Origin of the sequence: Nitrosococcus watsonii C-113 (assembly GCF_000143085.1) — a bacterium.
Lineage (GTDB): Bacteria > Pseudomonadota > Gammaproteobacteria > Nitrosococcales > Nitrosococcaceae > Nitrosococcus > Nitrosococcus watsonii.
Map to the genome: position 1 here is coordinate 115,344 of NC_014315.1, position 57,671 is coordinate 173,014.

Sequence of the window (57,671 nt, forward strand, 5' to 3'; positions counted from 1 at the left end):
GGTGCGTCAGCATGGCATGATTCTGGCTATTGAAATGGTTAAGAATAAGGCATCCCGCGAGCCTTATCCCTGGCAAGAGCGGCGCGGACTGAAAGTTTATCAGCATGGTTTGCAAAAAGAAATGTTACTCCGGCCATTGGGTAATGTGGTCTACTTTATGCCGCCTTATGTGATTACCCCTGAGCAAATCACTGATTTAGCTCAGGTTGCATGGGAAGGTATTAACCTTGCTACGCAAGATTAGACGAAAGCGCTTGAGATGCGTGTTCCCCGACTCTATTTTCCCTTGTCCTTATCGATAGGCTCTAGCGTATCCTTGGATGAACGGACTTTACAGTACGTGATCCGAGTGCTGCGCCTTAGGCTCGGTGCCCAATTGCGGTTATTTGATGGCCGGGGTGCCGAATATCAGGCAGTGCTGGAAATGGTAGAAAAACGGGCAGCCAGGGTTCGGATTTTAGAACGTATCGAGCATTATGTTGAGTCGCCTTTGCATATTGTTTTAGGGCAGGGGATTTCTCGGGGTGAGCGCATGGATTATGCGCTGCAAAAAGCCGTGGAATTGGGGGTGAGTCATATCGTTCCATTACTCACTGAGCGTAGTAGCGTCAATTTTTCTACAGGGCGTGCCGAGAAACGGTTACGCCATTGGCAAGGGGTTATTATCAGTGCTTGTGAACAATGTGGCCGCAATTATATCCCTCCAGTGGAGATACCTCGGTCGCTGGCGGATTTTCTTGGGGACGATCATGGGGGGCTGGCCGTGTTATTGGACCCCCGGAGCGAGCGGCCATTGAAGGCATTACCTTTGCCTTTGGATAATCGGCTAATATTGCTGATCGGTCCGGAAGGGGGATTGAATGAAATAGAAATTAAGCAGGCACAACAGGCTGATTTTATTGGTGTTCGCCTTGGCCCCCGTATTTTACGGACTGAGACGGCTGCAGTAGCGGCGCTGACGGCGCTGCAGCTACTCTGGGGAGATTTATAGCCGGGGGATATATTCTCTTGCAATTATCCTGTAACGCACCTTTGAAGTGTTTCCTCCAGGTACTCGAGGTTGGGAATGAGCGCTGGAAGCTGATTGATTTCTGCGCGGCAGTGTAGGAAGGGACTGCTGGGGGCATGGGGAAAAGCCGAGAGGTTATTGCCATGGGCTAGGATTAGCTGCGGAATGTTTTGAATGATAAGGGCATAAAATTTCCGGCTAGAGTGCCTTCTTACTGTATTGAGTATGACAATATGGGCATGGTTTGAAAGCGGTGGAATCGGCTTTCTTTGAAGCGCTTCAAAGCTAACTAGCAAAAGAATCTGCTCTCGCCAGTGTACCGTACCGCATAGCCAGTAAGGAGCGTTGGGTAGGGGTTTAGGCTCAATATAGGGGATGATCTCGGCAATTGCGGTTCTGGGTAAAAGTAAAATTTGCTCTTGCAAAGGCAGCAGGATGCTGGGTATCTGGTTACTGGATTGGGCATGGCTGCTGGTTTTATCATCATCGTCATGGAGATGTGACTCTGCCCTGATATTTGAAATAGATAGCTGGTTGTTAGTCATGGTTAGTGGAAAAGTCATAAATTAAGTTTAGCTTATTGCTTCCTTACGGCTTATGCGGTCCTTGACATGGGTATCTTCGAGCAGCTTAACAAGACTTTTGGCCAGCCCTTCGGGAGGAGCGCTGAAACTGACGGCCCCGGTGGCGCGAGCATAATCAGGCATGCTACTAATCTCACAGCTAGCGGCATCTTGAGCCCAGACCGTACCCCCATTGGCAAGAACATGATGACAGCCTTGGGCGCCATCCTCGCCCATACCGCTAAAGATAATGGCACCAGCCATGGCGCCAAAATGTTTTGATACAGTGTGCATGATCGAGTCAATGGATGGATTATAGCGATAATTATGAATAGCAGGGAGCAGGGTCAAGCAGCGGTTATCATCAAAGCTGAGATCATATTTTTCTGGAGTGATCAAAACCTGCTGATTTTGAAGCCGGTGCCCCGGTTTCGGCACTTCTACGGAAAAGCAAGTATATTGAGCTAACTGTTTGGTAAGCAGTTCTAGAAAGTTGGCGCCAATGTGCTGCGCTACAATGAATGTGGTGGGTAATGTTTCTGGAATAGCGCTTAGAAAGCGTTGTAGCGCTTGAGGTCCACCCGTGGATGCGCCTAATACCCAAACCCGTTGTTCAGTTTTCTCCTTCGCTGAAAAGCCCTGTGGATTAAGTTGTCTCGGTGTTTCTTTTCCTAGTATTCTTGTCGTAGGGGCAAGGTTCGCAAGTTTAGCCAGTTTATTGCTTATCCGTTTTCCCCATTGAGCAAACTCAGTGGTTTTTTTACTTGTTTGGGGAGTTCCTTCATTAAACAGCATTGGAAGGGAAGTCTGTTCTAAAAGTTTCTCAAATGCTTGGGCTTGCTTTTCATAAGCTTTGTCTAACCCTATAAAAAGCACATTAGCGTAACGGCTTTCAGCTACAGTCAAAAATTGGATATCGGGAGGACCATCGGCAACCACGGAAAGGCCGTGTTGTTCTAAAATATGGCGGATCTGGAGTCGCATATCTTTACAGTTACAGGCGATGGCAACCTGGACGGGCCTTTGTTTAGAAGGTGACATTGGCCTCAGTCGTATTTAGAAAAAGTTGAATATGTTGTAATAATTCGTCTTCTTGATAGGGTTTAATTAAATAGGTATTAACTCCTATTTGGTTAGCCCGATCCCGATGTTTTTTTCCGCTCCGGGAGGTAATCATGATGATCGGAATATCCTGCAATCGTTCATCTTTTCGGATGAACGTAGCAAGCTCGAAGCCGTCCATCCGCGGCATTTCAATATCTAGCAGGAAAATATCGGGGATGCTTTCCTGAAGAAGCTCTACCGCATTTACCCCATCCCGGGCCGTCAGTACTTCCATTCCATGGCGTTGCAAAATTTTCTCGGTAGTTTTGCGAATAGTAATGGAATCATCGATGACCATGACTATTGGTTTTTGCGCTATCTTGGTAGCTGTTTGCTGCCTTATCGATATAGAGGTTTCTGTTTTTTGTGCAATCTTGCGGATCAGGGCTGGCAGATCCAAGATAAGCACTACTCTGCCATCCCCTAGAATGGTTGCGCCGGCTATCTCTTTAATGGCGCCGAGCTGAGGTCCCACTGATTTAATGACAATTTCACGACTGCCTATCAGAGTGTCTACTAGTATGGCGGCCTGAAATTCACCCGAGCGCACTAATAACACAGGGTAATGGGTATTAGAAGAGGAAGAGGATGTTTCTGGGTAATCTTGTCCCAGGGCGGCGCCAAGATGAATAAAGCGATAATTAACGTCTTCATGGGAAAATAGGCGTTGTTCGCTAGCAAGTAGAGAATCAATGGTTTCCTTATCAAGGCGGATTACACTTTGTACGCTAATGATAGGTAAAGCGAAAAGTTCATTGTTCGTTTCGACTAGCAGAGCCTGGACAATGGTAAGGGTTAGTGGAAGACGGATGGTAAAGGTTGTTCCCTTGCCTTTTTGGGAGGTGATAGCTAAGGTTCCGTTGAGGGCTCGTATTTCGCTATTGACAACATCCATGCCTATTCCACGCCCCGCAACTTGGGAAATGTTATCAGCAGTGCTAAAACCCGATTCCAGGATGAGTTGGATTAGATCATCGTCGGGCGGCATCGCCTCTTTTTGCACCAGCCCTCGAGTAAGTGCTTTAGCACGTATTTTCTCTAAATCAATGCCTTGCCCGTCATCGCTTACGTGGATAACAATTTCCGAACCTTCGCGAATCAGTGAGAGGGAAATGCTACCCATTTCTTTCTTGCCAGCCGCGATACGGAGGGGGGGGGACTCAATACCATGAGCAATACTATTTCGCAGCATATGCTCAAGGGGAGCAATAATACGATTTAATACTGTACGGTCCAGTTCATGACCGCTATCTGTTATTTTTATCTGGACTTTTTTATCGAGTTCCTGCGCTGTTTGGCGAACGATTCTATGAAGGCGCGGCGTTACTCCCGTAAACGGTAGCATCCGTGTGTTCATTAAACCCTGTTGTAGATCAGCTCCCGTGCGTGATTGCTGGAGTAGGAGGATATCCGCTTCCCGTGCTGTCTCATCTAGTGTTTCTTTAATATTAGTGAGATCGCTGATACTTTCTACGAGTCCCCGCGATAATTGGTGTAATTGAGAATAGCGATCCATTTCCAAGGGATCAAAGCCTTCCAGATGCTGGTTGTTTTTTTCTTCATGGCGGTAAATAATTTGGGCTTCTGTTTCGATCTCTAATCTACGGATTTGACTCCGCAGGCGGGCAACGGTTCGTTCCATTTCGCCAAGATTTAAACGTATTGTTCCAATCTGTTGCTCGATGCGAGTGCTAAAGATATTGACTTCGGCGGCATTGTTAACTAGGTGATCCAGTAAATCAGCCCGTACCCGTACTTGTTCTACCGGCGAGGTTCCGGTTTCCGTGAGAGGATGCGTAGTTTTATGCAGTTCCTGTTCCGGGGGAATAGCTAGTGCCGCTGGCAATTCTTGATTATGGATTAGCCGCGCTTGTTCCGAATTCTGAGAGGATGGGAGATCTTCAGAACTATAACGACTTATCTCAATCAATAAGTCCGATATGGAGGGAAGTGGGGCAGCGTTTTGAGCGAATTCGCATAATGTGCATAATCTATCAAGGCAATGTTGCAAAAGCCCAAATAGTTCTGGTTCCGCATTTCGTTTCCCTTCTGTTACCGCGCTTGCCACTGTTTCCATATGATGGGTCAGATCAGCCAACAAGGTAACCCCTGCTAGTCGCGCGCCACCTTTTAAGGTGTGCAGATGCCGTTGAAATTCCTCGGCTGGAACCTGCTCTGAGGAGGGGTTTTCCTGCCAGGCTGAAAGGCTTATCTGACTAGCTTGCAGCAGCTCATCGGCTTCTTCTAGGAAAGCAGCAACTAGCTCGTTATTGGGATCGATGGGGAGATCTTTTATTAAACCAGGATCAGGGGCATCATCCGGTGAAAGTACATCCGGCGTTGGCGGTGTTTTTTCCGTACACGGTAAGGAGTCAGCCATTCCATGAATACGGGAGGATACATCATTGGCAGCGAGTAAAGCAGCCCCGTGGCGAAGGGAGTCGCACATTTCCGCAAGCCGGTCATGGCCTTCTTGTAGCAGACAGAGGAATTCATTGTTATCTGTGGCGCCTTTATCAATAGCGACGGTAATAAGAGATTCCAGATCGTGGCTAAGGTCGCCCAGAGCGGTAAGGTTAGCCAGGCGCGCACCCCCTTTTAGGGTATGAAGTTCTCGTTGTAGTTGTTGTACTGGCGTGCTCTCTTGAGGAGATGCGCGCAGGTCGGTTAGGGTAGTCTCTATAGCTTGCAGAATGTCATCCGCCTCATCGAGGAAAACGGCTAGTAGCTCTGGATCGGAAAGGTATCCAGAAGCTGAAGAAGTATGCTGGTCTGAAATGAAAGTCTCTTGCTTCGCTAACTGTGCTTTCTGGGTAGATTCTGGATCATGTTCAGAAATTTTCTCCCCGGTGGAAGGCTCACTGTTTTTAGCAGAGGGGGCGCAGGAATTTTCTATGTCAGTAGCTTGGAGGATGGGGTCATCCTCACCGGAAGTAAGATTGGGCATACTGTCAGCTACGGCCTGTGCCCTATGTGATAATGCCAAAATACTCTCGGCCGGTTTCCCTCCCCCTTGCGTGAACAAGGTAAGAAGTTGTGATAATGCTTGCTGTGCTCCTTCAATTATTTCAAATACCGCGGGCTTTATTTCAATTGCTCCCTCCATGATACGGTTAAGCATATTTTCAATAGCCCAGGCTAGCTCGCCGATATCGGTTGCGCCGACAAGGCGCCCACTGCCTTTGAGGGTGTGAAAGGAGCGGCGTATTGTTTTAAGCGCTTCTTGTTGGTTGCTGTCCTGTCGCCATTGAGAAAAATGCTTAGCAATGGAAAGCATCTCTTCTTGGGCTTCTTCAATAAAATAGGTGGCAATTTCTGGATCGACACCTTCTGGATAGACCGGCGTGCTAGGAATTTCCCAGATGGTTTGATGGGATGGAACAGAGTCGCTTTTTATCCCTGGGCTAGAACTCGCTTCAGTAATCTCTGAAGCCGGCTCTTCGGAGACAGGTATAGCGTCGACAGATTCAACTGTGGCTGGGTGCTCATCAGCGGTATTATCCACCGACTCTGAGATGCGGGTTAAGCAGTCCGCTGCGGTATCTAAGAGTGAGCCGCTTGCTAGCGCGCCTTCCGTCAACATTTCTAGATAAAGCTCTATGGCGCAAATGGCTTCTGCTAGAGCTTCCAGGTTAGTTGGGGAGGTATTATAGCTTTTTCCGATAAGGGTTTTATTAATACAGAGGTTACATTCCGTAATCAAATCAGCAATGCGGGTTAGTCCCAGCACCGACAAGGTCTCGGAAATTTGCTGTAATTTATTCGGAACTGGGTCTAATATGTTCGGGTCGTTCAGATTCAGGCTATAGCTAGTTAGCGCTCCACTTACGATAGACAATTCATCGAGACATTCTTTTGTTGCCGTGTGGAGGGCTGATTCAACATTGCTGTTACTCTCAGGATCGCGGTCTAAAGGCGCTGCTTGATGAATATTAAAGTGATGGTGGGCGGTGGAGGAGCCTTTTTTGGGGTTTCTGGAAAGCGCTATTTCTGTTTGTAGTGATGCCTCAACCTTAAGTAAACTATCAGCCAGTTCCAACTGCTTATTGCGGTCAAATTCGGCTTCGTTTTGGCTCGTTTCTTCCATCTGTATGATTGCTTCATGTAGGATAGAAATAGGTGTATTAAAGCCAATGATTGCTAAGGTATCAACCATTTTGTGAAGCAGATAGCTTAGATTCTCGATTTTTTGAGGTTGTGTATTAGTGCGATCAAAAATATCCAGGCTGTCTTTAACTTGGGCAAGATCCTCGTGGAAGGCATCAAGCACCGTATTAATAACTTCGGTCCCTAGGTTATTGAGAGAGGATTGATCCGAAGGAGCATAATTCTCTAATTGGTAAGTTGTTTTTATAGCGGTAACATAGCTTCCAGAAGAGGTTGCATTAGCGATTTGGAGTAATAGTGATTTAAGCAGATGGTCAGTGATATCGGCTACCAGTGCGGGCTCGCCTGATTGAATCAATATTTTGATTTTCTTATTTAACTCTCCTAATAAGAGTTTTATTTCTTGTGTTGATTGGATGCCATTTTCTTGTAGTGCTTCAATAACGCCCTGAGATAACCACCATAGGCGAATAGCGGCAACGTCACGGCAATTTTTTCGTAATTCAGATATTACCTCGGCGAGACGAAGAAGACTATCATTAGCGGAATTTCGGAACCAGCTGAGGAGAGCAGACTCATACTGCAGGCGTAATTTGGAGGAAAACAGGGAAGGAATATCGCCATCCATCTCCAATAAATAAGATGTCAGGGTATCTGGGAGCAGAGTATTTAATTCTGGATCAAAGAAGTCAATTTTTTTTAGCGGAGTTTGATTATAAGTTTGGCGTATTTCATTTACTATAGGCAAGACACTAATGGGATGATCTTTTTTTCCTGAATTTAGGCGATTTAGATAATCCTGTAGTGAAAGTGTCCCCTGCATCAATGCTTCTAGGGCTTGTGTATCAGCTTCTATTCTTTTCTCAAGGATGCCAAGGGCGAGCGCTTTGGTTTCAGCAGCAAGCAAATTTGCCCCTGCTAATTCCACCATTTCAAGAACCCCTTCTACCTGATGTAAATGGTTCAGGTAGAAGCGTAATTGAGTGATATCTTCTATATTTTCGGCAAAAGCTTCTAAAGCTAAACTCGCATCACGCAATGACTCTTCAAGCTCTTTTTTGACCCAGCTAAGCGCGCTTTGGCTAAACTCATAATTTGTGCTCATAAGCTGTTCTCCTGCTACTATGAGTCGGCTTTACGCCGATAGGCAAGCGTATTTTCATGATTTATCTTTTCTAACGCTGGATGCGCCCAATTAAATACATCGCTAATGCTTAAAATTAATAAACCGCCAGGTGCTAGGTGGGTAACTAAAGTATCTAAAATTAAAGAATGTTTATCTAAATTAAAGTATATAAGGAAATTCTGGCACACAATAATATTCATTTTTCCTAAAGGAGCATTTTTTGCTTGTAGCACATTTAGCCTAGAAAAACATACTCGATTACGAACCATTAGTTTGGTTTGATAAAAGTCGTCATCTAACGGAATAAAATACTTAGTACGTAAATAGGAGGGAATGTTGGTCAGCCTGCTCTTATGATATATACCTTGCTTTCCCGTGGTGAGCGCAGAGTGGCTAATATCGGTAGCTGTGATTCCAAAAAATATATTTTTATTCGCCCGGGTATTTTTATCTATAATTATGGCAAGAGAATAGGCCTCTTCGCCAGTAGCGCAGGCCACGCTCCAAGCATGGATGCTGTGCTGTGTCTTACTGAGTGAGTATTGATTGGATAGCAAAAACTTTTCAATAAGGGATAAAGAGTCAGGATCCCGAAAGAAGCGCGTTTCATTGACGGTTAGACTATCAATGAGAACTCTCCATTCCATGCTGTTTTTATGTAATGATTTTAAGTAATTATAGTAGTGATGGAAATCATCGAAACCATGGACCCTCATCCGCATACGAAGGCGGGTTTCTAAAAAAGAATTTGGAATTGTATCCGTAAAAATACCAAATTCCTCTAAAATTTCTGCCCACATGGGATAATTTTTAGCGCTGAGATTCGGCTGCGGGTTAAGCTTCATCGTTAATCAATGATTATTTTGGAAGTTTAAATCCAGCTACTGATTCACGCATTTCATTGGCGTATTCAGAAAGGCGGCCGATAGAAGAGGCCGTCTCATTAGTGCCTTTAGAGGTTTGGTCAGTAATTTCTTGTATAACATTCATGGTATCGGAAATGCCTGCCGCCGCCGCCGCCTGTTGTTTCGCCGCACCGGAGATATTTTGAATAAGTTCTGCCAGATGGTGGGACACGCTCTCAATCTGGCCAAGAGCTCCTCCTGCATCTTGGGATAGTTTAGCGCCAGAAACCACTCCAGAAGTACTTTCTTCCATTGAGATAATAGCTTCGTGAGTATCGCTTTGAATAGTTTTGACGAGGGCATCAATCTGTTTAGTCGCGTTACTAGAACGCTCTGCTAAACGCTGAACTTCATCGGCTACCACAGCGAAACCTCGCCCAGCTTCTCCAGCCATTGCCGCTTGAATAGCTGCGTTTAGAGACAAAATATTGGTCTGTTCGGCAATATCGTTGATGAGTTCCACAATTTCGCCAATTTGCTGAGAGCTTTCACCTAGTCTCTTAATTCTTTTAGATGTTTCTTGAATCTGCTCACGGATATTGTCCATTCCTTCAATGGCATTTTTCACCGTTTCAGTGCCCTTGCCCGCGATTTCTACTGATTGTTTAGCAACCTCCGCTGACTTGGTTGCGTTATCTGAAACCTGTTCAATGGAAACTGCCATTTCATTAATGGCCGCGCCTACCGTTGTGATCTGTTGGGCCTGATGTTCGCTTGCATCAGCTAAATGCATGACCGTAGCTTGTGTTTCCTGGGCTGAGCTCGATACTTTGATGGCGGTATCATTGATATCTTGTACTAGGGTACGTAAGGCATCAATGGTGTAGTTAATGGAATCGGCAATGGCCCCTGTAATATCTTCAGTTACAGTTGCACTAACAGTAAGATCGCCATCAGCTAAATCGCCCATTTCGTCTAATAGTTTTAAAATTGCATCTTGATTATGAGAATTTTTTATTTCCAGGCCATCAAATTTTTGGCGTAATGTTTTTATAGGACGAGTAAATAATATTAATAACAGAATAAGCGTGCTTATCCCGATAGCGTAGCTGGTGACTAAGATAATTTGTAACTGGTTACGTGCATTTTGATAGGACTCGACTAGACCAGTAATTATTTGGAAAAGATTATCACTATGCTCAAATAAATTAGATATAGTGCTTTTTTGAGGAGTATCCAGCGTGTCTATAAGTTCCTTTTTTAATTGGGACCAGATAGGCTGTATTTTTTGTTGCGATTTTTCTATAGCAGTAGCTATAGAAGGTATATATATATCATTGCTATCAATTTCTTCTAACTTTTTATCAAAAGCAGAAATACCTTCATTTATTTTTTCTTTCTTGATTTTATTGTTTGCTGTTATAAAGAAAATAAAGACAGGAAATCTCTGAGTTAAGACTCGCATCTCTGAGCCTAGCTTTATATCGATATTAATCTTATTTATTTGCCATGTGGCATAGCTGATACCAACAATTGTAGTAAGTGCTAGTAATATCGTAATTACCGTCAGAAACAAATGCTTTCTTGCGGTTAGTGCAGAGAGATAAATATGATTGCGGATATTCATTCGCTTTTCTCCAGAACGGCGAGCCAGTTTAATTTCGCTATAATCAGAATTTATTTCCATTACTTTAATTAAGCCCTCATGGGCCCTCAATTTAGACGGTTGCTAGGAAAAAGCTCTCTTGTTCTATAAGCAGATGAAAATCAAATTCCAACCATATTTCTCTGTTCTGAACGAACCCTCTTTGAATATAGCGATTAAGGGGATCATTCGATGGAAGTTGCTGCCCGGTCCATTCTTCGTCTAAAAAATGTTTGAGTCCGAAAACCTCTTCTACCAGTAAGCCCGTAATGAGTTTTTTCTTGGTGACAACCAAAATCTTGCTTCTATGAGTCTGATTTGATGGGGTACCATAGATATAGGCGTGAAGATCTATAAGAGGTAATATATAGCCGCGGATATTTGCAATTCCTAGTACCCAAGGCTTAGCGCCGGGAACCCTCGCTATCGCAGGACAGGGAAAAACTTCACATACCTGGGTAAGGAGAGCAGCTAGTTTTTGGTTTCCAAGAAGAAAACCAAGGTTTGTCCATCTTTGGCGGATAGCAGTTTGCTGTGGTAGAGCAGCCCCATGCCGGCGGTTTTGAGCTTCGATACCGCGAAGTATGGAAAAAGGGTTATTCTTGTCCATGCTATGGTTGCTTAGGAATTGATTAGCATATTAATTTTATTAAATAATTCTTCCTTATCCACTGGCTTAGACAAATAGCCTTTAGCCCCTTGACGTAGCCCCCAAACTCGATCCGTTTCCTGATTTTTTGCCGATATGATTATTACAGGTATTTCAGCGGTTTCTGGATCACGCTTTAGCTTTCTTGTAGCTTGGAAGCCGTTAACCTGTGGCATTACAACATCCATTAAAATTAAATCAGGTTTTAATGTTTTGGCTTTGGTCATGCCTTCTAAGCCATTATTAGCAAAGGAAACAGTAAAACCTTTCTTTTCTAGCATTATCCTAAATGCATGAGTTTCTGTTGAGGAATCATCAACTACTAAGATATGTGCCATAGGGTGTTCCTGCATCTGGAAGGTTCTGGTTAATGTTGATTTTATTTTTTAGTCAAATATTAGTAGCTAATGTCAAAAACAATCATGAGTGACTGCAGTGGCTTGAAATAGCACCTAAGAGTTCTTCACGAGTAAAAGGTTTTGTTAGATATTGGTCACAACCCGCGATACGGCCACGTGCTCGGTCAAATAAACCATCTTTGCTAGAGAGCATAATAACTGGAGTATTTTTCAATGCAGAGTTGTTTTTTATCAAGGTGCAGGTTTGATAACCATCTAGCCTTGGCATCATAATATCTATAAATATGATGTCTGGGTGGTGTTGGTTTATTTTGGGAAGAGCCTCGAATCCATCTTCTGCTGTTACTACTTTGCAACCAAATTTTTTAAGTAAAGTTTCTGCTGTTTTACGAATAGTTTTACTATCGTCAACGACCATAACTTTAAGGCCATTAAATTCGATATTTTCCGCATTACTCACAGCAGGTATCTCCCAACTTTAATTATGTTCCATTCAAACAATACACTACTGATTGAGGAAGAGTTATTTATTAAAATCATAAAATTTACCCTGCGAGGGATAGTGCTAGACGTATCACCTGATTTTTATGCCTATGCAATCCCTGCGCTTGTACAAAAATTGCTAGAACATTAATCGACGGCTAGTCATTATTCTTTAATGCTGGGTTTCGATTATTTTAGTCATCAATAATTTGGATTGTATTTGAGATATATTCGGTTCTTAATAAAAGTTATATCGTGATAACTATAAGCAGGTATCTGATTATTAGAGATAAAAATTGATAGAATGCTTTATATATCAGATAGCACGGCAACATCACAACTTACAAGCGTATGTACAGCGAATTAGACATTAGACAGATGCCTCATTGTTATGGAGCCTTGTTAAATCTCTTGTTATCTTAGGTAAGAAGAGTGGCCCATTACAGTCATGTATGCTGTTTATGGATAGTTATAAGGCTTACCACGGAATAAAGGAAAGCATTATGGGAAAAACTAGGCTGGGACGTGAGAACCATCAATAGCATACCGAAGATAACCCAATCAGTACTAAGCGATTTTGTGATAGGAAACACAGATTTAGTACACTGAAAAAGTATCCTCGGTAACAATTTGATATACCTATAAAGAGGACCTCCTTGCAGAGGTAAAAGAATATTTACACTACGAACAAATAGCTGAGTTTATTGGAACGATTATACCTATGTGATCCTGCTAATGTTGCGGTAGTAGAGGAATTATTATCTATTTAAACGAGTATTGAGAAGAATGAGTCAGCATCTTGGAAAGAAAGGATTTATATTACTATCACAATAGAAAATATTAGCGGAACAGTTAGAACGAGGTATTTAGAAAAAACTTTGGTATACCTATGGTGAATTCAAACTCGGTTCCTTTACGTGTGGCTACTTTTGGTGTAGGCCAACATGTAAGAAAGCTGTTAGAGATGGCGTTTGCGGGGCCTGGCAAGGGAAACTATTTTTTAGTAGAAGAAACCGCTGCTGAAGTAGGTATTCTTGATTTGGATGGCCCTCGATGGAAGGCGTTATGGAAAAATTATAGATCTCGTTTCCCTAAACGCCCAACTCTTATCATGTCTATGCGCCCCACTGTTTTTCAGGACACTGTGGTTATCCCTAAGCCAGTGAGGTTAGAGATTTTATTGGCGGCTTTGGAAAAGCTTAGAGTAAATTGTAGATGCGGAGGGGAAGCGCCGAAATTATCTCTACAGCAACCGCTAAAATCACGCCCTGGGGTTGAAGTATCAAAGTCTTCTCAGATTGTCCCCTCTTCTATACTACCTAGCAGTACAGCATATCAACCTTTTATTTTTGGTGCTGCAGAGGCGATGGAGAGACGAGCGATCCATGAGTACTGCGGTAATGCGCCTGATCGCGATGTTACTGATCCTATTCAATTGGAAAAAATCTATTATGATTCTCACCGTTATCTTCAAGGCCATCTCCATAACGCGCTTATCAAAGCCCAAGCTATAGGAGGCGCTCGCATTACTACCAGTGGTTGGGGTGAAGTCATTATCTCGCTTGAGTCCAGCCAGATTATGCTTAAACTAAGTGATAGACAGCTTCGGCCGCTATGTGTGATGCCATTAGCTAAGGCAAATGTTGATATCAGCACGCTTACTCCACAAGAGGTGGAGGCGTTGTCCTCCCAGGTTGTTTATTCAGACTCATGGCAGCCTCTGCAGCCCTTACTATGGAAAGTCGCTTTGTGGACTTCGCGGGGACGGATTCCCCTGGATGTGCCTCTTGATCGTCCTGTATGCCTCAAGCACTGGCCTAATCTTACCCGGCTATTGCTGACACCCCACGCGATGCGTATTGCTGCGCTCTGGATGGTGCGGCCTTGTTCTTTAATGGGAACCGTCGCTGCTTTGCAGATACCCCAGCGTTATGTCTTTGCTTTTTTTAGTGCTGTCCATAGCTTGGGACTGGTAGCGCTAGAGCAGATTACGGTAAAGGAAGCGCCTTTATCAATCCCCGTCCCTCAGCATAAAGGTATCCTGGACAGAATCTTGAATCGATTACGTCAAAGTTAGCCATCCTCTATGATGATGTCAGAATTGAAATCTACCTGTTTTATAAAATTTAATGTCAAATCATAAGCTCATTTTTACTGGTCCCGTAGGGGTCGGCAAAACAACAGCGATTAGCGTGTTGAGTGATATTCCTACCGTCAGCACAGACGAGGTGGCTAGCGATATGACGCGACGAAAAGATCCTCGGACTACGGTAGCCATGGACTACGGGTTGATGAATGTATCGGAAACGGAAAGAATTCACCTCTATGGTACACCTGGCCAAGAACGATTTGACTTTATGTGGGATATTTTGACTGAAGGGGGGATTGGGTTGGTATTGCTGTTAGACAACAGCCGTACTAATCCCCTTCAGGATATACATTTTTTTCTTGGCGCTTTTCGAGAATTCATTTCTCGTACGGGTGTGGCAATCGGGGTATCACGAATGGATGTGCACTCCCAGCCCAAAATCAGTGATTATTATCAAGGATTGCAAGGATTTGCTACGAAACCGCCAATTCTTGAAGTAGATGCCCGTAACCGCAGGGATATTTCCTTGCTAATACAAATATTGCTTTATTCTTTAGATTCAGGATTGGCTAATTCAAATGGTTAGCTATCGAATTATTTATTCCCAATCAATATGTGTTACCAACGCCAGGGGGGCCTATTACGCCATCTCGAGTCCTGTAGTGGAGCCTGCCCGGGAGCTATTGTTTCGAGTTGTTTCAGGAAGGCAATACGCCTCCGCTAACCGCCGAGCAAGTGCAAGCCTGGGGAGAAGATGGGGCTGTAACTTTAGAGTTGATTTTTCGGGTGCAATCCTTGGCTTGGTTGCAAGGTATACCGCTTTCCCGTGAAGCCCCGACAGGGTCATTAGAAGGTGCCTTGCCAAATTTGTTAGCTAAATTATCTGGCAGTGGGAAGGCGCTGCTTTCCGACGATCAGGGATTCCATCTCGCAACCCATGATTATGGGCGCGAGGCTGCTGAAGAGTTATCTGCCCTGAGTGCTGATTTAAGTGCTTTGAATGAGCGCCATAAGGGCTTATTGCAAGGCTATTTAAAGCTACGCTCAAGGGGCTGGGGGCTGGGGGCTGGGGGTGTCGCTGGGACTAGTCAGGTAGGGTTTTGGTCCCTTTAGTATGGGAAAGCAGTTCTTTATGTTAATTATTGGGGATCGTCCCCGTTTTAATCAGCCGGCATTTACTGAGCTTATTTGGTTATTAGCGCGACGTTACTCTCACTGATGCGAATAATATTGTTGGGGAAGTTATAATCCGTATGCGTTAGCCTGAAGCACTAGGGTATCGAGGCTTGTTTACACCATTATCCTAGAAGAAAACATGTCGTCGCATCCGCCGCAATTTTGCTATTTTCATTTTGTCTCGCCGCTTCACTCTCAATCCGTTGCGCCATAATATCCATGCCTGCTTACAGTCTTGACAGGATATTACTGTATAGCGGAATCTGTGAACGTTGAATAGCCCTGTTCCTGAAAGAAGGTCAATGGTGATGGCTACGTTATTAAACTCTCCCACGCTAAACAGAAGGTGCCGGAAGGGATAGGCATGTTGCACAATTCCTTATCCCTTTCTGGCGGGTAATTGCTAAGATTTTCCGCAAACCATCAATGAACTGGCAAGCCAATATTCATAAGCTACCGGCCCTTCTCCAGGGGCGGCTTGAAAACGATTTGGCACGTTTTCAGGAAGCGTTAGAGCAGAAGGATCTGGAAGCGGTACTTAAAGTAAAAACACTTGAAACGCTTTATTTAGTTTGGGGAGCAAGTGAGTTTGTAGCAACCACCTGCATTCGTTGGCCTTCTTTGTTGTTGGATTTGCAAGGAAGCGGTGATCTCTTTCGTGCTTACGAACCAAATCATTATGCTAAAAACCTAGCTCAACAGCTCACTGATATTTCTACTGAAACGGAGCTGATGATTGCCTTACGGCGCTTTCGCCAGCGAGAGATGGTACGTATTATTTGGCGTGATTTGGCTGGCTGGGCCAGCCTTGATGAGGTTTTTAGGGAACTTTCACAACTGGCGGAGGCGTGTCTTAACCGCGCCTTGGCTTGTTTACACTATTGGCAAAGTGAGGCATTAGGCACTCCTTATGGAGCTGTCTCTGGTAAACCCCAATCCATGGTAGTGCTGGGTATGGGCAAATTGGGGGCGAGGGAACTTAACCTCTCCTCGGATATCGACCTTATTTTTGCCTATCCTGAGTCTGGGGAAACCCGCGGCGCGCAGCGGACCTTGAGCAACGAGGAATATTTCATTCGCCTAGCTCGACGCTTAATCCGGGTTCTTGATGAGCGCACGGAAGAGGGATTCGTGTTTCGGGTTGATATGCGTTTGCGCCCTGATGGGGACTCTGGTCCCCTGGTAACAAGTTTCACTGCCATGGAAAATTACTACCAAAATCAAGGCCGTGACTGGGAGCGGTATGCCATGATCAAAGCCCGAGTGGTGGCCGGTGACTGTCAGGCGGGAACGCATTTAATAGCGATGCTTCGGCCTTTCTCTTATCGTCGTTACCTAGATTTTGGCGCCATTGAGTCTTTGCGTGGTATGAAGGCGATGATCACTCAGGAACTGCGGCGGCAGGGAATCGAAGCTAATATAAAACTAGGCCCTGGAGGGATTCGCGAGATTGAATTTATTGGCCAATCTTTTCAGTTGATCCGTGGAGGACGTGAACCGGCTCTTCAGGAGCGGGGGATTCTGCGGGTGCTAGCGCTGTTAGCGGAGAGAGACCATCTACCCTACTATGCTAAAGAAGAATTATGCACCGCCTATATATTTTTGCGCCGGGTCGAGCATCGTCTCCAAGCTTACCGGGATGAACAAACTCACTATTTGCCAACTTCAGCAGAAGGGCGTGCTCGCTTGGCCTTTGCTATGGGTTACGGGGACTGGGGGGCATTTGCTAGCGCCCTTGAAGAGCATCGGCGCCGGGTGCAAGAGCATTTTGAGCAGTTATTTGCTGCGCCTCATATGGATATTACCGATCAGATGGCCCAGGAGAAGAGGCTTGCCGAAGTTTGGTCAGGGGGGGAGTTACAGGAGGCGAGTCTAGCGGTTTTAAGTGCGGCCGGGTACCGCGCCCCAGAAGAGGCAGTGCAGACACTGATGTATCTACGCCAATCTTATACGGTGCGCACTCTCAGCGCTCAGGCCCGAATTCGTCTTGATCAGTTGATGCCCCTGTTGCTAGGGGCGGTTGGCCGCGCCGAACATCCAGAGCAGTGTCTGCAGCGGGTAATAATATTATTGGAAACCGTGGCTCAGCGCACCGCTTATTTAGCTCTATTGGCAGAATATCCCATGGCCTTATCCCAGCTCGTGAAGCTATGCGCAGCCAGCCCCTTGATCGCCCGTCAACTGACCCGTTATCCCTTGCTATTGGATGAACTGCTGGATCCCCGTTCCCTGTATCGGGTGTTGGATTATGCTTCCTTAGCTGATGATCTGGAGCGGTCGCTAGGAACTATTCCAGAGGATGATTTGGAGCAACAAATGGAATTACTGCGCCACTTTTGCCAGCGCCAGACATTGCGCGTTGCGGCGGCTGATGTCACGGGGGTGTTGCCTCTGATGAAAGTAGGTGATCACTTAACTTATTTGGCGGAGGTAATCCTAAAAAAATGCCTGGAACTTAGTTGGCGGCATTTGACTCGCCGCCATGGCCGGCTTCCAAGCAGCACCGGAGAGCAACCGGAAGAGTCTGGCTTTGCCGTTATTGGCTATGGGAAGTTGGGAGGCTATGAGTTAGGCTATGGTTCCGATCTGGATCTGGTTTTTCTTCATAGCGCTAAACTGGGCGATCCTCCCACGGAGGGGAAAAAACCGCTTGACCCTGTGGTATTTTATAGTCGTTTAGGACAGCGTCTCATCCATATCTTACAAACGTCGACTCCTTCCGGAAAACTATATGAAGTTGATACTCGCCTGCGTCCAAGCGGTGCTTCCGGCTTCCTGGTTAGTGGCCTGGATGCCTATCGGGATTATCAGTGCGGGCAAGCTTGGACTTGGGAGCATCAAGCCTTGGTTCGGGCCCGCTTTGTAGCGGGTGACGCAAGGCTTGGCGCCGCCTTTACCGCTATGCGGCGGGAGATTTTGGGGCGGCGGCGAGATCCAGTAAAGCTACGGGAGGAGGTCCGCCAGATGCGGGCTAAGATGCGGAACCAACTGGATCGCAGCCAGCGGGGCTGGTTCGACCTTAAGCAGGGCAGGGGTGGTATTGCTGATATAGAATTTATGGTCCAATATGGTGTGCTTGCTTGGGCCCATGCTTATCCTCAGCTGCTAGAGTATCCGGACAATATTCGAATTCTGGAAGGTTTTGCTCAGGCGGGGCTATTGGCATCAGAAGAAAGCCTGCTGCTAGCGGATGCTTATCGTGCCTATCGGGCAGCGGCCAACCGGCTCAGTTTGCAGACCCATGAAGCCCGGGTGGAGGAGGGGCAATTTCGCCAGGAGCGTATTGCCGTTCAGCGGTTATGGTCGGCTTTACTAGAAGAATAATATGCCAAATAATTCCTTAGTGGACAATCAAGTAAGTAGGGGAGATGAGATTAAATGAGCACGATGGATGACCGCGACGGCATCATTTGGTTAGACGGCGAATTGGTGCCCTGGCGCGAAGCCCGAGTCCATGTACTAACCCATACCTTACATTATGGGATGGGGGTTTTTGAAGGGGTGCGCGCTTATAAAACCCCCCGGGGTACTGCTATCTTCCGGCTACGGGAACACACCGAGCGCTTGTTTCGTTCCGCCCATATTCTCAATATGACGATTCCTTATGATAAAGAAACCTTGAATCAGGTTCAGCGCCTGGTGGTGCGGAAAAATGGTTTGGAAACGGCTTATATTCGTCCCATGTGCTTTTATGGTTCCGAAGGTATGGGATTGCGGGCTGACAATCTCCAAGTCCATGTAATGATAGCGGCCTGGTCCTGGGGAACTTATCTAGGTGCTGAAAACATCGAAAGGGGAATTCGGGTGAAGACCTCTTCCTATACCCGGCACCATGTGAATATCACTATGTGTAAGGCCAAGGCCAACGGTAATTATCTGAACTCCATGCTGGCGCTGCAAGAAGCCTTAGCCTGCGGTTGCGACGAAGCCTTGTTATTGGACACGGAAGGATACGTGGCTGAAGGCAGCGGGGAAAATATCTTCATTATTCGCAACGGTGTGATCTACACACCCGATCTCACCTCAGCCTTGGAGGGAATTACTCGGGATACTATTTTTCAGTTAGCCCAGGAAATCGGGGTGCCTTTACGAGAGAAACGGATCACCCGGGATGAGGTCTATGTGGCGGATGAAGCTTTCTTTACTGGCACGGCAGCGGAAGTTACCCCTATCCGAGAGCTGGATGGGCGCAGGATTGGTGATGGTGTCCGCGGGCCTATTACGGACCGCCTCCAGAGCCTTTATTTTGATCAGGTGCATGGCCGCCGGGAGGCTTATCCAGAGTGGCTAACTCTGGTATTGGATTGAGCTTGAAGTGCTGATTGATTAAGCGAAGGGAGAACGATGGCGGGACATAGTAAATGGGCCAATATTCAATATCGTAAGGGTGCCCAGGATGCCAAGCGGGGTAAGCTGTTTACCCGGCTTATTCGCGAGATTACGGTGGCGGCGCGCCTTGAGGGTGGCGATCCCGCAACAAGCCCAAGGCTACGCACCGCCATTGACAAGGCTTTCGCTGCTAATATGCCTAAGGATAACATCGAGCGGGCTATCAAGCGGGGCACCGGCGATCTGGAAGGGGTGGCCTATGAAGAGGTCCGTTATGAAGGATACGGTCCCCATGGCGTAGCCGTGATGGTGGATTGTATGACCGATAATCGTAATCGCACCGTGGCTGAAATCCGCCACGTCTTTAGTAAATGGGGCGGAAATCTCGGTACGGATGGGTCGGTTGCCTATTTATTCAGCAAAAAAGGCATTATCAGCTATGCTAAGGAGAGCAATGAAGATGCCATCATGGAAGTTGCCATTGAAGGGGGCGCTGAGGATGTGGTGACCAACGAGGATAGCTCAATAGATGTGTTTACTGAGCCGGAGGAATTTTTGACGGTAAAGAAGGCTCTGGATAAGGCGGGTTTGAAGGCTGAGCAGGCAGAAATTACGCAACATGCGTCGACCAGCGTCTCATTGGCGCTGCTGGAGGATGCAAGGAAAATGCTGGATTTTCTGGATGCCCTGGAGGATCTGGATGACGTTCAGCAAGTCTATAGCAATGCTGATTTTTCCGAGGAAATTTTAGCGCAATTAGGATAGTTTCGGTTGTGGCCATCATTGAAAATGGCTGATTAGCCGGAGAAAATAGGTGCCGATTTTTAGTAAAGCTCTTCTTTTGGTAGAAAATTTCCTAACTTTATTATGGCGCGAATCCTCGGTATTGATCCTGGGTCCCGGATTACGGGCTACGGCTTGATTGAAACTAATAACAAAAAAACCATCTACATCGCTGCTGGTTGCATCCGTGCGGGAGGGGGAGGATTAGCGGAGCGATTGGGACAAATCTTCCAGGGAATTACCGAAATTATCCAAGATTATCATCCTGATGAAGTGGCGGTGGAGCAAGTTTTTATGCACCAAAATCCTAGCTCTGCCCTGAAGCTGGGGCAGGCCCGCGGGGCAGCGATCTGTGCCGCGGTCAATGCGGTGCTCCCTATTTTTGAATATACCCCATCCCAGGTTAAACAAGCCGTGGTGGGGCGTGGCGATGCGGCCAAATCTCAAGTCCAGTACATGGTACGTTTATTGCTTAAACTTCCTGCCGAACCGGTAACGGATGCCGCCGATGCCTTGGCCTGCGCCCTCTGCCATGAGCATGCAGGTCCACTTTTGGCTGGTTTGGCTGGGCAGGCAAGGGGCCGGCGGCGGGGGCGCTATTATCGATGATTGGTCGTTTGCGGGGCATTTTATTGGAAAAACGGGCTCCCTTTTTATTATTGGATGTACAAGGCGTAGGTTATGAACTCGAAGCCCCCTTGTCTACGTTCTATGTCCTTCCCGCCATGGGCGCTGAGGTGATCCTATACACTCATCTGGTCGTGCGGGACGATGCCCACCTGCTGTATGCTTTTGCTAGCGAAAAGGAGCGCGGGCTATTCCGGAGTCTAATTCGGGTTAATGGTGTGGGCGCTAAATTGGGATTAGGCATTCTTTCTGGCATCGAGGCCGAATCTTTTACCCGCTGTGTTCAGGAAGGAGATACGGTGAGCCTGACCCGATTGCCTGGCATAGGTAAAAAAACGGCAGAACGCCTCATTATAGAGATGCGGGATCGGCTGCTCGATAGGCCGGAGAGTAGAATAGCAGAGATGTGCTCCGATACGGTTGATGGGTCTGTCCCGGCGGGGACGGTGGCGGAAGCAGTCAGTGCTCTGGTGGCGCTGGGTTATAAGCCTAATGATGCTAGCCGGACAGTGCGCCGCCTCGATACCGAGGGATTGACCACGGAGGAAATCATCCGGCGGTCATTACAGCGGATGTTACAACCATGACTCTAAGCCGAGGTTTAGTTTCCCCCCAAGAATCTCGTGGGGAAAAAGCGGTCGAATTTTCACTACGTCCTTCCAAATTGGCTGATTATATAGGACAACCCCAGGTGCAAGAGCAGATGGAAGTTTTTATTCCTGCTGCCCGGGCCCGGCATGAAGCTCTTGACCACGTACTCATTTTTGGTCCCCCGGGACTGGGTAAGACCACGCTCTCCCACATTATTGCCAATGAGCTAGAGGTAAATTTACGGCAAACTTCGGGGCCGGTATTGGAACGGCCTGGTGATCTGGCCGCTTTACTCACTAATCTGGAGCCCCGGGATGTACTTTTCATTGATGAAATTCATCGTTTAAGCCCCGTGGTGGAGGAAGTGCTTTATCCGGCCATGGAGGATCGCCAGATTGATATTATGATTGGTGAAGGTCCAGCAGCGCGATCTATCAAATTAGATTTAGTGCCTTTTACCTTGGTGGGGGCGACCACCCGGGCGGGGTTGTTGACCTCTCCTCTGCGGGATCGCTTTGGTATCGTCCAGCGCCTAGAGTTTTATGCTGTGGATCATTTAGTTTTGATTGTGGAACGCACGGCCCGTATTCTTGGCATGACGATGGAAAAAGAGGGCGCCTTGGAAATTGCGCGCCGCTCCCGGGGAACACCACGGATTGCTAACCGTCTGCTGCGGCGAGTGCGGGATTACGCCGAAATCAAAGTAGATGGCCGGGTAACCCGCCAGGTAGCACAAAAGGCCCTGGATCTGTTAGACGTGGATAGCCATGGTTTTGATACCATGGACCGTAAGTTGCTGCTAGCAATGATTGAGAAATTCGATGGTGGTCCGGTGGGCGTGGATAGCTTAGCGGCTGCCATTGGCGAAGAGCGGGGTACTATCGAAGATGTGATAGAGCCTTTTTTACTTCAGCAGGGATTCATTATGCGTACGCCGCGGGGTCGAACGGCAACCCGTCATGCCTACCTTCATTTTGGTTTAAAACCGGCTGCGGAGGTGATAGCACAAGAAGTTTCTGATCTTTTTCCCAATGAATGAATTTGTATGGCCAGTGCGTGTTTATTACGAGGACACCGATAGTGGCGGTGTGGTTTATTATGCTAATTATCTCAAGTTTATGGAGCGGGCCCGTACCGAGTGGTTGCGCAGCCTAGGGTTCGAGCAGGATGTTTTGCTTAACCAACAAGGGGTGTTGTTTGTGGTACGTTCTTTGCGCTTAGATTATTTGCGGCCTGGACGCTTTAATGATTGGCTGCAGGTGCATAGTCATCTCCTAAAGCGTGGGCGCGCTAGTTTGACTTTTTCCCAGACGGTGCGGCGCGGGGAGGAAACGCTTCTCTGTCAGGCCGAAGTTAAAGTGGCCTGCCTAAATGCCCAAACCTTTCATCCTTGTCCCATTCCTAAATGGATACTTACGGAGATTAATTACTGGTGACTGTTGATCTCTCTCTTCTGGATTTAATTACAGGCGCCAGCTTTTTGGTGCAATTGGTGATATTGATATTGCTAATTATTTCCGTGATTGCTTGGACCCTTATTTTCCGTAAGCGAGGCGAGCTGAAGCAGGCCAGGGAGGAGGCCGATGAGTTCGAAGATCGTTTTTGGTCGGGGAAAGAACTTAATAACCTCTATGCCGAACTGGCTGCCCAACAAGAGCTCCCGCCTGGGGGTATGGAAGGTATTTTTCTTGCGGGGTTCGGGGAATTTGCCCGTTTGCGCAAACAGGTGGGTATAGAGCACCGAACGGTATTAGAGGGAACCCAGCGGGCGATGCGGGTTTCCCTGGCTCGGGAAATAGATAGGCTGGAGGCTTCGCTGCCGTTTTTAGCCACAGTTGGTTCCACTAGCCCCTATATCGGCTTGTTTGGCACTGTATGGGGCATTATGAATTCGTTCCGGGGTTTGGGCAATGCCCATCAGGCTACGTTAGCCATGGTGGCTCCAGGGATTGCCGAGGCGCTTATTGCCACCGCCATGGGGCTGTTTGCCGCTATTCCGGCGGTGATTGCCTACAATCGCTATGCTTATGAAGTGGAGCGCCTAGCTAACCGCTATGATACCTTTATAGAGGAATTCTCGACTATCCTTCAGCGCCAAATTCATACTGTTTAGCCCAGTCCCATGTATACTCTTCAGCAACGCAAGCGGCGCCGGCTCCTAGCGGAAATCAACGTGGTGCCCTACATTGATGTCATGCTGGTGTTATTAGTGATTTTCATGATCACGGCACCGATGCTGACTCAGGGAGTCAAGGTTGATCTACCCCAGGCAGCTTCCAAGCCGGTCAAGCCGCCAGAAGATGAGCCGCCCTTGCTGATCAATGTGGACGTTCAAGGGCGTTATTATATTAATGCAGGCAAAGCCCCAAGGCAGCCGGTGACGGCGGATAAGCTTTTAGAGGTGGTTACTTTGGTGCTGCGCCATAAGCCTGATACCCCTATTCTTATAGGAGGAGATCGCCAAGTTTCCTATGGCGCCGTGGTAAAAGTGATGGCCTTATTACAGCAAGCGGGCGCGCCCCATATTGGGCTAATCACGGAAACACCGTCCCGGCAGGAATCCCGCTAATTTATTATCCATGGAGAATTCGCCTAAGAAATGGATTGCCTTGGCGTTGGCCCTATTAGTTCATGTTATTTTCTTTATCGTATTGTTAATCAGCTTGGGTTGGGCACCTAAACCCGAGCCGGTCAATATTGACCCGGCGCGGATTGTCCAAGCCACCGTCGTGGATAAGGAGAAGGTATTAGCGGAAGCCGCCCAGCGGCGGCAAGCAGAACAGGATGCGCTAGCCCGACAGCGGGCCCTAGCGCAAAAGCGGGAAGCAGCCGAACGACAGCGGGCGGAAGCCCAGCGCCAGCAGCAGGCAAAGGTGGAACAGGCCAGGCAGGAAACCCGAGAACAACGGGCACTGGAGCGAAAACAGCAGGAGGAGCAAGCTCGGCTTAAACGACTTGAGGCGGAACGCAAGGCGAAGGAAGAGACGGCCCGCCGTCAGGCGGAAGCTGAGAAAAAGCGCGCTGAAGAGGAAAAACGCCAAGCCGAGGCCGAGAAGCGGCGTTTGGAGGAAGAGCGGCGCCAGGCTGAGGCAGCCAAACGAAAAGCGGAAGAAGAACGTAAAAAGGCTGAGGCGGCTAAACGCAAGGCGGAAGAGGAAGCGCGCAAAAAAGCGGAAGCCGATCGCCGCAAGGCAGAAAAAGCGCGCCGCGAGGAGGAACTTCAGGCTGGCATTAAGGCGGAACAACAAGCCGAGCAGATTGAATTGGCCAAACAGCGCTTTACGGATCAAGTAAAAATGCGAGTGGAGCGTTACTGGATTCGTCCTCCTGCTAGCCAGGATAGCCTAAAAGTCTCATTACAAGTGGAAATGCTACCCAGTGGCGAGGTACGCAATGTGAAAGTGACCGAGAGCAGTGGTGACCGGGCGTTTGATAGCTCGGCGCAGGCGGCAGTTTATAAAGCTGCCCCCTTGCCGGTACCTTCCGAATCGGCGGCAGCGGAGGAGCTGCGAGTTTTTAATTTTGACTTTAAGCCTGGTAGCTAATAATTATTTTATAGATTATGAAAGTTTGCTTTAAGATCTTGTGGTTGTGGATGTTGATGGTAGCAGCACAAAATGTTTCGGCGGTGCTCACCATTGAAATCACCGGTGGTACGGAAGCGGCGTTGCCTATCGCCATCGTTCCCTTCCAGAAGGAAGGAAAAGTTCCCCCCGAAGATGTGGCCGCCGTCATTGCCGCTGATTTGGCCCGCAGCGGGCGTTTTGCCCCCTTGCCAGAGGAAGATCTGATTGCCCGTCCTCACGCTGCTTCCGATATCCAATTCCAGGATTGGCGGCGACTGGGTTCGGAGGGTTTGGTGATCGGGAAGGTAAGTGCTTTAGGAGCGGACCGTTATGAAGTCAGCTTTCAATTGTTTGATATCTACAAGGCGGAGCAATTAGTAGGACGCCGCTACCAAGTTCCGGCGGCGGGGCTGCGCCATCTGGCCCATCAAATAGCTGATCTTATCTACGAGACCTTGACCGGTGAAAAAGGCTTTTTTACCACCCATATTGCCTTTGTCACCGTTTCCAGGGCTGCCCATGGGGCTAAACAATATGCCCTACAGGTGGCCGATGTGGATGGCCATAATCCCCATACTATTTTGCGCTCGAAGGAACCTATTTTATCACCGGCCTGGTCTCCTGATGGAACCCAGATCGCCTATGTATCCTTTGAACGTCGGCGCTCGGAAGTTTTCGTTCAGGAATTGCGCACGGGTCAGCGGCAATCCGTGGCTTCTTTTCCTGGGATTAACAGCGCCCCCGCTTGGTCTCCGGATGGGCGCAAGCTTGCTCTGGTCCTCTCCAAGGAAGGTAATCCGGAAATTTATATTCGTGATTTGGCGACCGACAGGCTCACCCGTCTTACCCATAATACTGCCATTGATACCGAGCCCGTTTGGGCGCCTGATGGAAAGAGTATTGTTTTCACCTCAGATCGGGGAGGGCAGCCTCAGCTTTATCAGGTTCCAGTTTCAGGCGGACAGGCGCAACGCCTAACCTTCGAGGGAGCCTATAATGCCTCGGCTTCGTTTGCGCCGAATGGCCGCCGCTTGGCCTTGATTCATGGGGATAAGGGACAATTCCATATTGCCGTATTGAATTTGCAAAGTAAGGAATTACAAGTTCTGACCCAGACTCGAATGGATGAATCACCAAGCTTTGCGCCCAATGGACGGATGATTCTTTACGCCACTTCGGGTCCTCAGGGAGGCGTATTAGCCGCCGTCTCCACCGATGGCCGAGTTCGCCAGCGTTTAGCGCAGCAAGGCGATGAAGTCCGGGAACCCGCTTGGTCCCCTTGAACTAAAATAGAACCTTTTAAGGAGCTCTAGCGATGCGTCTAGTCATTCCCTTTTTTCTGCTAGCGGGGATTTACGGGTTAGTGGGTTGTGCGGGTGGAACCGCCGCTACTCAAGGTGGGTCTCCAGGTGTTGTCGTGGAGGAACGAGGCGAGTCCCCCTATCCTGAAGGTGAAGCCTTGGAAGAGGAAAGCGCCACCACCTGGGGAATCGGCGAAGGAGCCGCCTATGAAGGCGATCCCTTGGCCGATCCTGCCAGCCCTCTGGCCAGCCGGGTAGTTTATTTTGAATTTGATAGCAGCGAGATCCAGCAAGATGATCGGCCCATTGTGGAAGCTCACGGCGGTTATCTGGCAAAACACCCTGATATCAAGATAATTCTGGAAGGCCATACTGATGAACGGGGTTCCCGAGAGTATAATTTGGCTTTAGGCGAACGGCGGGCCAATGCGGTGCGCAGCTTAATTCTTTTGATGGGAGCCTCGGAAGAGCAAGTTGAAGTGGTGAGTTATGGTGAGGAGAGGCCAGCAGTGGATGGCCAAGATGAAGGTGCCTGGCAGCTCAATCGCCGGGTCGAAATCCTTTACCCGGGAGAATAATGATGGCGTCGTGCCGAGGCCGTTGGTTATTGGCGGGGGTGCTGTGGTTCCCCCCGCTATCGGTGGTATCTGGGGCTGAAGGAGTTGAGGTGATTGACCCAGGCTCGTTGGAGCAGCGCCTGCAGCGGATAGAGCGTATCGTCGAAGGGCAGGGATTGTCTGAGTTATTATCGCAGATGACGCAGTTGGAAGCTAACGTACGGCGACTCCAGGGAGAGAGCGAGGAACTGCGGCATGAGATGGATAATCTCAAGCGACAGCAGCGGGAATTATACGTGGATTTGGACCAACGGTTACAAAAATTAAACACTTCCCGGGAAAGTTTATCCCCCGTCGTGCCCGCGGAGACGGCGGATGAAGTTGCAGAGGAAGTGCTTGTTGATTCTGGGGAGCAAGCTTACCAGGTTGCCTTGGGATTGCTTAAGGAAGGGCACTATGAAGAGGCAATTGCCGCATTCGATCAGTTTCTACAGCAGTACCCCGATAGTCGTTACCGGCCCAATGCTCAATACTGGCTGGGAGAAGCCCGGTACATGCTGGGTGACTTTAATGATGCTGTCGGCACTTTTCAGGCCCTGGTGGAACAATATCCGGAGAGCGCCAAGGTTCCCGATGCGATGCTCAAGCAAGGATTGGCTTATTATGAGTTAGCGCAATGGGAGCAAGCAAAAGCTCAATTCCAGGCGGTCATGACTCGTTATCCTGCTTCTACCGCAAGCCGCTTAGCCGAAGAGCGTCTCGAAAAAATGAAGCGGGAAGATCATCCTTGACTGAATTCAGTATGATGGGAGCCTGTCCTCTGGAGGGGGCTCTATGGTAGCTGAAGTGGAAAGTCGGCCCAAAGGAATGTGACGCTAAAAAAGGTTACCGGCACACAAGATTGAGCTAAGAGCTAGGGTGATGCCGGGCTGAATATTTAGACAAACCGTGTCTCTTTGGATGTCATTGCTATAACAAGCTGCTGAAGTACTTCTCTAGATTTGAAAATAGTGGAGTAAGCCAGCGGACGTATTTGCTTGCGTGAGCGATCTCCGCAGGCAGGAACGTAGAACATGCGTAAGGGTCGTATAAGACCGCTCCGGCGACAATGAGGTTGGCGGCGCAAGTAAGACTAGATTTTTATGAACGGTTATCATGAAACGTCTGCGTATTACCGAAATTTTTTACTCTCTGCAGGGAGAAGCCCGTAGCGTTGGGTGGCCCACGGCATTCGTGCGATTAACCGGTTGCCCCCTCCGTTGTCATTACTGCGACACTGAATATGCCTTCCAAGGAGGAAACTGGATGGCGTTGGACCGAATTCTCGACGTCGTTGCAGAATTTGGGGTTCGTCACGTCACCGTGACTGGCGGCGAGCCTCTAGTCCAATCGGCCTGCCTAGAACTTCTAACCCGGCTCTGCGACGCCGGGTATGAGGTTTCTTTGGAAACGAGTGGAGCCTTGGATATCTCGGCTATTGATTGCCGTGTGGTCAAGGTCATGGATTGGAAAACGCCCGGTTCAGGGGAAGAAGCCCGTAATCTTTATACTAATCTTGCGCATCTCTCTTCCCAGGATCAGGTAAAGTTGGTACTTTGCAACCGCCATGATTATGATTGGGCCAAGGCAGTCCTTGATCGTCATCGTTTGACTGAGTATTGTGATGTTTTGTTTTCCCCCAGCCACGAGCAATTGAGTCCTACTGATCTGGCTGACTGGATACTGGCAGATCGCTTGCCCGTGAGGATGCAGATTCAGCTGCATAAATACCTTTGGGGGGAGGAACCTGGACGATGACTGCTCCCAAAGCGGTAGTGTTAGTCTCTGGTGGCCTAGATTCAGCCACGGTGCTAGCCATCGCCCGGGAACAGGCGTTTATTTGCCACACCCTAAGTTTTAATTATGGCCAGCGGCATAGCGTTGAACTCCAGGCGGCTGCCGAGATTTCCCGTCAGATGGGAGCAGTAGAGCACAAGTGCATCACCATCGATTTGGGAGGATTCGGGGGATCGGCGCTGACGGACCCTAGCATGGCCGTACCGGAGGCATCCACCGGAACCATACCCATTACCTACGTACCTGCGCGGAATACGGTTTTTTTATCGTTTGCCTTGGGCTGGGCCGAAGTATTGGGGGCCCAAGATATCTTCATCGGCGTCAATGCGGTGGATTATTCGGGTTATCCTGATTGCCGTCCGGCATTTATTAAGGCTTTTGAGCAGTTGGCTAAGCTTGCTACTTGCGCTGGCCTGGAGGGGCGGTCTTTTCGCATTCAAGCTCCGCTTCTTCCTCTATCCAAGGCGGATATTATCCGGGAAGGGATGCGCCTGGGAGTTAATTATTCTCGCACGATTTCCTGTTATCAAGCGGATGAGAATGGGCGGGCCTGCGGGGTTTGTGATTCTTGTCGGCTCCGCAAGCAGGGCTTTTGGGATGCGGGTGTGCCTGATCCTACCCATTATCATTAAAGATCTTTAAGATTTTCGCTAACTCAGGTAAAATTGCCTCCTTATCTTACTGCAGGGGCCGTTAGCTCAGTTGGTAGAGCACCGGACTTTTAATCCGTGTGTCGGAGGTTCGAATCCTCCACGGCCCACCAAATAAATCAGTACCCTTTCTTCCAATCCGCCTATTATTCTCCTATTTTTTATACTGAAGTACTCTATTTGCTCAAATATTAAAGATACCGGAAGCCTTCCCGCAATCCTTTTTTCTTAGCGCCCATCAACGACGGTAAGCTTATCCTATCGTTGGACGATTAATAGGTAAGCGGGACATTAAAGAGTACCTCCCTTCGGGTATTATTCATCCCAAATATAAATTGCTTGAGGTTAAAGAAAGCCGGTTTTTGTAGCGGATGATAAGATTAATGATAGCTAAAAGATTGTATTAGCCCAAAACCGAGTTTCTTATTTAGGTTTTCATACGAATAGTCGAGAAGATGCGACCAGTAATCGTGATATCCAGCTACTTCCTTTCTTGTGGGGGGCTAATTTTGGCATTGGCCTATTCAACTGTAGCGGCGGCTGCCTACACACTGACATTAGAGGATGTGCTGGCGTTGGCGCAAGGCAATCCGACTATTCTCGCTGCCCAAGCCCAGCAGGATGCTGCTTCTGCGGCACTAAAGACAGCGCGCGCCTATCCTAATCCTGAAGCCCAATTAATGGCGGGACCTTCTACACCGCTCGCGCCAGAAACTCCTGGCGGCCTCAGCGCTTTTGCGCAGATTGCCCAGCCTATTGAACTTCCCAGTGTTCGCTCATCCCGGGCGCGTGGTGCAATAGCTGGGCTTGAGACGGCGCAGGCGGCTGCGTTTAACGTAAGCCTTGCTATCATAGCCCAAGCGAAGCAGGCTTTTTATGAAATTCTGCGGCGGCAGAATGAGGCGGAGGTTGCTGTACAAAATCAGGCTTTGCTAGAGCAAATTCGGGATCGGGTAAAATTGCGGGTAGAGACGGGTGAAGCTCCTCGTTATGAATTTGTTAAGGCTGAAGCGGAAGTTCTGAGCGCTATTAAAAACCGTGAACGGGCACAATTACAGATTAATAGCGCCAAATCCATGTTGCGGGCACTGATCGGGGCAAGCTTACCCATGGATTTTGAAGCCGAAGGCGAGTTGGCGGTGCCCAAGGACCTTCCCTCTGTTGAGGAGCTTCGTAGTCTGGTGCTTACGCGCCATCCTGCGATCGTTCAAATTCAGGGCCAGATGCGGCAAGCGCGAGCGGAGCTAAGGCTTGAACAAAATCTTAGATATCCCCAACCTACCTTCATGGCAAGCTTTCAGCGGGCTCCGGATCTGGATCAGTGGCTTTTCGGATTCGCTATTCCACTGCCCCTATGGAACCAGCGTCAGGGACCCATCGCGGCAGCCGCCGCCGAGCTCAAACAGAGCGAGGCCGCTGCGGAGCAGCAGCGCTTGGTTTTATTGCGGGAGGTTGAAGTCGCGCACACCCGTTACCGGATTGCAGCCCGGCAGGAGGAAGCTTTTGAGACGGGTTTGCTTAAGGAAGCGAAGTATGCCCTCAAGGTTGCTGAAACTGCTTACCGCCAAGGAGCGCGGGGTATCCTGGATTACCTGGATGCCCAGCGTATTTACCAAACCGTTCGCCAAGACTATATTAATGCCCGCTTTGATAAGCAGATGGCTTATATCGAGATTGAACGCCTACTTGCCAGTGACTTATGAACTTTAATGCAATGCACGTGTTTGTCCTTGCCCTCGTCTTCAGTCTCGTGCTGTTTCCTTCTTGTTTGGTTGCTGAAGGACAGGAGGGCCCTTCTCCTGATAGCGCTAACACTATCGAGGTCTCTGATATACTGGCCCAACAGATTAAGGTTAGGCCGGTGGGACACGGACGCGTGCGTGATACGCTGCGTTTGCCTGGTCGGGTCCAGCTTGATGAACAGCGCCTAGCGCGTATTGGTGCTTCCGTTACCGGTCGGATCACCGCCCTGTACGCTATTTTGGGCCAGGAAGTGCAGCGGGGCGATATCCTTGCCGAGCTTAACAGCACCGAACTTGGAGCGGCGCAGGCCGCCTACCTTAAAGCTGCCTCCCAAGTCAGTTTGCGTAAATTAGCGGTTAGCCGCGCCCAGCGCCTGTTGGCTGGGGATGTTATTGGTTCCGCCGAACTCCAGGAGCGGGAAGGTGAGCTCGTCGCAGCCCAGGTGGAAATGCAGGCAGGAGCTGATCAGCTCCGAGTGCTAGGAATGACCGATGGCGATATCAAACAGCTTACCCGTAATCGGCAAATTGATTCTCACTCGCATATTACCGCGACCCTAAACGGGGTTGTGATTGGGCGGCGTATCAGTCTTGGACAAGTCGTGCAACCTTCGGATACGCTTTATACGATTGCCGATCTTTCTCATGTATGGTTAGTGGCCGAAATCCCGGAAAACCAAGCTTACTTGGTGCGGGAGGGTCAGGAAGCAGAAGTGGAGATCCCGGCTCTACCTGGCCCCTCCGCCAGGGGTCAGCTTATTTATGTTGCTGATGTGGTAGACCCGAATACGCGCACGGTTACGGTGCGAATGGATGTTCCTAATCCCCAACGACAAATTAGACCCAATATGCTGGCCTCGATAGTGATTCATACTCGGGCCACGCCTGAACTCGTGGTTCCAGCTCAAGCCATCGTGCGCCAAGGTAGGGAGGATTTCGTGTTCGTGCAGAATGATCCCCGGCACTTCACGCTCCGTCCCGTTAAGTTAGGCCCTAATGGAGGCGAATTTCGGGGGGTAGTAAGTGGATTAACCGTCGGTGAACCTATTGTAGTGGAAGGGGCTTTTCACTTAAATAACGAGCGCTTGCGCCGCAATTTGGATTAGTCACTATGGTGAAATCTCTGATTTATGGCGCCCTTGAGCAACGAGTCGTTATCGCAGTGATAGCTCTCATGCTTTTAGGTTTTGGTTTACGGGCGCCTAGCCAGCTTTCCATGGACGCCTTTCCGGATGTAACCAATGTCCAAGTCCAGGTGGCTACCGAAGCTTTAGGCCGGTCCCCCGAGGAAATGGAACGGTTTGTCACCGTGCCGGTTGAGATTGCGATGACGGGGCTTCCAGGCCTTACTGAAATGCGCTCCCTGAATAAAAGCGGGCTCTCGATTATTACCCTGGTTTTTACCGATGAGACGGATGTCTATTTCGCCCGGCAACTGGTGATGGAGCGTCTCATTGGGGTGCAAGATCGCTTGCCGCCTGGTGTTAGCCCGGTACTTGGTCCGGTGTCAACCGGGCTTGGCGAAGTCTATCAATATACGCTCGAGCGGCCGGACGATGGTGAACGCGCTCTCACGCCTGCTGAGTTGATAGAACGGCGCACTATCCAGGACTGGGTGGTGCGGCCCCTGCTGCGCAGCATCCCTGGGGTGGCCGAGATTAATTCTCAGGGAGGGTATGTCAAGCAGTATCATGTTTTGGTCGATCCTAACCGGCTGCACCATTATCAGATCAGCCTTAAAGAGATTGAAGAAGCCCTAATCCGCAATAATGCCAATAGTGGCGGTGGTGTTCTGCCTCACTATGCAGAACAGTACCTAATCCGGGGTCTCGGCTTGATTGCTAACATCGAGGATATTGGCAATATCATCCTCAAGGAGTTTGGGGGCACGCCTATTTATATCCGGGATGTGGCAAGCATTCGTATTGGGCACGAGGTTCGGCAGGGAGCCATTATCAAAAATGGCGTGAGCGAGCAGGTATCAGGGATCGTATTGATGATTCGCGGCGGTAACGCCATGGAGGTAGTTGGGCGAGTCAAGCAAAAAGTAGCGGAGATCAACGAGCAAGGGCTGCTTCCTGGCGGGCTAAAAATTGTTCCTTATTATGACCGGACCGATTTGGTGGGGGCAGCGCTGAATACAGTCACCAAGACCTTGCTCGAAGGCGTGGTGCTGGTCATCGTGATACTGTTTGTGTTCCTTGGCGATATTCGCAGCAGTCTTATCGTCGTTTGCACCCTTGTGCTTACGCCGCTGCTTACCTTTATAGTGATGAACCATTATGGGATCTCGGCTAACCTCATGTCTCTAGGAGGGCTTGCCATTGCAATTGGATTGATTGTGGATGGTTCCGTGGTGGTGGTGGAAAATACCTTCCGCCATTTAAGCGAGCGTAACAATGCTGGCGAAAGCAAGGCTCGAATCGTCCTGGAAGCAACGGTTGAAGTGGGCAAGCCGGTTATTTTCGGGGTAGGCATCATTATCGTGGTGTTCTTACCCCTGTTTACCCTGGAGGGGATGGAAGGAAAAATTTTCGCGCCCCTGGCCCTAACCATTTCCATTGCCCTTTCTATTTCCTTGCTTCTATCCTTGATTCTCTCGCCGGTGCTCTGTTCCTATGGACTTAAGGGGGGAAGCGAGGAAGATACACGCCTAATCGCCTGGTTGAAAAGGGTGTATTTAAAGCTTCTTACTTGGGCGCTTAATTGGCGCATTACCGTTGTTTTGAGTAGCGTGCTTCTGCTCGGCTTAGCGCTAAGTTTATTTCCGTATTTAGGTAAATCCTTCATTCCGGTTATGAAGGAAGGCGCACTCACACCGCAGATTAACCGGGTAGCAGGGATGTCTCTCAGCGAAGCAATTCGCATGGAGATGTATGCAACCAGCCTTATTCGCGAAGTTCCCGGCGTAAAAATGGTGGTTTCCAAGCTTGGGCGCGGTGAGAGTCCTGCTGATCCGGTGGGGCCGAACGAGTCAGATCCCATTGTGACTCTTAAGCCGCGGGCAGAATGGCCCGAGGGATGGACCCAGGACGATATCGATGCGGCGATCCGTGATAAGCTTAAGGCTTTGCCGGGCGTGCAAATCGTTCTCAGCCAGCCTATTGCCGAACGGGTTGACGAAATGGTCTCTGGAGTCAAGTCGCAGTTGGCGATTAAACTTTTTGGCGATGATTTATCCGCCTTAAAACGCACCGCGGATGATATTGCCCGCCTGCTAAGGACGGTTGAGGGAACCCGCGACTTGCGGGTGGAACGGGTGAGCGGCCAACAATACCTTTTAGTCGATGTCAACCGCCATGCTATTGCCCGCCACGGGATCAATGTGGCCGATGTGCATAGTGTAATTGAAACCGCTATTCGAGGAAAAGTGGCGACTCATATCTATGAAGGCGAGCGGCGTTTTGCGGCGCTGGTACGGTTTCCTGAAAGCAACCGTAATTCGCCCGAAGCTATCAGCAGGATTCTGCTCACTTCGGCCAGTGGCGCTCGGGTTCCGATTGAGGATCTAGCGGATGTTCGGCTAGAGGAAGGGCCCGCCCGGATTAGTCGTGAGAGCGCTAAGCGCCGTATTGTTGTCGGTGCCAACCTTGTCGATCGGGATATGGGAGGGTACGTGGACGAAGTTCAGCAAAAGATTGCCGAGCAGATTAAGTTACCCGAGGGGTATTTCCTTGTATGGGGCGGTCAATTTGAGAATATGGAACGGGCAATGGCGCGTTTGACGATCATTGTGCCATTAACCATCGCGATTATTTTCTTTCTTTTGTTTGTACTATTTAACACCGTTCGGTTAGCTGCTTTAATCATCTTGGTTTTGCCATTTGCCTCCATTGGCGGCATTATTGCTCTTTTTCTTACGGGAGAATATTTATCTGTTCCCGCCTCGGTAGGATTTATTGCCCTTTGGGGCATCGCTGTTCTTAATGGAGTGGTGCTGGTTTCTTACATCCGTAGCCTGCGGGAGGGGGGATTAGAGCAATGGGAAGCGATAGTGCAGGGGTGTGCCCAGCGTTTCCGGCCTGTCCTCATGACGGCGACCGTGGCTATGTTGGGATTAACCCCCATGCTGTTCTCAGAAGGTCCGGGATCAGAGGTACAGCGGCCCTTGGCTGTGGTGGTCATTGGAGGGTTGATTAGCTCGACCGCGCTCACCCTAATTGTGGTGCCTGTCCTCTACCGTTGGTTTGACGAGCGCCGCAGGGGAAAAGGAGGGCAGGTTGAGTTTGAGGGGGAGAAGGATTTATAGGACTTTTTGAGTAACACTAATTGAAAAATGGATCGATAATTCGCAGACCCTAATCCTCTTTGACTTTTATTCTTACCGGCTATCCGTTACCCTGGCGGAATAGAAAATGAGATTCTTCCAAGGGCAGACATTGCATCCTTGATTATATTTTAATCAGTCCCACACTCTCCACGCTGTTGATAAAGCCAATCTTTTTTCGCATATATAGATGCTGATTGGCTTTTGCTATTATACGGCTGTCGCATATTTTGCCCTATTGCCGCCGCCTTGAAGAAGATTTGCGAGGGTCAATGGGGGTTAGCTTTGGCTGCCAAGCTTATTTACATTTAAGCAATAGATTTTGTTAGGCTCAGGAATATTCAAATTAGACTGAGGAAGTAATGAGGAAAAGATACCGGATACAATTCCCAAAGGCTAAATTATCTAGTTTCAAACAAGATGAAGCTTATTTCTATCTTCAAGAAGAGGATGGCAGAAGAAAAATAAGATTTCATGATTATGGTGAAATTTATCAAAAACAAGATTTGTACGAGCAGGTTTTTTATGAGCGCCTACAATGCTCATCCCCAAGCAAAGTATCCTCTATACTCGAAGCAGCAGTAAAACAATCCCAAGATAATTTTTCCGAACTTCGGATATTAGATTTAGGTGCGGGCAATGGCATGATGGGGGATGAATTAAAAAAACACGGAGTTTCACGCCTAGTAGGGATAGATATCGTTCCTGAAGCCTATGAAGCAGCCATACGAGATAGACCAGGGACATATGATGCCTATTATGTTGAAGATTTCACAAACTTAGATAATGATAAAAAGGAGGAAATAAAAACTTGGAACTGTGATTGTATGGTAACAGTTTCCGCACTTGGTTTTTCTGATATTCCAACAAAGGTATTTATAGAGGCGTTTAATATTGTTAAGAACGAAGCATGGATAGCCTTTAACATTAAAGAAACCTTTTTTAATATTAGTGACGAATCAGGGTTTTCGAAAATGATTCGGGAATTAATATTTTCTAAATATATTGATGTCTATTGTATTGAACGCTACCGGCATAGATTATCAATAGATGGAGAACCATTATATTATTTTGCAATTGCAGGAAGAAAAAATTTAGATATTCCCGCTGACTTTCTAGAGTCAAAAAGTATCTCAGCCTAAGCAAGGAGCAGATATTTTCTACAATTAAATTTAAATGAAGTAATTACAGTTAATGAAGACTAAATCACTACCGCTTTCGAGTTGGGTTTTTATCGTTACTATCCTGTGGATAGGTTTTTTGCTTGCGATTAGCTTTATGGAAGCTCCCCTTAAATTTCGTGCACCTTCATTAACTCTACCTGTTGCCCTTGAAATTGGTTATATCGTGTTTCATGCTCTCAACCTTGTAGAAATTATCTTTGCGGCATTAATTCTTGCCGCTACCTATTTCGGCCTAGCTTCTCGGAAATCCATCCTCTTTGCTATGGGTGTTATAGGGATACTTACTATTCAGACTATCCTTCTTTTTACCAAATTGGATACAAGAACGCTTGCTATCATCAATGGCCTAGAAACTTCATCCACGCCGTACCATATCGTCTATATGGTCATGGAAGTTATCAAGTTGATAGGATTAGTGGTTTTAACTTTTTATCAACTGAACGATTTTAGACTATCGGTTGTAAAGTTAACCAGGCAGAATCTAGAGAGTCCCCATCACGTCCGGTAACCAATTATCCTACCTTTTGATAGCTGGGGGAGAAGATTTATTTCACCAGCATGGATGTCGCCTTGCAAAACTATTTCTCTAGGTGTTGCGTATGCCTCTATGGGATGTGGTGATTATCGGTGGTGGCGCCGCTGGTTTGATGTGTGCCATTGAGGCTGGCAAACGTCGGCGGAGGGTATTGCTCATTGAACACAGTAACCGCGTGGGTAAGAAGATTCTAATGTCTGGGGGCGGGCGCTGCAATTTTACTAACCTGCACGTCATGCCAGATAATTTTTTATCCGCTAATCCCCATTTCTTTAAATCCGCGCTAGCCCGCTATAGCCCATGGGATTTTATCGCCATGGTAGAACGCCATGGTATTGCTTATCATGAGAAAGAATCCGGGCAGCTATTCTGTGACCAATCTTCAAAGCTAATCGTGAATATGCTGGTAGCGGAGTGCCGGCAAGCCGGGGTACGCATTGAAGTGGGATGCAAGATAACCACGGTAGAACATACATCTCCCGGTTTTACTTTGAAAACCAGCCTAGGGGCGGTTCAGGCATCTGCATTGGTCGTTGCCAGTGGTGGTCTGTCCATTCCTAAAATGGGCGCTAGCGGTTTTGGTTATGAACTTGCTAAACAGTTTGGGCATCGCATCCTCGTTACCCGTCCCGCCTTGGTGCCCTTGACCTTTACTGAAGAAGACTTGGAGCAATATCGAGACTTAAGTGGTATTGGACTATTAGTCGGGGTCCGCTGCAGTAATCAGTATTTTGTCGGCGGTATGTTGTTGACTCATCGGGGGATCAGTGGCCCGGCTATTTTACAGATTTCTTCCTATTGGCAGCTTTCTGATGAACTGGAGATAAATCTATTGCCAGGAGCAGATGTTTTAGCATGGTTAACAGAGCGACAGCGTAGTCGCCCTGGCGCCGAACTCAAGACAGTGCTCGCCGAATGGTTGCCAAAGCGGCTGGCTCAGCGCCTCTGTGAATTGGCATTTGGCAGTCTTCCCTTGCGCCAATATTCTCCATTGGAATTGAGGGTAGTGGCTGAACAACTCCAGTACTGGCGATTTTATCCCAAGGGAACGGAAGGTTATCGCACGGCTGAGGTGACATTGGGTGGTGTCAATACTGATGAGCTTTCGTCGGTTACCATGGCCTCCAAAAAAGTATCAGGACTCTACTTTATCGGGGAAGTGGTGGATGTGACTGGCCATCTGGGTGGATTCAATTTTCAATGGGCCTGGGCATCTGGCCATGCAGCCGGGCGGGCGATTTGAAAGCTAACCGAGAGAAGCTTATTTATAATAAACTAAAAAGCCATATCAATTGAAATTCTCCTCCCAGTGCTTTGAATTATTGAGAGTAGAGATATGCAAGAAGGTGAGAAGTTCAACTGTATCAGTCACCTCATAGGGGCAGTAGCGGCACTCGCAGGTTTGGTGGTGCTGGTAGTGTTGGCAGCACGCCAGGGTGATCCTTGGAGGATTGTCAGTTTCAGTATCTACGGTACGACTTTATTTTTGTCCTATCTTGCTTCCACTCTTTATCATGGCTCCGAGGGCAAGGTTAAGCGTATTTTCCGTAAACTTGACCATCATACTATTTACCTGCTGATTGCCGGGACTTATACTCCTTTCACTTTGGTCACGTTACGCGGCCCTTGGGGCTGGTCATTATTTGGCATCATCTGGGGACTAGCTATTTTTGGGATGGTGGTAGATTCTCTGCCGCACCAGGGACATAGGATACTCCCTATCGCTATTTATCTCCTGATGGGCTGGCTCGTTCTGATCGCATTGATTCCTCTACTGCGGGCTCTGCCCTTTGCGGGCTTTATTTGGCTCCTGGCGGGGGGACTATTTTATACGGTTGGTGTTATTTTTTATGCTCTAGATGAGAAGCTGTCCTACGCCCATGGTCTCTGGCATCTATTTGTCTTGGCGGGTGGTCTCACTCACTATCTGGCGATACTCTTTTATGTAGTATAAGGTTTAGCCTTCTTCTCGCCTTGGTTTTCCCGATTTCGTGTAATTTTTTTTCTTTCATCTCTCTTGTACTTAAAGAGTTGGGACTAGGGCGTGTCGACAATTGAGTCCTATAAGCGATGCCGTGAGCAGGATTATGCCAAAAGAAATTGGTGCTTTTTTGTACTATCTGCAGGGCGATAGCGATAAATTTTTTTCTCTCTCCAAAACGCCCAGGAGGCTTATGCCATGCAATATCCGTATGGTAATGGTAAATCACTGCTTCAATAAAAAAAAGACAATTATCTTTGGCTGCGACACCAATAATTTCAGTACGCCGGGATAACAAATTTTGTAGTCTTTTCTATTAAGTTTATGAATGGTGAATTACGATTTTTAACCTTTAAGAATCTGTCAACTCAATTGATAGCACGCCCCAGATTAAGGGATAATTTTAATGTTCCCTTCGGGGATTAAAAATCTCTCGCCTTGAGGCGAAGGGAAGTGTTAGAAAGTTGCGTATGCGAGGTGATAGAGAAGGTGGCGATAGCGAGTACGCTCTCAAGGTGCAGCTGATTTGGGTGTCGAAGTAGCGTCAACGGGTGCTGCGAGGTCCGGTAGCGCTAGGGGTAGAGGATCGAATTCGCCAAATAGCGATGGAGCATGCTCTACCTATCATCTCGGGTAAGGTGGCGAGAGATGATGTGGGTGTATTTATCAGTTACCGACCCATGCAGAGGGTCAGTGATATTGTGAAATGGCTTAAGGGGAGGAGCTCTCGGGTTCTGCTGCAAGAGTTTCCGCATCTGCGTAAGCAATGTTGGGGTCGGCCTCTTTGGGCACGCGGTTAGTGTGCCATTAGCTCAGGGACCATTACGGATGAGATGATGGATGAGTATATCAATGAACAGGAGGGGGAACCTATTCACAACGATCGCGTTAATTTCAAATTGACCCAGATCCTTAACCCCTCAATTTATAATCAAGAGTTGTTCAGTTTCTAATTGTGACGCCTACCGCTCCGATAACATCCCAGCCTGCTGAATTATTTTCTAGTATCTTCTAGATATACCAAAAGGCTTTTTATGGGACGCTAATGCTTGGAGACATCTGGCGCATCGCAATCTCACGCACCCCTGTAGAAAGCAGAAAATATGAACGGTTCGAAAATTACTTCGAGAAAAATCGGCATTAGTCGTTTAAAACAGCTATAACTATTAATAGTCCCATAATGGGATAAGTCGGAGACTATCTTGGTAGCCTGGAATAGGCTGATTGATAGCGGCTCTAGGGATGCCTACAGAGAGCGTTATAATGCGCTGAATTTGCTAAGTTTTAATAGGCATGCTTATCCTAAATAAAGCAGGCTAATGAAATTTTACTTCCTACCTTTGTTGAAGGGGAAAGAATATGAAAAAATTTAACAGGTCATCAAAATCTCTTTTTTCCCCCGCGCTTATAGCGCCGCTTGCGTTGAGCACGGGACTACTTGGCTTTGCTCCGTCAGCTCAGGCGGTTGAAGTTACCGTCACCATAGAAAATCTCTCGCCATCCAGCGGACTGTTTTTAACGCCAGTCTGGGTTGGGTTTCATGATGGCAACTTCAATATTTATGATCTGAACACCCCCGCTTCCCCTGCGCTGGAGCGGTTGGCCGAAGACGGTAATAATGCCCCCTTAAGTGCGGAATTTACCGCCAATGCGCTTGGCGGCCTGGATGCCACGATCACCGACCTAGGTGGGGTCCCAGGCCCTCTCGATCCAGGTGGCAGAGTTAGTCAAACGTTTGATCTGAACTCAGCCACGAATCGTTTCTTTAGCTATGCGACCATGGTGATTCCCTCCAACGACGCTTTCATTGCTAACGCTAATCCCCAAGCTTATGAACTATTCGACGCCGGGGGGAATTTCACCGGCCCGATTAGTTTTACCGTCTTAGGAACGCAAGTGAAGGATGCGGGGACCGAGGCCAATACGGAAACGGATGCGGCCTTCTTCGACCAGACGGCGCCTAATACCGGTACCCCGACCACTGATCCAATTTCGATGCATCCTGGCTTCAACGGCTCATTGGGCAATCCCGGTGGCGTACCCGTGAATATTCTTGGCGGCACTTCAAACGATGGGGTTTTCTTTGATTCCTTAGCGGCTGATTTTACCCGACCGGGATATGCCATAGCCCGTATTACCATTACCGGCCCGGGAGATAAACTTTTTAATTTTGTCCTTGACGGCAACCAGGAAGTGCCGCCTGCTGACACTCCAGCAAATGGAAGTTGCGTTGGGATTCTGAATAAGGATCAGACTGTCTTTACAGCCAATTGTCACCATACCGTCCAGGACGCGACAGCAGCTCACATTCACGAAGCGCCTGCTGGCGTGAACGGAGATGTTATCTTCCCCTTTGCTTCTGCGGAAAGCCCCATTCAAGAAACCTTCAATTTTACAGCCGAGAATGTGGCTACCCTCATGGCCGGAAATTTCTACATCAATGTCCATTCTGGAGATTTCCCCGGCGGGGAAATTCGCGGCCAAGTAGCAGCGCCTTTAAAGGGCAGTTTTAGTGGTTCCTGGTTCAATCCGGATCGAAGTGGGGAAGGTTTTCTCCTGGAAGCCACCAATAGCGATGATCCCACCCTGGTAGCCACCTGGTTTACCTATCCGCCTAGCAGCGATAGCGGAGCACAGGCGTGGTTGGTAGGCAGCGGGCCAATTAGGCTGAATGAGAGCACCATCACCAATACCGTCATCACGGAAGGAGCAGTGTTTGGAGATGGTTTTGACCCATCAGCCGTCAACCGGACTCCCTGGGGAACGCTAAAATTCACCTTCACCTCATGCACCACCGGGATCGTGGAATATAATTCGGTCATAGAAGGCTTCGGATCGGGCACATTTCACATCCAGCGCCTTACCCCGCCCCTCATTGGGCAAGAAGGGGATTGTCCCTAAAGGAGCGAGATAGGGATAGTAATGATTCGAGCATAGAATAAAAGGAGCGAACCAATAAGGCGTGCCAGGAGGAGTCGCTTGTAGTAGCTTAATTGAAACAGACTCCTCCTGCCTAGGGAAAAGGATTGCTTTAACCTCTTTAGGGTGATACGTTTCTTCATAGCGAGTTCCTGCGCCCGTCAGTATTGCCTGGTGTCGCAATCAATGCGGCTAATGATAGGCGGGCTCGCTATGAACACCTCCTTAAGATCCGTTTTAACTTTCCGAATATAAGGTAATGGATATACTCAATATTGCTACTACGTTGATTGTGCTGGCCGCATTCTTTGGTTATTTAAATGCCCGATTTCTAAAATTTCCAGATGCCATTGGATTGATGCTTATTGCCATTGTGCTTTCCGCAGTCACAATAATGGTTGGTAGCGTTTTTCCCGATATTCTTGAATTTGAGAAAGAACTGGTTACAAAAATAGACTTTAAGGAAGTATTGCTTGATGGCTTTTTGAGTATCATTCTTTTTGCCGGCGCCTTACATACTGATCTGGAGTTACTGAGGACCATGCGCGGTCCTATTCTGATGTTTGCCACGTTAGGGGTACTGCTCTCCACCTTCTTGGTAGGCGGGATGACGTTTGTCGGTTTTCAGTGGCTGGGTTTGGATATTCCTTTTATTCATTGCTTATTGTTTGGCGCTCTTATTTCCCCAACCGATCCCATTGCGGTTCTGGGGATTCTGAAAAATGCTGGAGTATCCAAGGTATTAGAAATAAAAATAGTTGGGGAAAGTCTATTCAACGACGGCGTTGGAGTAGTAATATTTATGACTATTTTTAGTGTTGCTCACCTTGGCAGCGGAGAGATGAATAGCGGCAATATTGCGCTACTGTTTTTTGAAGAGGTGGGTGGAGGTATTTTATTGGGATTGGGTCTGGGTTATTTCGCTTATTTTTTGATGAAGTCAATTGATAACTATCAAGTAGAAGTTTTAATTACCCTTGCCATCGTTCTTGGGGGCTATTGGTTGGCGAGGCATCTTCATTTTTCTGGCCCGCTTGCCATGGTTGTCGCAGGACTTATGATTGGGCATGAGCGTTTTCGCTCCGGCGGCATGTCTGGAATCACAGAAACCTACATAGATAAATTTTGGGAATTACTTGACTTATCATTCAACGCGATCCTTTTTGTATTGATTGGCCTAGAGCTTATTATTATTTCTCTTAACGGCCAGTATCTACTGGCGGGTCTGCTGGCTATACCCATTGTATTATTAGCACGCTATATGGCATTGTTTTTTCCCATTCGCCTCTTTAAAAAACGCCTTGGTTTGGCCCCCCAAACAGGGATCATGATGACCTGGGGTGGCTTACGCGGGGGCATCTCTATTGCACTGGCTTTGTCGCTTACCGCCTCTATGTCCCGTGAGCTGCTTATTACGGTGTCCTATATCGTAGTAGTGTTTTCTATTATTGTGCAGGGATTAAGCGTTGGACGGTTGGCCAAAAGATACCGCAAGTCCTTGGAAGCCGCGGGACAATCTTCGGATTAGGCGATATTGGATAGGCACAAAGTTGTGCGGACTGTTTTGGTAAGCTACGAGAAATTTAACCAATCAACGGGTTTTTTATAGCTTGCGTTTAAGCTTAGTAGAGGAATGGAAAGAAGAAATGAGTAGACATTTATCTCTATTATCTAGGATGAATTACTTGCCGATAAGGAAGGGTAGCCTATTGTTCGGGCTGGTTTGAAACTAGAGCCAGCAAGAGGCGACTAAAATCTTTAGCCATCTCTTCATCATGGAGTAATTGGGCCGCCATTTCGTGGTGATTTTTTAAACTTTCCATTACGGTATGCTGCACTGTCTGGGAAAAATCACTCAATGGAATAGAGTTTAGCCGCTGATCTTCCAACTGAGCGGCTAGTGCCGGGTTTTCAAGTAGTTTATCCTTGATAGCGTGCAGATAGTTTAACCGATCTCCATCGCTAAGATGCTCGCCGACCAAGAGCGGCTTAAGACGGTTGATAAGAGGAGAAGGAGGTATCGTTTTTTTCCAATGATTTTCCCGCGAGTCCCCAGTAGCGTTGTGCTTGGGTTCTCCCAGCGATTCTTGCTGGGCCGTTTTGAATGTCCGTTCGCAAATTTTATTGATCCGGTAAGAGATGAGTGCTTGCGAGGATGAATCAATAGCCTCGTTCCGCTGCATCTCACCCAGGAGAGAGTACAAGTAGCGGGCATAGATATTGAGTTTTTCTAATTCTTGGTCATTATAGTCTAGGATCTGGGAAAGATATTCGTAGCAATCGGTAAATATGAGCAAATTTTCTCTGAATTGGTCCAAGGCATTTTTGTTTTCCTCGGCCTGCTCAAAACTGTGGCAAACGTTCTCTCTGCGTATCCTGTCGCCGGTAGCCGTTGCTTCCTGTTTGGCTTGTTGGGCGGTTTGGATGATTTTTATGTTTTCCTGATATTGCTCCCGGAAGCGTTCCACGGCGGATTGGCAATGGTAGTTTAGGCGCTCTGTGGTTTGCTCGGTACCGAAAAAGGTGGCGGCAAAGGATTCCACATCTTGCCAATTGTAAATACGTGTCTCATCCAGATGGGATTGGAGTTGATAAATTAGCCTAGGATCAGAGATCGAAAAAATCTCCGCGTCAGGATAATAGGGTCGGAAGGCATTTAGTATCTGCTCGGCGGGGTTAGCAAAGTCGAGCACAAAAGGCGCCTTTTTGCCGGGATGGATTTCGCTCAGGTGAGATAGCGTTTGAACGCAATCGGTATCGGTAAATTTTTTATCTACATACAGGGCGCAGAGCCGAGATGATGAGACATTAGCCTGGTGTTTATGAGCGCCGATGATCACCTGCTGATGATTGATTAGAGTCTGGATGCTCTGATACTGCTGAGCGGCGATGTAACGTGCAAAAGCCTGTTGGTAACGTTCCGCGGCTTGGCAGGAATGGGTGATGAGTATGGCTTTGGCTTGACCGTTTAGCAGATGAGCCACTTGGTGGCGGAAATGTTCGGTGATTATCTCGGCTTTTTGCGCGATATTGAGGTCGTCAGGGGGCCAGCCCATCCAAGGGAAAATGCGGCAGGAGGGATGATTTTCCTCTTTATTGAGTGAGAGCTGCTGTTGAGCCAGTCCGGCAGCCATGGCGTAGGTCATATAGCGTTTGAGCGGGTCGAATAGGAAGCCTTCTTCAATGGCCTGTTGTAAAGTATAGCGATGGAAAGGCCCGGGTCCGTTGTTATCAGATAAAGGAAGCGTCGGGTTAGCGTATTGTCCAAATAGCGCCAGGGTTTTCTCTTGGGGAACAGCCGTGAAGAGAAAATAGCTGATATGGGGTGAGGGGGGGCTGTTTGCCAGGGAGATATTCAAGAAATCTTCGGTATTGGTTGTGATTTTCTTTTGTGCCGACTCAGATAGCAGCACTTCCCCTAGCCTAGAGAACAGACTCCTGCTAGTAGAAAAAGGAGCCTGGTGAGCAATAACAGCGAAAGTATATTCTTTGAAAAGTGCTTGGTTTTGGATGAGCGCTAGCACGGAAGGGAAGTCTTGGGGCGTAACGGTGATAATGTGGGTGCCGGCTGCCGCCAAAGTTGCTGCTAACCCTTCGGCTTGGCAGTTTTGAGCAATTTCTTGCGTGAGTTGGTGTATCTGTTTTTTCTCATAGGTAGGTGAGTAGAGCATGTCCTGGAGCTGGGCATGAAATTGATGGCAGCCAGTGACCACGATGACCCCGGTAAAAATTTTTTGGTACTTACCGTCAGCTAATGCAGCTAAACGGTGAGCAGTCCAAGCAATGGAATGAGGTTGCCCCGAACCAGCGCCGTGTTGAATGAGATACCGCTGCCCCGGCCCTTCCCGGCGGACGGCCTCTGCCAATTGGGTAACCATCTCCCATTGATGAAAGCGGGGGAAGATCAGTGTTTCTGAGGATAACCCTTTTTCTTCTTTCCGGGCAGTGTTTTTCCCTTCGAAATGGATAAATTGACCTAGCAGATCAAGCCAGGTATCACGCTCAAAAATTTTCTGCCATAGATAGTCTGTGGGGTAGCCTGCTGGGTTAAGAGGATTGCCCGCGCCATTTTCATAGCCTTGATTAAAAGGCATGAAATGGGTTGCTTTACCTTGCAAGCGGGTGGTTATCCAGACTTCTTCAGGGCTAACGGCAAAATGCACTAGGGCTCGTTTTTTAAACGCCAGCAAAGGCTCTTCATGGCCCATGCGGGGCTCTTGGGGGAGATAATCTCGTTGGTATTGATGGATGATAGCAGAGAGGGACGGCTGGGATTCCGAGGTCGCTTTTAAAGTAGCTACCGGCACCCCGTTAACAAAAAAGACTAAATCAAGGTAAGGAATGTAGTCCTCGTGAGTATAAGGAGAATAAGACAGATTAGGCACTACCCGCAGCCGGTTTTTTTTATAGCGAGCGAGGGTTCCCGGATGGAATTCCTGGTAAGGGTGAAACTGGCAGAGGCTAATATCATTTTCTTGTTCCCTAAAGCCATGTCGCAGCACTTCTAAGGCTCCGCGCAGGTCCATTTCTGCAGCTGCCCGCCTAAGGAGTAGTTGGATGGCTTGATCGGGCGCGCCTTGGGTCGGTTCTAGCAGCAGTTGAGGATGGCACTCCTGGACAAAGCCGATAAGATCTTCTGGGTATAGAGCTAGGGCAGGATCGTACAGCTCCGCTTTTCCCTCTTGCCAGCCGTGACTAAGGAGGTGATCAATCATAACTTGTTGAAGCGCCGGTTTTCGGGCTTTATCCATAGCGGTATCCGGCGGGCTACTCTGGGCAGGCATGAGATTTAGCTCTGATTCTCCAGCCATACCTACTCTTCGCCATCGGAATAGTCGAGCATTTCAGTTTTGGCGGCGACATGTTCGGGTGATTCCTCAATGAAACCCGGTTTATCAGCTTTAATTCCAATATGATAGGCGGCATAACCGGGTATCGTTACCTGATTGAGGGCCATACCCAGGAGTTGGCCATCGTAGGGCGATATGATAGGTGTTTGCTGGTTGGTGATCGGATTAGTAATAATCCCTAATTGCTGCCCTGCCTTAATCGGATCGCCGAGGCTGACCTCAGAGAGCAGAATCCCAGCTTGGTGGGTCCGTATCCACTGGGTTTGATGGAATACGGCTTCTGGGATCGATCGTGCTTCGCCTTCATCCACCATGGCTAATTTCCTCATCAGGTTTCTTATGCCCTTTAAACCTTGGTGGACTTTCTGGAGTTGTAGTCGTTTGGGTTCTCCGGCTTCAAGGGTGATGCTGGGAATACCTCTATCCATGGCGGCTCGTCGCAGCGTTCCGGTAATGCCTTCACTGTGAACGACGGCAACGCCGCCGAAACTGTAAGCCAATTCCAGGGTAGCAGGATGATTCAAGTCAGCGCGTACTTGGGGCAAGTTAGTTCGATGAAAAGAACCGGTGTGCAGGTCCACTAAGGCATCGCAGTGGGTAATTACCTGCTGGAAAAAAGAATGGGCAATACGAGCAGCGGAACTGCCTTCGGGACTTCCAGGGAAATACCGGTTCAGATCCCGTCGGTCTGGTAGATAGCGGGAACTGCGGCGATAACCATGCATATTGACAATAGGCACGCCAATCACAGCGCCGTTAAGCTGAGAAGATTTAAGCGCAGAAAATGTTCGATGGACCATCGCAATGCCATTGATCTCATCGCCATGGACCGCGGCGGTGAGGCAAAGCGTCGGCCCCGGATGGCGGCCATTCACCACCAGTATTGGCGCGGAGACAGGAATTCCTTCGAAAGTGTGGCCCAAGGTCCAGGAAAGCCGTTTTTTTACACCGGGGTTGATGGTTTCTCCGAGTAGTTGCAAGGGCGCCTGGGTGACGGCCTTGCTCTGAATGGTGGCGCCACCCTTGGAAGGGATATTTTTTGGGGTGTCTGGCCCCGCCTGCTCCACTCTGGGGGAAATTTGAATGCTAGCGTCCACGTCTTCTTGCTGCCCCTCAAGGGCCGCCGCTATAGACGGTAGGATTAGTAGTAGCAGGCTGGAAAATAATAGCCTGCATAGGCGATGATAGGTATATTTTTTGGGGTGCCGAAATATCCGGCTATAGGTTCTGGTATGGTTCTTCATATATCATCTGTGCTCTGTGTGGATGGCAGAGTTTTGACAGTATAGCCGTCAAAAATTTGACGTCACCGCCACTCTGATTGAAATAAATATAGCGGTCCATCCCTGGCATCATCATTTCCCATAAATCGTAGTAAAAACCGCTGTTCTATGGGATACAGCTTTATCGACGCCGTTCTGAATAAAACCAATGCCGTGTCTAATAGCCGACTAATATTAGTTGAGAGGGCATCTTTTTTTATGAGCTTTATGATAAAGACAAGCAAACTCGATGCCATTGGGAGATGTCTATTAACTTAAGTTAATAGGAGCAATACGCGAAAAAAGAGCCATACGGCAACTATGAAATTGCAATCCTCTCTGGAAGGTAGCCAATATCCTGCGGGATTCTGTTGAGAAGAGGGCAATGGATTGCTCAATAGAGTCGAAGTTGGGAGAAACGGGTCCAGATTACAGATTATTATTGCTAAAAATGGAGCGTGTCTTAGTCTGACCTTCGCCTTTGCTTACGCCCCTCAAAATGAAAGCGCTTAGAGCAAAAAATCATCAGAAAGGGTCAGCGCATCAGTACCCTGGGACTATAACCTCTACAGAAGACTAGGAGAGCGCCTTGTGTTTTGAAGGCATGCGCAAATAGCAGTGTGTTTGTGTTTTCCTTGATGATATCCTTCATGCGCAGGAGAAGATCTTCTTGAATGGCGAGGAATGCCCCCTGATCTTGGCACTGGAGGTAGGCAAAGACCTCTAGATCTTTGGAACATGCGCTGAAACCGGTGAAGCGGACACGAGCAGGTGAAGTAGCAACCATCGGGTGGCCAACCAACAATTCACATAGTTGTATTAGAATGCATCGCATCTGATCCGGTGTTGTTTCGTATCGAAGTTGCAGCACGGACTTGAATAGTCGTTCGTCGCGCACAGCGAAGTTATCCAACTTCATCTCCGAGAATTTAGTGTTCGGCACTGTGACGAGAGTGCGCTCCAGCGAGCGAATACGGGTTGACAGCCAACCGATCTCCTCAACCGTGCCGAACTGATCCCCGTAACGGCAGAAATCTCCGACTTTTACGGGCTTATTGATGTGTAAGAGCAGGCTGCCGAGCATATTCGCGAGCGTTCGCTGCGCTGCCAACGCCACAGCTAGGCCGCCTACCCCGAGGCCGGCAAGAATTGGAATAAGATCAGCCCCCAGATTTTGAAGACCCTTGACAACAACCCAGGGGACAATTAGGAAACCAGTGATGCTTGCGCCGACTCTGATCAGGCTTGCCTCGGGGCCTGGATCATCGATATGCGGTCTGGCAATAATCGTTTCGGCAATCGCCCTGAAAACAGCAAAGACTATCCAGGCAGCCAAACTGATAATGAGCCCGTCCCCTGTGGCATTGGCAGTCGCCAACACTTCACCCGTAACAGCATCGACTAGAATCACCAGGAGAATTGGCGCAAGGATCAGCAGCCAGCTGTTTGCCGGCGGTTGCCTCTTTGCTGCCAATCGCGGAAGAGATAGAACTCGTAAAAACCTGGCGAGAGGCCAGGCGATACATAGGCTAGTTCAACGCCGCCGAAGCTCGCCGAGCGGTATCGAAGATCCTGGACCTTTTCGTAGTAGTCGCCCAGCTTGCTGACTGTATCGGAGCTGAAGAGAAACTGGCCTTGGCGGGTTCCTGTTGCGATCTCTGTGATCTCGATTTCGGTATTAGGTATCCTCCAGCTCAACGCACCCGCGTTAGCAAGAAATGGTTGGCTATTGACATACATGCTTCCGGTATGGCAAGGAGCCTTCAGTCCGCAGAGCCGGAGTGAACCGTTGGGGTGCTTGATTACACCCCGTTGAGGAATAGTATGTGGGAAAATGAATTCAGATTGGGCACACTGCCAAAGCACTAGCCCAGGGCAACTGCACCGGTCTGAGCCATCTCACGAAAAAAACTAGCCCTCTTTTAATTAGGTGCATGGCAGCCTAGCAGCAGATAATGCCGAAGTACTTGGCTCATGATGGTAAGGCGGGAGCCGGGATGCTCGATTCACTCCACGCGCTTTACTGGCGGCGGTGCCCAGCTACCATCCACCACCGCGGGCTTGGGCCAATAAAGCCGCAAGTTCATGGTAAACGCACCTCCCTGAGGCGTCGGCAGCCAATTCGCTTCCTTATCTTCCCCAGGAGAATTTCTCTGAATATAAATATCGAGCGAACCATCGGCATTGAACTTGAGTTTATCCCGATCACCAAGCGCATACCGATTAATCGAGTTTGGAGCAAAAAGCTGGCGTTCGTTGTACATCGCTAGTGACCAGAAACCGTTTACCGGAGGAATCTGGGCCTTGCTGAAATGAAGTACATAGCGTTTGCTGCTATCAAACGGCCTACCATCCGAAGCCGCAAAGGCGGTCGGATACACAGCATCCTGGGGTGTATTCGCGCCGAGACCGCCATAGGCAACCGCAGCACGGGCCAAATAGCTGGTACCATAAGTACCAATATCAGTGAGGTTAGTACGCCAGCCGTTTTGCAGCATTCCAGCCTTGGACCAGGCAGTCTTGATCAGGGGCAGTGCCTCCTTGGGAGCATTCTCCAAGGCATCCTGGATGAATTTAGGTGTCGCCGCCGCTAGGGAAAAACTCTTGCCAGGGATGATGCCTATGCGTCTCATCTGATCAAGGATCGGATAGTCATTGGCGTGCGGCGGGTTTGTTTTCATTAATTCGGCAAACATACCGAAAAAGGTTGCCGCACTCATTTCGTCAATCTGATCGGGCGGCGCGCTCATATCCAGGTTCGGGTCCACTTTACCCTTCGGTGGCGTATAGGACTGGCCATAATGACTTAGCGGCATGGCTTTCAGACCGTCCTGGAATTTATGTACCGCCGCGTAATCTATCTTGCCATTGGTCTGCACCCGGCCCCCGATCCAGCCAAATCCGGTGGGGCTGCGGTATTCACGGACGCCAGCCGGTAGTTTCCCATGCCAGCTGGGGCCGACGATGGCAAAGGTTAATGCGCCATTGCCGGTGGTCCGTGTTCCTGGGGCCGCGAAAACATCAGACCATTCATCCAATATCGGCAAAAGGTAATATCTTCCTTTGGATGCGGGCACGCTGATGACGAGAGGTTCCTTGGTAACATTGTAGGTCAAGGAAGAGTAGAGCGTATCCGCATTCGGACGAACCACAACCGTGAAGTCAGGATCAGGAAATGCCTTTGCGTGGCCCCACTGATTGATGGGTGCGGCGGTGGTGCCATCCGGCGTCACTACATTCTCATTTACGCGGCTGCTTACCCTCATCATTACCAATGGATAAGCGTAAATGTAAACATTCTTGGCAATAATTTTGGCTTCGGCGGACGTAACGGGTTGAGCCATTGCTTGTGTTGCTGTGACCATTAGTACGCTAACATAGCCCAGCAATAATATAATTTTCTTCACAATGTAGACTCCAAATATTTGTTTTTGGAAGGAGTTTATATGGATCGCCCATCGCCCTTGTGAGTTTATGGCACTTTAGTGATCGGCGGAAGATCTAGGCCAGTTTTGAAAACCGAAGCCTTGGGGGAATACATACGTAGCATCACCTGAAAGGGACCCTCGGGCGCGGGGAGCCAGTTGGACTCCTTGTCCTTGCCTGGAGATTGGTGCTGAATGTAAATGTCTAGAGACCCGTCGTTGTTGAACTTGAGCTCGTCGCGGTCACCTATCGCAAAACGATTGATCGGATTCGGTACCTGGAAACCATCCATATCATACATGGTCAGTGACCAGAAGGCATTTGCCGGTGGTAATTTTCCGTTGTCAAAATGAATCGCATAATCATGTTCTCCCGTGGTGGGGTTTCCATCCGCATCAGCAAAAGCATTGAGATAAATGGCGTCTTTCCCTAAGTTGGCACCCAGGCCGGCCATCGCGACCATCGCGCGCAATTGGTAATCCGTGCCATAGTTGCCGAGGTTGGTGGCATAGTTCCAGCCATTTTTAGTTACACCGAGCTTGCCCTTGGCGACAAGGCCCTGCAGTTCGGTTTTGGCCTCCACGGCAGCAGTATTGATGTTCTTAATCACCTCTGAACTTAGCTTGTCGGCATTGAAGTCCTGGCCAGGTTTGAAGCCAACGGCGGCCATGCGATGTAGAATGGGGTAGTCACTCGCATGGGGTGGAAATGTCTTGAGAAGCCTGGCCAATCGAGTTAGTAGTTCGACACCGGACATTCTGTTGACCTGAACAAGGGGTGGCGTCGTATTGTCGATGGATGTATCAACGGGTGATTGCTCTGGCGGCGTGTAGTTTTTTCCCCACTGGCTCAACGGCGTCAACTTGTAGGCATCTTGCACTTTGCGCACGTGGTCAAGGTCGCTCGGACCATTGGTTTGGGTACGCCCCATGACCCAGACTATCGGCGTGGGTGCGTGGATGAGTTCGACCCCCGGGGGTAACTTTCCAGACCAGTCAGCCGCGGCGATCGCGTAGTTTCCGGCTTTGTCTCCGGTGGTTCGTGTGCCTGGGACGGCAAACACATCGGTCCACATGTCCAGCATTGGCATCAGGTAATAGCGCCCATGCATGTCAGGCAACGATATCACCATGGGTTCCTTGCTCACATCGAGCCAGGCGAACGAGTAAAGGGTGTCGAAGTTAAAGCGCACCACGTCCTTAGTATTGGCGTCGGGGTATTCGCGGAAATGGGCAAATTGATTGACCGGTGCCCGCATGGCAACGCTCGCGGCATCCGGTACATTGGTTGCCTGATGCATGGTGATGTCCATCAACACCAGCGGATACGCGTATAGATACGCATCTCGCGCCAGGGATTTTACTTGTTCGGGAGACATATTCCGTTCAGTTGTGGCTGGTTTAGTAGCCGATTGCGCGTAAACGATATTGCTACCGAACGTTGCAGTGCACAAGAGACTCAAGCCGCAGGCCAAACGGGTAATACGGGATTGTGCAAAAAGTTGCATCATCATACTACGTCTACTCATTGTAATTTTATTGGATTGACAAATGCATGGTTTCTCGCAGCTTTCGGCGAGAGGGTTACCTTGACTTCCTTTTATTCGTCGCTCCCTGCGCTTTAGCGTCGGGCGTTGCTCACTTGGGATTGAGCCATAATCCAAGATCGCCTTTAGACAGTCATCCCTGATACTATAAGGTATTCGATACCATTATTAAAATCTATTGGGGGTCGACCGTAAGGTGGTGTTCTGGAAGGCGTTCTTATGATTAGTTCCTAGAGGCAGAGGAGAAGATCGAATGTCTCCATGGAGTGAAATACGGATTCTACCAGAGCCTCTCCGAGGGAAGCCGCCTGCTTACCCGACGCTGCTTGGAATTGTTCAAGTATCTTCGCTGGACGAAACCATAAGCATTCCTGCCCTAGTAGGGCCTAGGACGGGATTTATAGAACATCCATGGGGAAGTGCGATCAAGTTTTGGATTGGCTCGGAGATTCTTTCGGTTTGGAGTGCTGCCGCGCTGGCGTGTGGTCTGGTCCGCTTCCTCCCAAAGTTTTTTAATTGATAGAGTCGGCGCCTCTTCGGAGTAATTTTGCTTCCGGTAAGGCTTTGGCATTTACCCTATAAAACCAGATAAAGGAAAGTTGATTGTGTCGACAGTACTTTATGAGGAAAATCCCTCTATGTTGCGGATGAACCCTTTCATCACAACATTATCCATCCTGCTAATTCCTGTTGGAATCGGAATTATTATTCTCTTATGGCTGTATATCAAAACCAAGATGGACAAACTTACTATCAAGACAGACGAGATTGTGTGGGCACATGGTTTGTTGAATAAATCTTATACGGAGATCAATATGAGTTCCGTGCGTACAGTCAAAGTTACTCAGTCCATATTACAGCGAATGCTTAATGCAGGGAATGTGGCAATCTACACTGCGGGAGACAATCCTGAGGTGGTTATTCATGGCCTCCCCGAACCGGATAAAGTTCGCGATTATATTAAGGGTCAGAATGAGGAAAGAGGGTAAGTCGTGGGCACGGGCGTTCGCGGCGATCCATAATAGTGATAGGGATTTGACCACCGCTTGTGCCTGCTCCTTTTAAGTAACAAACTGCCCACATATTCCAGGCATGTCCTCGTCCGGCAGAGCGGATCCTGATAAGGATGCTAGATCCTCTTTGATAAAGTGGGAATACCCATCAGGGGTAGCCACACCTCTCGATCTTTACCTCAGACTATTTTCCTCGATCATACTTTTCAAGACACTAAACTTATATTGTGACTTATGAAAGCATATAAGGTGCTTTGCTTGAACTTCCAATTTTTGCTGGCGATTAGTAACAGCTAATGTTTCCAGCTATTTTAATCTCGTCTGCTTTATATAATATTGTAAACATTATTTTAAATTATTCTCATTTAATTTATTCTCCTGAACCCAGGTCTTCTTTCCAGATAAATTTAATGGGATCATGGGAAAATTTAAGCAAGGGTGCGGATAATGGGCGCGATGATATTCTCTTTAGGAAAATGGTTGGGTGGGTTGGCTTTCCTCATTAGTTTGCTGGGATATAGCGGGGTAGGAAGCGCCGAGGTGGTGGAAGGCCGGGCGCAGACAGCGTTGCATATGCTGGATTATATTGGAGTGGACTATCCTGAGTTTGTTCAGGGTGGTCAGATCTTGAATGCGGAAGAGTACCGAGAGCAACTCGAATTTGCCCGTGAAGTCTTGGGAATTGTTGAGCAATTACCCGTAGCGCCTCAAAAAAGCGGCATACAGGAACAGGCCCATCAGCTTCTTACATTGATTGAGGAAAAAGCCCCTGGGGATAGGGTCGCCATAGTAGCCGATCAGTTACGCTGGGATATCATTCGAGCTTACCAAATTGAGATTGCGCCCCAACAAGCACCTGATTTAAGTGTGGCCGAGGCCCTTTACCAAGCTCAATGTGCTACTTGCCATGGCGCTGAAGGTTATGGCGATGGTCCAGCCGCTGAAGGACTGGAACCGGAACCGACCAATTTTCACGAGCAGGCACGCCAGGAACAACGCAGTATTTACAGCCTTTTTAGCACCATTACCCTAGGAGTGCCCGGCACCGCCATGCCTAGTTTTCAACGGCCCCTAAGCGAGCACGAGCGTTGGGCGCTGGCTTTTTATGTGAGCACCTTTATTACTACCGCAGAGGAGCAACAAACAGGGGCTGCCTTATGGCAGCAAGGAATCGGTAAGGAAGAGTTTCCTGATTTACAGGCTCTAGCCAGCCAAACTCCCCAGGAGGTCGGTGCACGGTACGGGGAAGAAGTTCGCCAGGTACTGGCTTACTTGCGTAGTGCGCCTGCTTTGCTGGATTCCGAAAAAGCACCACTGGATTTGAGCTTGGAAGGTCTTGAGAAAAGTCTCAACGCTTACCGGGAAGGCCATCATGAACGGGCCCAGCAATTGGCGGTGGAGGCGTATTTGGAAGGCTTTGAACTGGTAGAGACGAGTCTTAATACGGTAGCTCCTGATCTGCGCTCCCACATCGAGCAGGAGATGATGGCTTATCGTGTCTTAATCCGGAAAGGCGCGCCAGTGGAAGCTCTGGAATCCCAACAAGGGAAGCTGCAAGGGTTATTGAACCAGGCTCGTGAACAGCTCGAAGAAGCTGAACTTTCCACTACCGCGATTGCGTTAAGTTCCCTGACCATTATTTTGCGGGAAGGGTTGGAAGCGGTTCTAATCGTCGGCGCTATTCTTTCCTTTTTGATTCGATCCGGGCGGCGTGATGCACTGATTTATGTACATGTGGGTTGGATTCTTGCCTTGGCGCTGGGGGTAGCCACTTGGTTTGCGGCTACTTATCTTATTTTCATTAGCGGGGCAAGCCGCGAGTTAACCGAAGGAATCGCGGCCTTAATATCAGCGGTTATATTGCTTTATGTGGGTTTTTGGCTCCACAGCAAAGCTTATGCTAAAGGTTGGCGAGCATTTCTCGCCAAGCAGGTGAGAGGAGCCTTGAATAAGCGAACCTTGGGAGCACTGGCTTTGTTATCTTTCCTTGCGGTCTATCGGGAAGTCTTCGAAACCGTGTTGTTTTATCAGGCTCTGTGGACACAAGCCGGTTCTGAAGGGCGTGGAGCCGTACTCGGTGGTTTTGGTGCCGGGGTGGGAGTGCTGCTGCTAGTAAGCGGGCTAGTTTTTTATTATAGCGTTCGCTTGCCTATTAAACTCTTCTTCGGAGCTACTTCAGTGATATTGGCGTTACTAGCGGTGATCTTAGCCGGGAAGGGAGTCGGTGCCTTGCAGGAAGCGGGCATGATTCCGGTAGATGCGGTAGCCTTTCCTAGCATGCCCGCCCTAGGAATTTATCCGAACTGGCAGGTATTGCTTTTGCAGGGGGGAGTGTTGGCGGTCATTATAGCGGGTTTTGCTTATACGCATTTTGCTTCTCGGCGTGCCCTGTCATTGGATAACGCCGAGGAAAGGATGCAAGAAGGTTCATAGGAACATCCCTGGTGGTGGACGTTCAAATATTATTGTCCAGCGAAGCGCTGTAGCCAATTGTGTAATTCGCTGCCCCGGCAGCGACTGAGTTTTGGTGCTCGCTGGCGGTAGGCTTTTACGCTTTGCGCATTTCACTCTCTGGAGCAATCACATGACAACAATGATTCAGACACCATACCTTGTGAATCCGATCGAAGACTTCCATCAAATCACGCTAGACCTTGATTTTGGCGGCGGGGCAGGTCGTATCATTTGCGATCCGAACGCCTGTTCTATTGGGCCATTCGGGGATCGTCAGATTTGCACCATGATGGCGCCGGAGTCCGCTGACATAACATTGATTCCATTACGAATTGCCGATCCAACCGGGCGGGGGAGACAGCTTTACAGTATCGCTGGAGACCCGCTTCGGAACGAATTGAACCTTGTCTCGCCTCCCGGCGATACCGGCGACTTCCGGTTGATTTACATTCAACGAAATGGCCAGCGCAGGGTTGTGAGCACCGAGCCGGTTTTCAATCCTATTCCGGGCCACGGTGATGATGATCTCGTATGTTCTCCTCTCGCGCGCAAATTTGATGATACCATTGCCCAAGCAGACTTGCGCCCTGGATTTGTGAGTAACACTTGGATCTTGACCGTTGCAGGCAAGAAGCCAAACCTTAATACTATTGTTAAAATCCGGCCGCTCATCTACATTCGACAGCCTGAGTACTGGGGGTTTGACATTCTCGATTGCCGCCGTGGCGATATCGTGTTGCCAAACGTGGCGCCGTACACCGAATCGCTTGACGTTACTTCGTATCTTGGCACATGCGGGGTCGAAGTGTTCTGGGCAGATGAATCGCAGCGCATTGATATCTCAAAAGCATAGATTAGCGAGCAAGTACTATGAATCGGAGCAGCGAATCAGGCGGTTTCTGAATGGATAATTGTGTATCGCAACGCCTAACAAGGCAAATTTATTCGGGCGGCTAAACGTGGGGTTCGTTTCTCATCCCACTTTTAGCCGCCGGTGATTCGCGCCGACCTATCGAGTCGAAGTTGAACTCCCTGTCGCTATGGCGATGCGAAGCGCCGTCTATCTCCCGTTGGAGCAGAGACCGCACGCGGCTTTG

At 48.6% G+C, this 57,671-nt stretch carries 47 protein-coding genes and 1 tRNA gene (1 of these 48 only partly in view); 34 read left to right on the forward strand and 14 right to left on the reverse strand.

Annotated elements, in window-relative coordinates; genetic code table 11:
• Together NWAT_RS00520 and NWAT_RS00525 are read left to right on the forward strand one after the other, a co-directional pair.
• On the forward strand, nt 1-244 hold the 3' end of the coding sequence (locus NWAT_RS00520) for an adenosylmethionine--8-amino-7-oxononanoate transaminase (RefSeq protein ID WP_198342172.1). It extends 1,106 nt beyond the left edge of the window; the window shows 244 of its 1,350 coding nt (coding positions 1,107-1,350); its start codon lies beyond the left edge, outside the window; the stop codon is at nt 242-244.
• A gap of 15 nt (nt 245-259) precedes the next feature.
• Nucleotides 260-991: a 16S rRNA (uracil(1498)-N(3))-methyltransferase gene (locus NWAT_RS00525; protein ID WP_013219202.1), complete on the forward strand. Its 732-nt coding sequence runs from the start codon at nt 260-262 to the stop codon at nt 989-991.
• Between the two features lie 23 nt (nt 992-1,014).
• On the opposite strand, the gene NWAT_RS00530 is transcribed toward NWAT_RS00525, so the two are convergent.
• The 8 genes from NWAT_RS00530 to NWAT_RS00565 form a co-directional block, all read right to left on the reverse strand.
• On the reverse strand, nt 1,015-1,572 hold the full coding sequence (locus NWAT_RS00530) for a chemotaxis protein CheW (RefSeq protein WP_041350360.1): 558 nt from the start codon (nt 1,570-1,572) through the stop codon (nt 1,015-1,017).
• A 9-nt stretch (nt 1,573-1,581) separates the two neighbouring features.
• A complete protein-coding gene (locus tag NWAT_RS00535; protein WP_013219204.1) occupies nt 1,582-2,613 on the reverse strand; it encodes a chemotaxis protein CheB in 1,032 nt (343 codons plus the stop codon).
• Nucleotides 2,600-7,888, reverse strand: a complete 5,289-nt coding sequence (locus NWAT_RS00540) for an Hpt domain-containing protein (RefSeq protein ID WP_013219205.1) — start codon at nt 7,886-7,888, stop codon at nt 2,600-2,602. The genes NWAT_RS00535 and NWAT_RS00540 overlap by 14 nt, the downstream gene beginning before the upstream one ends.
• Nucleotides 7,889-7,905: 17 nt before the next feature.
• Nucleotides 7,906-8,754, reverse strand: a complete 849-nt coding sequence (locus NWAT_RS00545; RefSeq protein ID WP_013219206.1) for a CheR family methyltransferase — start codon at nt 8,752-8,754, stop codon at nt 7,906-7,908.
• A 13-nt stretch (nt 8,755-8,767) separates the two neighbouring features.
• Nucleotides 8,768-10,441: a methyl-accepting chemotaxis protein gene (locus NWAT_RS00550; RefSeq protein ID WP_013219207.1), complete on the reverse strand. Its 1,674-nt coding sequence runs from the start codon at nt 10,439-10,441 to the stop codon at nt 8,768-8,770.
• Between the two features lie 31 nt (nt 10,442-10,472).
• Nucleotides 10,473-11,009: a chemotaxis protein CheW gene (locus NWAT_RS00555; RefSeq protein ID WP_013219208.1), complete on the reverse strand. Its 537-nt coding sequence runs from the start codon at nt 11,007-11,009 to the stop codon at nt 10,473-10,475.
• Between the two features lie 11 nt (nt 11,010-11,020).
• Nucleotides 11,021-11,386 carry a response regulator gene (locus NWAT_RS00560; protein ID WP_013219209.1) on the reverse strand — a complete coding sequence of 122 codons (366 nt, stop codon included), beginning with the start codon at nt 11,384-11,386 and terminating at the stop codon, nt 11,021-11,023.
• An 82-nt stretch (nt 11,387-11,468) separates the two neighbouring features.
• On the reverse strand, nt 11,469-11,825 hold the full coding sequence (locus tag NWAT_RS00565; RefSeq protein WP_049773035.1) for a response regulator: 357 nt from the start codon (nt 11,823-11,825) through the stop codon (nt 11,469-11,471).
• 954 nt (nt 11,826-12,779) lie between these two features.
• Between NWAT_RS00565 and NWAT_RS00570 the strand changes: the two genes are divergently transcribed.
• The 29 genes from NWAT_RS00570 (at nt 12,780) to NWAT_RS00710 (ending at nt 43,551) form a co-directional block, all read left to right on the forward strand.
• The gene (locus NWAT_RS00570; protein ID WP_013219212.1) at nt 12,780-13,967 is read left to right on the forward strand and encodes a hypothetical protein; all 1,188 of its coding nucleotides are present in this window, start codon (nt 12,780-12,782) and stop codon (nt 13,965-13,967) included.
• Between the two features lie 52 nt (nt 13,968-14,019).
• Nucleotides 14,020-14,565 (forward strand): GTP-binding protein, encoded by a 546-nt coding sequence (locus tag NWAT_RS00575; protein ID WP_013219213.1) that lies wholly within the window; start codon nt 14,020-14,022, stop codon nt 14,563-14,565.
• 107 nt (nt 14,566-14,672) lie between these two features.
• Nucleotides 14,673-15,092, forward strand: coding sequence for a hypothetical protein (locus NWAT_RS00580; RefSeq protein ID WP_232420168.1), 420 nt, complete (start codon nt 14,673-14,675; stop codon nt 15,090-15,092).
• 489 nt (nt 15,093-15,581) lie between these two features.
• On the forward strand, nt 15,582-18,479 hold the full coding sequence (gene glnE / locus NWAT_RS00585; RefSeq protein WP_013219214.1) for a bifunctional [glutamate--ammonia ligase]-adenylyl-L-tyrosine phosphorylase/[glutamate--ammonia-ligase] adenylyltransferase: 2,898 nt from the start codon (nt 15,582-15,584) through the stop codon (nt 18,477-18,479).
• A 54-nt stretch (nt 18,480-18,533) separates the two neighbouring features.
• Nucleotides 18,534-19,463 carry a branched-chain amino acid transaminase gene (locus NWAT_RS00590; protein ID WP_013219215.1) on the forward strand — a complete coding sequence of 310 codons (930 nt, stop codon included), beginning with the start codon at nt 18,534-18,536 and terminating at the stop codon, nt 19,461-19,463.
• Between the two features lie 36 nt (nt 19,464-19,499).
• Nucleotides 19,500-20,249, forward strand: coding sequence for a YebC/PmpR family DNA-binding transcriptional regulator (locus tag NWAT_RS00595; protein WP_013219216.1), 750 nt, complete (start codon nt 19,500-19,502; stop codon nt 20,247-20,249).
• A 102-nt stretch (nt 20,250-20,351) separates the two neighbouring features.
• A complete protein-coding gene (gene ruvC, locus NWAT_RS00600) occupies nt 20,352-20,876 on the forward strand; it encodes a crossover junction endodeoxyribonuclease RuvC (RefSeq protein ID WP_013219217.1) in 525 nt (174 codons plus the stop codon).
• A complete protein-coding gene (ruvA, locus tag NWAT_RS00605; RefSeq protein WP_013219218.1) occupies nt 20,873-21,481 on the forward strand; it encodes a Holliday junction branch migration protein RuvA in 609 nt (202 codons plus the stop codon). Before ruvC ends, ruvA begins: the two co-directional genes overlap by 4 nt.
• Nucleotides 21,478-22,524, forward strand: coding sequence for a Holliday junction branch migration DNA helicase RuvB (gene ruvB, locus NWAT_RS00610; protein WP_013219219.1), 1,047 nt, complete (start codon nt 21,478-21,480; stop codon nt 22,522-22,524). The genes ruvA and ruvB overlap by 4 nt, the downstream gene beginning before the upstream one ends.
• Nucleotides 22,517-22,921 (forward strand): tol-pal system-associated acyl-CoA thioesterase, encoded by a 405-nt coding sequence (gene ybgC / locus NWAT_RS00615; RefSeq protein ID WP_013219220.1) that lies wholly within the window; start codon nt 22,517-22,519, stop codon nt 22,919-22,921. The genes ruvB and ybgC overlap by 8 nt, the downstream gene beginning before the upstream one ends.
• Nucleotides 22,918-23,598, forward strand: a complete 681-nt coding sequence (gene tolQ, locus NWAT_RS00620) for a protein TolQ (RefSeq protein ID WP_013219221.1) — start codon at nt 22,918-22,920, stop codon at nt 23,596-23,598. The genes ybgC and tolQ overlap by 4 nt, the downstream gene beginning before the upstream one ends.
• Nucleotides 23,599-23,607: 9 nt before the next feature.
• Nucleotides 23,608-24,054, forward strand: coding sequence for a protein TolR (gene tolR / locus NWAT_RS00625; protein WP_013219222.1), 447 nt, complete (start codon nt 23,608-23,610; stop codon nt 24,052-24,054).
• A gap of 10 nt (nt 24,055-24,064) precedes the next feature.
• On the forward strand, nt 24,065-25,030 hold the full coding sequence (gene tolA / locus NWAT_RS00630; protein ID WP_013219223.1) for a cell envelope integrity protein TolA: 966 nt from the start codon (nt 24,065-24,067) through the stop codon (nt 25,028-25,030).
• Nucleotides 25,031-25,086: 56 nt separating this feature from the next.
• Nucleotides 25,087-26,334, forward strand: coding sequence for a Tol-Pal system beta propeller repeat protein TolB (gene tolB, locus NWAT_RS00635; RefSeq protein WP_232420169.1), 1,248 nt, complete (start codon nt 25,087-25,089; stop codon nt 26,332-26,334).
• 32 nt (nt 26,335-26,366) lie between these two features.
• Entirely contained in the window at nt 26,367-26,930 is a 564-nt protein-coding gene (gene pal, locus NWAT_RS00640) for a peptidoglycan-associated lipoprotein Pal (RefSeq protein ID WP_013219225.1), read from the forward strand.
• On the forward strand, nt 26,930-27,700 hold the full coding sequence (gene ybgF, locus NWAT_RS00645) for a tol-pal system protein YbgF (protein WP_232420170.1): 771 nt from the start codon (nt 26,930-26,932) through the stop codon (nt 27,698-27,700). Before pal ends, ybgF begins: the two co-directional genes overlap by 1 nt.
• A gap of 364 nt (nt 27,701-28,064) precedes the next feature.
• On the forward strand, nt 28,065-28,706 hold the full coding sequence (gene queE / locus NWAT_RS00650) for a 7-carboxy-7-deazaguanine synthase QueE (RefSeq protein WP_013219227.1): 642 nt from the start codon (nt 28,065-28,067) through the stop codon (nt 28,704-28,706).
• Nucleotides 28,703-29,377: a 7-cyano-7-deazaguanine synthase QueC gene (queC, locus tag NWAT_RS00655; RefSeq protein ID WP_013219228.1), complete on the forward strand. Its 675-nt coding sequence runs from the start codon at nt 28,703-28,705 to the stop codon at nt 29,375-29,377. The genes queE and queC overlap by 4 nt, the downstream gene beginning before the upstream one ends.
• A 55-nt stretch (nt 29,378-29,432) precedes the next feature.
• Nucleotides 29,433-29,508 (forward strand) — tRNA-Lys (locus tag NWAT_RS00660).
• 402 nt (nt 29,509-29,910) lie between these two features.
• Entirely contained in the window at nt 29,911-31,098 is a 1,188-nt protein-coding gene (locus NWAT_RS00665) for a TolC family protein (protein ID WP_232420171.1), read from the forward strand.
• Nucleotides 31,095-32,243, forward strand: a complete 1,149-nt coding sequence (locus NWAT_RS00670) for an efflux RND transporter periplasmic adaptor subunit (protein ID WP_013219230.1) — start codon at nt 31,095-31,097, stop codon at nt 32,241-32,243. The genes NWAT_RS00665 and NWAT_RS00670 overlap by 4 nt, the downstream gene beginning before the upstream one ends.
• Before the next feature lie 5 nt (nt 32,244-32,248).
• On the forward strand, nt 32,249-35,386 hold the full coding sequence (locus NWAT_RS00675) for an efflux RND transporter permease subunit (RefSeq protein WP_013219231.1): 3,138 nt from the start codon (nt 32,249-32,251) through the stop codon (nt 35,384-35,386).
• Nucleotides 35,387-35,766: 380 nt separating this feature from the next.
• Nucleotides 35,767-36,546 carry a class I SAM-dependent DNA methyltransferase gene (locus tag NWAT_RS00680; protein ID WP_013219232.1) on the forward strand — a complete coding sequence of 260 codons (780 nt, stop codon included), beginning with the start codon at nt 35,767-35,769 and terminating at the stop codon, nt 36,544-36,546.
• Nucleotides 36,547-36,598: 52 nt separating this feature from the next.
• Nucleotides 36,599-37,096 carry a hypothetical protein gene (locus tag NWAT_RS00685; protein WP_013219233.1) on the forward strand — a complete coding sequence of 166 codons (498 nt, stop codon included), beginning with the start codon at nt 36,599-36,601 and terminating at the stop codon, nt 37,094-37,096.
• A gap of 91 nt (nt 37,097-37,187) precedes the next feature.
• Complete coding sequence (locus tag NWAT_RS00690) at nt 37,188-38,366, forward strand: BaiN/RdsA family NAD(P)/FAD-dependent oxidoreductase (protein ID WP_013219234.1); 1,179 nt, start codon at nt 37,188-37,190, stop codon at nt 38,364-38,366.
• A 93-nt stretch (nt 38,367-38,459) separates the two neighbouring features.
• The gene (gene trhA / locus NWAT_RS00695; protein ID WP_013219235.1) at nt 38,460-39,077 is read left to right on the forward strand and encodes a PAQR family membrane homeostasis protein TrhA; all 618 of its coding nucleotides are present in this window, start codon (nt 38,460-38,462) and stop codon (nt 39,075-39,077) included.
• A gap of 578 nt (nt 39,078-39,655) precedes the next feature.
• Nucleotides 39,656-39,904, forward strand: a complete 249-nt coding sequence (gene tnpA / locus NWAT_RS17945) for an IS200/IS605 family transposase (protein WP_198342173.1) — start codon at nt 39,656-39,658, stop codon at nt 39,902-39,904.
• Nucleotides 39,905-40,463: 559 nt separating this feature from the next.
• Nucleotides 40,464-42,005, forward strand: a complete 1,542-nt coding sequence (locus tag NWAT_RS00705; RefSeq protein WP_013219236.1) for a spondin domain-containing protein — start codon at nt 40,464-40,466, stop codon at nt 42,003-42,005.
• Between the two features lie 277 nt (nt 42,006-42,282).
• Nucleotides 42,283-43,551 carry a cation:proton antiporter gene (locus NWAT_RS00710; protein WP_013219238.1) on the forward strand — a complete coding sequence of 423 codons (1,269 nt, stop codon included), beginning with the start codon at nt 42,283-42,285 and terminating at the stop codon, nt 43,549-43,551.
• 178 nt (nt 43,552-43,729) lie between these two features.
• Here NWAT_RS00710 and NWAT_RS00715 read toward each other — a convergent pair whose 3' ends face one another.
• The 6 genes from NWAT_RS00715 to NWAT_RS00740 form a co-directional block, all read right to left on the reverse strand.
• Complete coding sequence (locus tag NWAT_RS00715; RefSeq protein WP_013219239.1) at nt 43,730-46,834, reverse strand: HsdR family type I site-specific deoxyribonuclease; 3,105 nt, start codon at nt 46,832-46,834, stop codon at nt 43,730-43,732.
• A 2-nt stretch (nt 46,835-46,836) separates the two neighbouring features.
• Nucleotides 46,837-48,117 carry a succinylglutamate desuccinylase/aspartoacylase family protein gene (locus tag NWAT_RS00720; RefSeq protein WP_013219240.1) on the reverse strand — a complete coding sequence of 427 codons (1,281 nt, stop codon included), beginning with the start codon at nt 48,115-48,117 and terminating at the stop codon, nt 46,837-46,839.
• Nucleotides 48,118-48,670: 553 nt separating this feature from the next.
• The gene (locus NWAT_RS00725) at nt 48,671-49,546 is read right to left on the reverse strand and encodes a mechanosensitive ion channel family protein (RefSeq protein ID WP_049772889.1); all 876 of its coding nucleotides are present in this window, start codon (nt 49,544-49,546) and stop codon (nt 48,671-48,673) included.
• 20 nt (nt 49,547-49,566) lie between these two features.
• Entirely contained in the window at nt 49,567-49,833 is a 267-nt protein-coding gene (locus tag NWAT_RS16545; RefSeq protein WP_157679774.1) for a hypothetical protein, read from the reverse strand.
• 308 nt (nt 49,834-50,141) lie between these two features.
• Complete coding sequence (locus tag NWAT_RS00735; RefSeq protein ID WP_013219241.1) at nt 50,142-51,542, reverse strand: DUF1254 domain-containing protein; 1,401 nt, start codon at nt 51,540-51,542, stop codon at nt 50,142-50,144.
• A gap of 65 nt (nt 51,543-51,607) precedes the next feature.
• A complete protein-coding gene (locus NWAT_RS00740) occupies nt 51,608-53,074 on the reverse strand; it encodes a DUF1254 domain-containing protein (RefSeq protein ID WP_013219242.1) in 1,467 nt (488 codons plus the stop codon).
• 638 nt (nt 53,075-53,712) lie between these two features.
• On the opposite strand from NWAT_RS00740, the gene NWAT_RS00750 reads away from it, so the two are divergent.
• The 3 genes from NWAT_RS00750 (at nt 53,713) to NWAT_RS15530 (ending at nt 57,427) form a co-directional block, all read left to right on the forward strand.
• Complete coding sequence (locus NWAT_RS00750) at nt 53,713-54,096, forward strand: PH domain-containing protein (RefSeq protein ID WP_013219244.1); 384 nt, start codon at nt 53,713-53,715, stop codon at nt 54,094-54,096.
• Nucleotides 54,097-54,576: 480 nt separating this feature from the next.
• Nucleotides 54,577-56,553 carry a cytochrome c/FTR1 family iron permease gene (locus NWAT_RS00755; protein ID WP_232420172.1) on the forward strand — a complete coding sequence of 659 codons (1,977 nt, stop codon included), beginning with the start codon at nt 54,577-54,579 and terminating at the stop codon, nt 56,551-56,553.
• Nucleotides 56,554-56,704: 151 nt separating this feature from the next.
• Nucleotides 56,705-57,427, forward strand: coding sequence for a hypothetical protein (locus tag NWAT_RS15530; protein ID WP_013219246.1), 723 nt, complete (start codon nt 56,705-56,707; stop codon nt 57,425-57,427).
• The last annotated feature ends 244 nt before the right edge of the window (nt 57,428-57,671 follow it).

Excerpts from the sequence above, each read along its gene's own strand:
- NWAT_RS00525 (WP_013219202.1), top strand. The coding sequence starts at position 260 with ATGCGTGTTCCCCGACTCTATTTTCCCTTGTCCTTATCGATAGGCTCT.
- NWAT_RS00530 (WP_041350360.1), bottom strand. The coding sequence starts at position 1,572 with ATGACTTTTCCACTAACCATGACTAACAACCAGCTATCTATTTCAAAT.
- NWAT_RS00535 (WP_013219204.1), bottom strand. The coding sequence starts at position 2,613 with ATGTCACCTTCTAAACAAAGGCCCGTCCAGGTTGCCATCGCCTGTAAC.
- NWAT_RS00540 (WP_013219205.1), bottom strand. The coding sequence starts at position 7,888 with ATGAGCACAAATTATGAGTTTAGCCAAAGCGCGCTTAGCTGGGTCAAA.
- NWAT_RS00545 (WP_013219206.1), bottom strand. The coding sequence starts at position 8,754 with ATGAAGCTTAACCCGCAGCCGAATCTCAGCGCTAAAAATTATCCCATG.
- NWAT_RS00550 (WP_013219207.1), bottom strand. The coding sequence starts at position 10,441 with ATGGAAATAAATTCTGATTATAGCGAAATTAAACTGGCTCGCCGTTCT.
- NWAT_RS00555 (WP_013219208.1), bottom strand. The coding sequence starts at position 11,009 with ATGGACAAGAATAACCCTTTTTCCATACTTCGCGGTATCGAAGCTCAA.
- NWAT_RS00560 (WP_013219209.1), bottom strand. The coding sequence starts at position 11,386 with ATGGCACATATCTTAGTAGTTGATGATTCCTCAACAGAAACTCATGCA.
- NWAT_RS00565 (WP_049773035.1), bottom strand. The coding sequence starts at position 11,825 with ATGGTCGTTGACGATAGTAAAACTATTCGTAAAACAGCAGAAACTTTA.
- NWAT_RS00570 (WP_013219212.1), top strand. The coding sequence starts at position 12,780 with ATGGTGAATTCAAACTCGGTTCCTTTACGTGTGGCTACTTTTGGTGTA.
- NWAT_RS00575 (WP_013219213.1), top strand. The coding sequence starts at position 14,020 with ATGTCAAATCATAAGCTCATTTTTACTGGTCCCGTAGGGGTCGGCAAA.
- glnE (WP_013219214.1), top strand. The coding sequence starts at position 15,582 with ATGAACTGGCAAGCCAATATTCATAAGCTACCGGCCCTTCTCCAGGGG.
- NWAT_RS00590 (WP_013219215.1), top strand. The coding sequence starts at position 18,534 with ATGAGCACGATGGATGACCGCGACGGCATCATTTGGTTAGACGGCGAA.
- NWAT_RS00595 (WP_013219216.1), top strand. The coding sequence starts at position 19,500 with ATGGCGGGACATAGTAAATGGGCCAATATTCAATATCGTAAGGGTGCC.
- ruvC (WP_013219217.1), top strand. The coding sequence starts at position 20,352 with ATGGCGCGAATCCTCGGTATTGATCCTGGGTCCCGGATTACGGGCTAC.
- ruvA (WP_013219218.1), top strand. The coding sequence starts at position 20,873 with ATGATTGGTCGTTTGCGGGGCATTTTATTGGAAAAACGGGCTCCCTTT.
- ruvB (WP_013219219.1), top strand. The coding sequence starts at position 21,478 with ATGACTCTAAGCCGAGGTTTAGTTTCCCCCCAAGAATCTCGTGGGGAA.
- ybgC (WP_013219220.1), top strand. The coding sequence starts at position 22,517 with ATGAATGAATTTGTATGGCCAGTGCGTGTTTATTACGAGGACACCGAT.
- tolR (WP_013219222.1), top strand. The coding sequence starts at position 23,608 with ATGTATACTCTTCAGCAACGCAAGCGGCGCCGGCTCCTAGCGGAAATC.
- tolA (WP_013219223.1), top strand. The coding sequence starts at position 24,065 with ATGGAGAATTCGCCTAAGAAATGGATTGCCTTGGCGTTGGCCCTATTA.
- tolB (WP_232420169.1), top strand. The coding sequence starts at position 25,087 with ATGGTAGCAGCACAAAATGTTTCGGCGGTGCTCACCATTGAAATCACC.
- pal (WP_013219225.1), top strand. The coding sequence starts at position 26,367 with ATGCGTCTAGTCATTCCCTTTTTTCTGCTAGCGGGGATTTACGGGTTA.
- ybgF (WP_232420170.1), top strand. The coding sequence starts at position 26,930 with ATGATGGCGTCGTGCCGAGGCCGTTGGTTATTGGCGGGGGTGCTGTGG.
- queE (WP_013219227.1), top strand. The coding sequence starts at position 28,065 with ATGAAACGTCTGCGTATTACCGAAATTTTTTACTCTCTGCAGGGAGAA.
- queC (WP_013219228.1), top strand. The coding sequence starts at position 28,703 with ATGACTGCTCCCAAAGCGGTAGTGTTAGTCTCTGGTGGCCTAGATTCA.
- NWAT_RS00670 (WP_013219230.1), top strand. The coding sequence starts at position 31,095 with ATGAACTTTAATGCAATGCACGTGTTTGTCCTTGCCCTCGTCTTCAGT.
- NWAT_RS00675 (WP_013219231.1), top strand. The coding sequence starts at position 32,249 with ATGGTGAAATCTCTGATTTATGGCGCCCTTGAGCAACGAGTCGTTATC.
- NWAT_RS00680 (WP_013219232.1), top strand. The coding sequence starts at position 35,767 with ATGAGGAAAAGATACCGGATACAATTCCCAAAGGCTAAATTATCTAGT.
- NWAT_RS00685 (WP_013219233.1), top strand. The coding sequence starts at position 36,599 with ATGAAGACTAAATCACTACCGCTTTCGAGTTGGGTTTTTATCGTTACT.
- NWAT_RS00690 (WP_013219234.1), top strand. The coding sequence starts at position 37,188 with ATGCCTCTATGGGATGTGGTGATTATCGGTGGTGGCGCCGCTGGTTTG.
- trhA (WP_013219235.1), top strand. The coding sequence starts at position 38,460 with ATGCAAGAAGGTGAGAAGTTCAACTGTATCAGTCACCTCATAGGGGCA.
- NWAT_RS00705 (WP_013219236.1), top strand. The coding sequence starts at position 40,464 with ATGAAAAAATTTAACAGGTCATCAAAATCTCTTTTTTCCCCCGCGCTT.
- NWAT_RS00710 (WP_013219238.1), top strand. The coding sequence starts at position 42,283 with ATGGATATACTCAATATTGCTACTACGTTGATTGTGCTGGCCGCATTC.
- NWAT_RS00715 (WP_013219239.1), bottom strand. The coding sequence starts at position 46,834 with ATGGCTGGAGAATCAGAGCTAAATCTCATGCCTGCCCAGAGTAGCCCG.
- NWAT_RS00720 (WP_013219240.1), bottom strand. The coding sequence starts at position 48,117 with ATGAAGAACCATACCAGAACCTATAGCCGGATATTTCGGCACCCCAAA.
- NWAT_RS00740 (WP_013219242.1), bottom strand. The coding sequence starts at position 53,074 with ATGATGATGCAACTTTTTGCACAATCCCGTATTACCCGTTTGGCCTGC.
- NWAT_RS00755 (WP_232420172.1), top strand. The coding sequence starts at position 54,577 with ATGATATTCTCTTTAGGAAAATGGTTGGGTGGGTTGGCTTTCCTCATT.
- NWAT_RS15530 (WP_013219246.1), top strand. The coding sequence starts at position 56,705 with ATGACAACAATGATTCAGACACCATACCTTGTGAATCCGATCGAAGAC.